33 protein-coding genes, 1 tRNA gene and 1 pseudogene are annotated in these 50,379 nt (G+C 60.6%); 23 read left to right on the top strand and 12 right to left on the bottom strand.

Annotated features, from left to right (window positions below):
* Positions 1–3: 3 nt before the first annotated feature.
* Positions 4–80, bottom strand: a tRNA-Met gene (locus OKC42_RS10390).
* Between the two features lie 196 nt (positions 81–276).
* Between OKC42_RS10390 and glgX the strand changes: the two genes are divergently transcribed.
* Complete coding sequence (gene glgX / locus OKC42_RS10385; RefSeq protein WP_199428594.1) at positions 277–2,340, top strand: glycogen debranching protein GlgX; 2,064 nt, start codon at positions 277–279, stop codon at positions 2,338–2,340.
* A gap of 94 nt (positions 2,341–2,434) precedes the next feature.
* Here the strand turns inward: glgX and OKC42_RS10380 are convergent, their stop codons facing one another.
* The 3 genes from OKC42_RS10380 to OKC42_RS10370 form a co-directional block, all read right to left on the bottom strand.
* Positions 2,435–3,154 (bottom strand): hypothetical protein, encoded by a 720-nt coding sequence (locus OKC42_RS10380; RefSeq protein WP_042055862.1) that lies wholly within the window; start codon positions 3,152–3,154, stop codon positions 2,435–2,437.
* A 197-nt stretch (positions 3,155–3,351) separates the two neighbouring features.
* Positions 3,352–4,989, bottom strand: coding sequence for an ATP-dependent endonuclease (locus tag OKC42_RS10375; RefSeq protein WP_005333463.1), 1,638 nt, complete (start codon positions 4,987–4,989; stop codon positions 3,352–3,354).
* Between the two features lie 262 nt (positions 4,990–5,251).
* Positions 5,252–6,130 (bottom strand): helix-turn-helix domain-containing protein, encoded by an 879-nt coding sequence (locus OKC42_RS10370; RefSeq protein ID WP_005352438.1) that lies wholly within the window; start codon positions 6,128–6,130, stop codon positions 5,252–5,254.
* Positions 6,131–6,298: 168 nt separating this feature from the next.
* On the opposite strand from OKC42_RS10370, the gene OKC42_RS10365 reads away from it, so the two are divergent.
* On the top strand, positions 6,299–7,216 hold the full coding sequence (locus OKC42_RS10365) for a DMT family transporter (RefSeq protein WP_199428593.1): 918 nt from the start codon (positions 6,299–6,301) through the stop codon (positions 7,214–7,216).
* Positions 7,217–7,282: 66 nt separating this feature from the next.
* Positions 7,283–8,149: a LysR family transcriptional regulator gene (locus tag OKC42_RS10360; RefSeq protein ID WP_199428592.1), complete on the top strand. Its 867-nt coding sequence runs from the start codon at positions 7,283–7,285 to the stop codon at positions 8,147–8,149.
* Between the two features lie 76 nt (positions 8,150–8,225).
* Here OKC42_RS10360 and OKC42_RS10355 read toward each other — a convergent pair whose 3' ends face one another.
* The 4 genes from OKC42_RS10355 to OKC42_RS10340 all read right to left on the bottom strand — a co-directional run bounded on the left by OKC42_RS10355 (position 8,226) and on the right by OKC42_RS10340 (position 13,143).
* A complete protein-coding gene (locus OKC42_RS10355; protein ID WP_199428591.1) occupies positions 8,226–9,002 on the bottom strand; it encodes a TSUP family transporter in 777 nt (258 codons plus the stop codon).
* Between the two features lie 199 nt (positions 9,003–9,201).
* Positions 9,202–9,957: a tRNA-uridine aminocarboxypropyltransferase gene (locus OKC42_RS10350; RefSeq protein WP_199428590.1), complete on the bottom strand. Its 756-nt coding sequence runs from the start codon at positions 9,955–9,957 to the stop codon at positions 9,202–9,204.
* A 174-nt stretch (positions 9,958–10,131) separates the two neighbouring features.
* Positions 10,132–11,343: an ROK family transcriptional regulator gene (locus tag OKC42_RS10345; RefSeq protein WP_005333476.1), complete on the bottom strand. Its 1,212-nt coding sequence runs from the start codon at positions 11,341–11,343 to the stop codon at positions 10,132–10,134.
* Between the two features lie 132 nt (positions 11,344–11,475).
* The gene (locus OKC42_RS10340; protein ID WP_199428589.1) at positions 11,476–13,143 is read right to left on the bottom strand and encodes a methyl-accepting chemotaxis protein; all 1,668 of its coding nucleotides are present in this window, start codon (positions 13,141–13,143) and stop codon (positions 11,476–11,478) included.
* A gap of 123 nt (positions 13,144–13,266) precedes the next feature.
* On the opposite strand from OKC42_RS10340, the gene OKC42_RS10335 reads away from it, so the two are divergent.
* From OKC42_RS10335 to glpC, 4 genes are all read left to right on the top strand, one after another.
* Positions 13,267–13,722 carry a YchJ family protein gene (locus OKC42_RS10335; RefSeq protein WP_075115082.1) on the top strand — a complete coding sequence of 152 codons (456 nt, stop codon included), beginning with the start codon at positions 13,267–13,269 and terminating at the stop codon, positions 13,720–13,722.
* A 242-nt stretch (positions 13,723–13,964) separates the two neighbouring features.
* The gene (glpA, locus tag OKC42_RS10330; protein ID WP_199428588.1) at positions 13,965–15,638 is read left to right on the top strand and encodes an anaerobic glycerol-3-phosphate dehydrogenase subunit A; all 1,674 of its coding nucleotides are present in this window, start codon (positions 13,965–13,967) and stop codon (positions 15,636–15,638) included.
* Positions 15,628–16,893 (top strand): glycerol-3-phosphate dehydrogenase subunit GlpB, encoded by a 1,266-nt coding sequence (gene glpB / locus OKC42_RS10325; RefSeq protein ID WP_199428587.1) that lies wholly within the window; start codon positions 15,628–15,630, stop codon positions 16,891–16,893. Before glpA ends, glpB begins: the two co-directional genes overlap by 11 nt.
* 51 nt (positions 16,894–16,944) lie before the next feature.
* Positions 16,945–18,147: an anaerobic glycerol-3-phosphate dehydrogenase subunit GlpC gene (gene glpC, locus OKC42_RS10320; protein ID WP_199428586.1), complete on the top strand. Its 1,203-nt coding sequence runs from the start codon at positions 16,945–16,947 to the stop codon at positions 18,145–18,147.
* Between the two features lie 97 nt (positions 18,148–18,244).
* Here glpC and OKC42_RS22690 read toward each other — a convergent pair.
* Positions 18,245–28,932, bottom strand: a pseudogene (locus tag OKC42_RS22690) (retention module-containing protein).
* Between the two features lie 726 nt (positions 28,933–29,658).
* Between OKC42_RS22690 and nrfA the strand changes: the two are divergent.
* The 9 genes from nrfA to OKC42_RS10265 all read left to right on the top strand — a co-directional run bounded on the left by nrfA (position 29,659) and on the right by OKC42_RS10265 (position 38,791).
* Positions 29,659–31,095 carry an ammonia-forming nitrite reductase cytochrome c552 subunit gene (gene nrfA, locus OKC42_RS10305; RefSeq protein WP_443111665.1) on the top strand — a complete coding sequence of 479 codons (1,437 nt, stop codon included), beginning with the start codon at positions 29,659–29,661 and terminating at the stop codon, positions 31,093–31,095.
* Between the two features lie 53 nt (positions 31,096–31,148).
* On the top strand, positions 31,149–31,748 hold the full coding sequence (gene nrfB, locus OKC42_RS10300) for a cytochrome c nitrite reductase pentaheme subunit (protein WP_265776479.1): 600 nt from the start codon (positions 31,149–31,151) through the stop codon (positions 31,746–31,748).
* Entirely contained in the window at positions 31,745–32,437 is a 693-nt protein-coding gene (nrfC, locus tag OKC42_RS10295) for a cytochrome c nitrite reductase Fe-S protein (protein WP_270819621.1), read from the top strand. The genes nrfB and nrfC overlap by 4 nt, the downstream gene beginning before the upstream one ends.
* An 87-nt stretch (positions 32,438–32,524) precedes the next feature.
* Positions 32,525–33,478: a cytochrome c nitrite reductase subunit NrfD gene (gene nrfD / locus OKC42_RS10290; protein WP_270819620.1), complete on the top strand. Its 954-nt coding sequence runs from the start codon at positions 32,525–32,527 to the stop codon at positions 33,476–33,478.
* A gap of 316 nt (positions 33,479–33,794) precedes the next feature.
* The gene (gene nrfE / locus OKC42_RS10285) at positions 33,795–35,762 is read left to right on the top strand and encodes a heme lyase NrfEFG subunit NrfE (protein WP_270819619.1); all 1,968 of its coding nucleotides are present in this window, start codon (positions 33,795–33,797) and stop codon (positions 35,760–35,762) included.
* A complete protein-coding gene (locus OKC42_RS10280) occupies positions 35,759–36,361 on the top strand; it encodes a DsbE family thiol:disulfide interchange protein (RefSeq protein WP_270819618.1) in 603 nt (200 codons plus the stop codon). Before nrfE ends, OKC42_RS10280 begins: the two co-directional genes overlap by 4 nt.
* Positions 36,361–37,563 carry a heme lyase NrfEFG subunit NrfF gene (gene nrfF / locus OKC42_RS10275; RefSeq protein ID WP_443111664.1) on the top strand — a complete coding sequence of 401 codons (1,203 nt, stop codon included), beginning with the start codon at positions 36,361–36,363 and terminating at the stop codon, positions 37,561–37,563. The genes OKC42_RS10280 and nrfF overlap by 1 nt, the downstream gene beginning before the upstream one ends.
* A 91-nt stretch (positions 37,564–37,654) precedes the next feature.
* A complete protein-coding gene (locus OKC42_RS10270) occupies positions 37,655–38,284 on the top strand; it encodes a DUF2268 domain-containing putative Zn-dependent protease (protein WP_236302054.1) in 630 nt (209 codons plus the stop codon).
* A gap of 54 nt (positions 38,285–38,338) precedes the next feature.
* Positions 38,339–38,791 carry an NUDIX hydrolase gene (locus tag OKC42_RS10265; protein WP_270819617.1) on the top strand — a complete coding sequence of 151 codons (453 nt, stop codon included), beginning with the start codon at positions 38,339–38,341 and terminating at the stop codon, positions 38,789–38,791.
* 98 nt (positions 38,792–38,889) lie between these two features.
* Here OKC42_RS10265 and phnX read toward each other — a convergent pair whose 3' ends face one another.
* Genes phnX through phnW form a run of 3 tightly spaced genes read right to left on the bottom strand, consistent with a single transcriptional unit; the run spans position 38,890 to position 42,300 of the window.
* Positions 38,890–39,729, bottom strand: coding sequence for a phosphonoacetaldehyde hydrolase (phnX, locus tag OKC42_RS10260; protein ID WP_270819615.1), 840 nt, complete (start codon positions 39,727–39,729; stop codon positions 38,890–38,892).
* Positions 39,722–41,161 carry an aspartate aminotransferase family protein gene (locus tag OKC42_RS10255; protein ID WP_270819614.1) on the bottom strand — a complete coding sequence of 480 codons (1,440 nt, stop codon included), beginning with the start codon at positions 41,159–41,161 and terminating at the stop codon, positions 39,722–39,724. The genes phnX and OKC42_RS10255 overlap by 8 nt, the downstream gene beginning before the upstream one ends.
* Complete coding sequence (phnW, locus tag OKC42_RS10250) at positions 41,158–42,300, bottom strand: 2-aminoethylphosphonate--pyruvate transaminase (RefSeq protein ID WP_270819613.1); 1,143 nt, start codon at positions 42,298–42,300, stop codon at positions 41,158–41,160. Before phnW ends, OKC42_RS10255 begins: the two co-directional genes overlap by 4 nt.
* A 265-nt stretch (positions 42,301–42,565) precedes the next feature.
* On the opposite strand from phnW, the gene phnR reads away from it, so the two are divergent.
* The 7 genes from phnR to OKC42_RS10215 all read left to right on the top strand — a co-directional run bounded on the left by phnR (position 42,566) and on the right by OKC42_RS10215 (position 50,232).
* On the top strand, positions 42,566–43,273 hold the full coding sequence (phnR, locus tag OKC42_RS10245; RefSeq protein WP_005300236.1) for a phosphonate utilization transcriptional regulator PhnR: 708 nt from the start codon (positions 42,566–42,568) through the stop codon (positions 43,271–43,273).
* Positions 43,274–43,393: 120 nt separating this feature from the next.
* Positions 43,394–44,413 (top strand): putative 2-aminoethylphosphonate ABC transporter substrate-binding protein, encoded by a 1,020-nt coding sequence (locus OKC42_RS10240; protein ID WP_005352506.1) that lies wholly within the window; start codon positions 43,394–43,396, stop codon positions 44,411–44,413.
* Between the two features lie 272 nt (positions 44,414–44,685).
* Entirely contained in the window at positions 44,686–45,780 is a 1,095-nt protein-coding gene (locus tag OKC42_RS10235) for a putative 2-aminoethylphosphonate ABC transporter ATP-binding protein (RefSeq protein ID WP_270819612.1), read from the top strand.
* A complete protein-coding gene (locus OKC42_RS10230; protein ID WP_270819611.1) occupies positions 45,777–47,513 on the top strand; it encodes a putative 2-aminoethylphosphonate ABC transporter permease subunit in 1,737 nt (578 codons plus the stop codon). The genes OKC42_RS10235 and OKC42_RS10230 overlap by 4 nt, the downstream gene beginning before the upstream one ends.
* Before the next feature lie 18 nt (positions 47,514–47,531).
* Positions 47,532–48,938 (top strand): FAD-dependent oxidoreductase, encoded by a 1,407-nt coding sequence (locus OKC42_RS10225; RefSeq protein ID WP_005333527.1) that lies wholly within the window; start codon positions 47,532–47,534, stop codon positions 48,936–48,938.
* Positions 48,939–49,420: 482 nt separating this feature from the next.
* The gene (locus tag OKC42_RS10220; protein ID WP_081250362.1) at positions 49,421–49,960 is read left to right on the top strand and encodes a hypothetical protein; all 540 of its coding nucleotides are present in this window, start codon (positions 49,421–49,423) and stop codon (positions 49,958–49,960) included.
* Positions 49,961–49,962: 2 nt separating this feature from the next.
* Positions 49,963–50,232: a hypothetical protein gene (locus tag OKC42_RS10215; RefSeq protein WP_081250363.1), complete on the top strand. Its 270-nt coding sequence runs from the start codon at positions 49,963–49,965 to the stop codon at positions 50,230–50,232.
* Positions 50,233–50,379: the final 147 nt, after the last annotated feature.

Here is a 50,379-nt window from a genome sequence, read left to right as displayed (position 1 = left end):
AGTTGGTTGCGGGGGCCGGATTTGAACCGACGACCTTCGGGTTATGAGCCCGACGAGCTACCGAGCTGCTCCACCCCGCGTCTGAGGTCGCCAATAATAGGCGCCAGCGCACAGATTGCAAGTAAATATCTCAAAAAAAGTTTATTCGTAGATTAATCGGACAAATAGTGCGGTCATTAGCAGCATCATGCTGTTTTTTCAGGCAATCGAGTCCTTGCCAGGCATCCGGCACTACACTCAATAAGGTGAACACTCCTCATTTTGGGTAGGTAGAATATGCGCATCTCCGCCGGTCACTGCCGTCAGTTGGGGGCCACACCCGACAGTCACGGCGTCAACTTCGCGATCTGGGCACGCCTCGCCAGCCGGGTCGAACTGCTGCTCTTCGCAAGCGCAGACGATGTGACCCCCGAGGTGATCCCCCTCTCCCCGCGCCTCAACCGCACCGCCTACTACTGGCATATCCATGTGGAGGGGATCTCGGTCGGGCAACGTTACGCCTATCGCATTCAGGGCCCGTGGCGCCCATATGGCGGCACCCGCTTCGATGCCGAGAAGGTGTTGCTCGACCCTTACGGCCGCAGCATCGAGCTTGGCGCCCATTACGATCGATGGGCGGCGGCCCGTCCAGGCAGCAATCTGGCTTGTTGCGCCAAGAACAAGGTGGTCGATACTCGCTACTACGACTGGGAAGGAGACAAACTGCCCGCTCACTCCCTCTCCCGCTCGGTGATCTACGAACTGCATCTGGGGGGCTTTACCAAGTCCCCGAGCTCCGGGGTCGATCCGGCGCTGCGTGGCACCTATCTCGGGCTGATTGAGAAGATCCCCTATCTGCAATATCTCGGTGTCACCGCCGTCGAGCTGCTGCCGGTGTTCCAGTTCGATCCTCAGGATGCGCCCAAAGGACTCTCCAACTACTGGGGTTACAGCCCCATGTCCTTTTTCGCCCCCCATGCCCAATACGCCTGCGGCGATGATCCGCTGACCGAATTTCGCGACATGGTCAAGGCGCTGCACAAGGCCAATATCGAGGTGATCCTGGACGTGGTTTACAACCACACCGCCGAAGGGGGTGATGATGGCCCCACCTTCTCGTTTCGCGGCATCGACAACGAGGCCTACTACATCCTCGACAACAACCAGAAGGACACCAACTATTCGGGATGCGGCAACACCTTCAACGGCGCTCATCCGGTGGTGCTGCGGATGATCATGGACAGCCTCCACTTCTGGCGTCAGGAGATGCACGTCGATGGCTTTCGGTTTGATCTGGCGGCCATTCTGTCGCGGGATGAATCGGGTCAGCCGCAGGCCAATGCGCCTACCCTGCGCACCATAGATACCGACCCCAACATCGCCGACATCAAGCTGATTGCCGAAGCCTGGGATGCGGGGGGACTCTATCAGGTGGGGTCACTGGCCGGCGCCCGCTGGCGTGAGTGGAACGGCCAGTTCCGGGATGATGTGCGCCGCTTCCTGCGCGGGGATGACAACAGCGTCACCGCCTTTGTCGAGCGGCTGTGCGGCAGTCCCGACATCTACCACTATCACCACGCCGATCCCGAGAAAAGCATCAACTTCGTTACCTGCCACGACGGTTTTACCCTGTGGGACTGGGCCAGTTACAACAGCAAGCACAACGAGGCCAACGGGGAGGAGAACCGTGACGGCTGCGATCATAACTTCAGCTGGAACCACGGCCATGAAGGGGTGACAGAAGATCCCCAGATCAACGCCCTGCGGATGCGCCAGGCCAAAAACATGATGGTGGCGACCCTGCTCTCGGTGGGCTCCCCCATGCTGCTGATGGGAGACGAGCTGCTGCGCACCCAGCGGGGCAACAACAACGGCTACTGTCAGGACAACGCCACCTGCTGGATGAACTGGCTGCCCAATGCCCGCAGTCAGGAGATGTTCCGCTTTATGAAGGAGCTGATCCAGTACCGCAAACACCTGTTTCAGCGCCCGGAACAGGAGAGCATGCCGCTGTCACTCACCGAGATCCTGCGCCACAGCGAGATCTGCTGGCACGGGGTCAACGCCGGGCAACCGGATTTCAGCCCCCACTCCCACGCCATCGCCATGTCGGCGCTGTCGAGCGAAACCAAGCTGGCGCTCTATGTGCTGTTCAACGCCTACTGGGAGCCCCTCACCTTCAACCTGCCGAGCCCGCCAAAGGGGGTCGGCGGCTACTGGCGGCGGATCCTCGATACCGCCCTCCCCTCGCCGCAAGATATCTGCACCTTCGGCATGCCGCTGGAGGGGCTGACCCGGGAGTATCTCGCCCAGCCGCGCAGCAGCTGCCTCTTTATCTGCGGGGCCGACGATTTCTATTGATCGATTGCTGTGAATTGATAGTTGCGATTCCTGCAAGCCAGATATGCAAAAGCCCCGAGCCAAGGCTCGGGGCTTTCTCTTTTCAGCGCCAGTGTCAGATCAGCTGGTGCAACACACTGGTAGCGGCAATCTGGGCGATCAGCAGGCCACACAGGGAGGTGGAGACCACCACTGGCGCGGTATCACGCTGCAAATAGAGCGGGCTGAACCAGAGCAGCAGAGAGGCCACCAGCAACGCTGCCTGGGTCACCACCGCCGGGATCAGGGCATCAAGATTGGCCTCCCCCCCTTGCCAGCCCACCAGCACTGCCAGCCAGACAAGGCTGGCCATCGCCCCCACCAGACCGGCCAGCGGCAACAGGGTGTTGAATGCCTTGAGACGATGACGGGCCCGCAGCAGCATCAGGTGGGCAAAGGCCGCCCCCAGTATCGCCATCTGCAGCAGGCCGCTCACCCAGCCCTGCAGTTGCAGCAGCCCGATGCCATAGAGAGCGAGCGGCAACGCTGGTAGCCAGAGCAGTGTCGAGGGGACTGAACGCTTGCCCTCCAGCCGTGACTGAGCCAGTGACAAGCCGACGCCGAGCACCAGTGCGCCCCCACCACTCCAGATGAGCCAGCTGGCCGCCTTGGCCTCTACCGCCAGCATCAGGGAGAGCGCGGTAATGACCCAGATGGAGAAGAGCTGCTGACTGATGCGCGAGCGCTGGCCAGGGCAGATATCACCGCGCCACAGCACGATGCCGAGGGCGATCAGGGCGCCAAGCGCCATCAATCCGGTGAGAGGAAAGAGCCAAAAAGGGAGTTGGACGAACACGACGCCTCCAGCAGTAAAGATTCGAGGTGCGCCACCGGGGCGCCAGAGAGGGGCGAGTATACCCAAACCGGCGGCTATCCCCAATCGCGACAAACAATCGCGGGCAAACAATCCGGGGCAATTTGCGCCAGCAGGGCCCACCTTGAAGGGTGCCCTGCTGGCAGCCATGTCCATAGGGACGGGATACGGCGCTGGCTTTAGCCCTGACCGCGGGCCAGCGCCACCACCCGGGCAAACATCTGGCGGATCACCGGCGGAATATGCTCGGCGCCGAGCCGCTCCGCCTCTTCCACCACCGCCAGCGCCATTCCCGGCTTGCTGCGGTGATGAATAGCCTTATTGATGATGTGACTGGCGCTCCACATGGCACGCCCGCCCACCCCGGCTTCGCGGCGAAACACAGCTTCAAAACCGTTGTGATAGAGGTAGTGCTCGATGTCGGCGGCAGGGAGCTGGGTCAGTCGGTCCCGCTCCCGCTCTCCCTTGAGCTGGCCCCGGGCCGAGGTGGCATACTTGAGCCCCGCCTCGTCGCCATCGGTCAGCAGGTGCCACTCGATGCCAAAGTCCCGCGCCACCTTGATCAGCGGCGACTGGCCGCACTGGGCAAACTCGATGATCCGCACCCCTTCGGCCCGCAGACTGTAACCGCAGATCTGCGCCAGCTCGGAGAGCAGCCAGATCTCGGTCTCCCCCTCCACCAGCAGCCAGCAACGGGCAAACAGCGACATGGGGCGGTTGATCCGCACGTGGAAGGCGATCTTGCGCAGATCGTCGCTGCTGTAACGCTCGCCCCCCAGCTGGTGACAGAGGATATCCTGTTGACGGCGCACCAGCCGCCGCACCTGATTGAGAGGCAGGGAGGAGAGCAAGTCCCCCGAGTTGGTGGTGAGCAGCTTCTGGCCCGGCAGTTGTTCCAGCAGCCCCCACGCCAGCGCCAGCATGGTCGGGTGCAGCCGGCTCTCCGGGTCCTCCAGGATCATGATGGGACGGGCCCCCTCCTCCAGCTCGCGGTTGCCCCGCGCTTGCAACAGGGTAGCCGCCATCCCCGCCATCGCCAGCTGCAGCGCGCGGTTATCGGCGCGGCGCAGCAGGGTATGCAGGTTGCCCGGGTTGCGCAATGTCATGGGGCGATTGATGATGTCGCGCTGACTGCGTGGTTTGTTCTTGATGGGGGCTAGTGCGTTGAAGTAGTGATCCATCAGCTGGCGCACCGCCTGCAATGCCTCTTTGAGCTCCGGCTCGCCGATCCGCTGGGGTTCGTCGATCAGCTTGTCCGCCAGCTCGCTCAGGCGATGCTCGGAGAGATCACCCCATTGCAATGTCTCCACCCCGTTGCGAGCGGTACGAGCGTCCCGCAGCCGGAACACCGGGTTCATGGTGATGAGCATGCAGACCAGCTCGTGGGTGTTGGCGATGGGCAGGCTCTTGCCTACCCCGTCGAGAAAGTCGTGAATGGTGAGCACAGAGCCATCCGCCTGCAGCTCGGCGCTGGCGCGATAGTGAATGCGGTGGAATTTGTCCTTGTGCAGCACCCAGGAGGGGCAAAGACGGGCCAGCCGACGGGAGTGCTGACACATCTGGGGTCTGTGCTCACTGAAGGTGAGCACCAGTTGCAGGTGGCGCGCCGGGGCCAATTCGGGATCTTCCGGTTGGTGAAAATCCTCAGCGGTGAACTGATAGGGCTCGGCATCCTGCCCCAGCAGACACCAGAGGGCGCGCAGCAGGCTCGATTTACCCCAGGTATTCTCACCGATCAGCACCGTTGTCTGATCCAGCCCGAGCGACAGGCGATTTATACCGCGAAAACCTTTTACTTCAATACGTTCCAGAAACATCCAGCCATGTCCACATCATTGTGATGGGGCAATAGTGGCAAAGTTACCGGAAAAATCCTATCGCAGGCGGGGCTTTTTCAACGTGAACTGTGAGGCACTGCAGGTTCGGGAGGGGTAACAACAGCGGTGCGATCTTGCGGGGCATTCCAGTGGCTGAACCAGAGATGACGGGTACGGATTTGACGTTTGCGATAATTCAATGGGCATTCCTTTCAATGGATAAGTGGTAGAGAGTACACCTCTTTTGCCCAAAGTCTCAGGGTTATCTGTGACGAGAAGATGACAATTGCGCCCGCCACTGCCCCGGCGTCAAACCAAACGCCTCGCGAAAACGATTGCCGAAATGGGCCTGGGAAGAGAAGCCACACTGACTGGCGATACTGGCCAGCGGCTCAGGGCCGGCCAACAGCTGCTTGGCCCGTTTGAGCCGCAGCCCAAGCAGATAGCGGTGGGGCGGGCAGCCGAGACTCTGGCCGAACATGCGGGCAAAGTGATACTCGCTCAGCCCCGCCTGCTGGGCCAGCTCTGCCAGCGTGACCGAATCGGCCAGATGGGCCTGCAGATACTCCTGCACCCGCTTGATCACCACGGGCGCCAGCCCGCCGCGTAGAGGCGGCAAACCGGGAGCCTCCTCGGTGTGGTGGCGGTAGGCGTGGAGGATCAACATCCAGGCGCCGTGGGAGAGTGCTAGCCGATCGACCCCGTGCTGCCACTGAAGCTGCATCAACTGGCGCTGCACCAGCGAAGCCGCCTGCGGATCGTCGATAAAGGTCTTGTCCACCAGTTGCAGGTGGCGCCCCTCCTTGTCACACACCTCCTCGGCGATACGGGTGAGGTGAGCCGGGGTGAAGTAGAGATGAAAGAAGCGAAACTCTTCGCGCACCAGCCACTCGGATCTGTGGTGATCCGGCATAATGCACACCTTGCCGGTGCCGCCGTGGCCACCCGGCCCATCGAGTCGCTCGGTCTGCTCGCCTCCTTGCAGATAGACGCTCAGGGTGTGGTGGCCCGGCTTGTGATAGCGGGTCTGGTCATAGCAGTTGCGCCAACTGGCGACGCCAAGCCCGGGTTCGAGCCAGCAGGCGTCCTCCAGCCGGGCGCCGGTGCTGACCAGTGCATCAAATACCCCTGCTGTTTTCATTCGCCCCTGCCGCCTGTTCCGGTGTACATGTTATGCCGCTGCCATCCATCTTACCGACCGCGCCCGCAGATGACAGCGCGTGACGATGAAAAACCGCAAGATGGTGCAATCCAGCCATCAGGGCTCGCCCCATAGTGGGTCATCTCTCCCTGACTCACCGGAACTGTGATGAATCTGATGCTCTATCTTGCCACCGTGCTTATCTGGGGTAGCACCTGGATTGCCATCGCCTGGCAACTTGGCCCCATCCCCATCGAGGTGTCGGTGCTCTATCGCTTCCTGCTGGCAGCGGTTGCGCTGTTTGCACTGCTCACCGCCAGCGGCCGCTTTCCGCGCCTCCCCTGGCACGGCCAGCGTTACGCAGCACTGCTCGGTGCCCTGCTCTTTTCCACCAACTTTCTCTGCTTCTACCACGCCACCCGCTATATCCCGAGCGGCATGTCGGCAGTGATCTTTGCCAGTGCCAGCATCTTCAACGGCCTCAACCTCTGGCTGTTCGAGAACAAGCGCCCCACCCTGCGCTGGTTGCAAGGCTCTTTGCTGGGGCTCTTTGGCACCCTGTTACTGTTCTGGCCGGTGCTGGCAGATGCGCAATTGGGTGCAAACGGCTGGAAGGGGCTGCTGCTCGCCTGTTGCGGCACCCTCTGCTTTTCGCTGGGCAATCTGGTCTCGGCCCGGGGCCAACGCCACGGCTACCACGTACTGCAACTGGTGCCCTGGGGCATGGTTTACGGCGTGGTGCTGTTGCTGGGCTGGGTCATATTGCTCGGGCAGCAACTGGTGGTGCCGACCGATGGCCACTATCTGGCGGCCATGGTCTACCTCGCCCTGTTTGGCTCGGTGATCGCTTTTACCGCCTACCTGACGCTAGTGGGGCGCATCGGTGCCAGCAAGGCCTCCTACGCCACAGTGCTCTTTCCGCTGGTGGCACTTACCCTCTCCACCTTTTACGAAGGTTTTGTCTGGCAGCCGGTCTCGGTGGCCGGAGTGGTGATCAGCCTCATCGGCAATCTGGTGATCTTCGCGCCGCCCTTAAGCGAATGGCGCATTCGACCGGCCAAGGCAGCAAACGACCCTTGCTCCTGAACCAGTCAGCCCCTAAGGTAGCGCTCAATCTGTGACGATCCTGATGGCGATAAACAAGGGGGCGAGATGTTACTGGAAGGGCTGGAGACGCTGAGCCTGCTGGCAAGTGAAAGAACCATGGCCAAGGTGGCCAGTCGCCTCTATATCAGCCAGTCGGCGGTGAGCAAGCGAATTGCCCAGCTGGAGCAGCGCCTCGGCAAGAAGCTGATCGAGCCGGAGGGGCGCCAGATCCGCCTCACCCCGCAGGCCAAGGAGCTGCTGGAACGAGTGGCCCCGAGTCTGGCCGAAATGAAGGGGGTGCTGGCCGATAGCCAGGATCTGGCGGATCAGAGCCCCCTCCCCATCGCCTGCTCCGAAACCCTGCTGGCGGGTTATCTCGCCCACTTTATGCGCGACTATCTGGAGCGCGATCCCCACCTTGCCCTCTCCACCCACCACACGCCGGTCATTCTGGCACGGGTGCGCAGCGGCGATGCCCTGCTCGGCATCTGCGCCGGTCGGCTCCCTCCCGGCCATGGCCTCGGCGCCGATCTGCTGCTTGAGGAGCCCTTCTATCTGGTGGGCGAGGCGCAGCAGATCCTGCCGCCAGCCAGCGCAGAGAGCAGGCGCAAGATCCTCACCATGGATCTGGAGAACCCCTCCAACCGCTACCTGCGCCAACCGCTGGCAGATATGGGATTGGAGCCCACCATGGAGCTCGACTCCTATCTGGCGCTCATCGAACTCGCCAAGGCAGGCATTGGCCCTGTGCTGCTCCCCGCTGGCCTGCTGGGGCTGGTGGGAGAACAGGGGGAGATGGCGCGCCCACTGCCCGGGCTGGGCCGCCCCCTGCATCTGGTCTACCGGCCAAACAGCCTAAAGCGCGAGCGCATTGCCAGGCTGGTGAGCGCCCTGCACCAACACTTTCTCCACCGCAGCGACACGCCGCGCTAGCCGTGTAAAACACCTGATATGACAACGGGGCCCAAGGGCCCCGTTAACAATTGCGATGCGGCAAGCAAGGCGCACATCAGATCCAGGCAAACAACTCCGGATACTGGCTCCACACCAGCTTGGCAGACATCAGCAAGGAGACGGTCACCAGCAGCGGCTTGATCAGCTTCACCCCTTTTTTCAGCACCATCTTGGAGCCAAAGCGGGCGCCGATAAACTGCCCCAGCGCCATGCAAAAACCGACACTCCACACCACCTTGCCACCGAGCGCAAAGAACAGCAGGGAGGCGATATTCGAGGTGAAGTTGAGCAGCTTGGTATGGGCGGTGGCCCGCGCCATGCCAAACCCTGCCAGCGCCACGAAACCGATGGCAAAAAACGAGCCTGTGCCCGGCCCGAAAAAGCCGTCATAAAAGCCGACGCCGCCCCCCACCAGCAGCGCAAACAGCATGGGAGTCAGACGGCGGGAGCTCTCGGCATCGCTTACCCGCGGCGAGAAGTAGAAGTAGCAGGCAAAAGCCATCAGCAGGAAAGGGAGCAGGCGCTCGAGAATGGCGGCGTCTATGTTCTGCACTGCCAGCGTGCCGATAGCCGCACCGATAAAGGTGCAGATCACCGCAGGCCAGATCATGGCCCACTCAAGCAGCCCCTTGCGAGCATAGAACCAGGTGGCAGAGAAGGAGCCAAAACTACTCTGCAGCTTGTTGGTGCCGAGCACCAGCGCGGGGGGCATGCCGGTGGCCAGCAGGGCCGGTACCGTCAACAGGCCACCGCCACCGGCGATGGCATCGATAAAGCCGGCGACAAGCGCTACACCGAACAGGGCAAACAGGGTAACCAGTTCCAATTCCATCCATAGACCTCACGAGAGTGGGTTGCCCGAAGGAGCAACCGGATATAACCAAAACGACGTTGTGCGGGGGGCTGCACAGGCTGTCCGCTATCCTAACGGGCCACTGACCATGAATCTAACGAAACAGTGGCAGCCAATTGATTCCTGATTTTCATTGATTTGAGCTATCAGGCCCCTGCCTCCTCAGAAGAGGGCCCCGTTAGCAAACCGTTGAAGCGACGTTCGCTTCCTTGATGGCCGCCAGCGCCTCACAGAGATGATCCTCATCGGCACCGGGGAAACGGCTGACCCGACCGGCCATGTAGCGGCTGCTGAACAAGTTGAACCAGTGCTGCAGTGCCTGCCCTGCCTTGAGCTCTCCCGCCACTTCCAGCACGCAGGCCGCCACTTCGGCGGTGCAGAGGTGCTCCTCGCTGTTGGCCACCCGCATGCCGTAGGTGGAGAGCGCATCGGGTTTGATGGCGAGCACCGGAAAACCGTCCAGGTAGGGGCTCTTGTTGAACATCTTGCGCGCCTCCGGCCAGGTGCCATCGAGCAGGATAAAGAGCGGTTTTTTACCCGGTGCCAGCGTCACCTCGCCGGTCAGGCGGGCAGGCTCCTTCTCGCAAGCGGGAAAGACCACATAGGGCTGCCAGGCGGGATCGGCCAGCAGGGCCAGCAACTCTGGATGGGGCTGGGTACGTGACCAGAGAAAGGCCCAGGTGGTATCCGGCAACACATCGGCGATGAGACGGCCGGTGTTGGAGGGCTTCATCGGCTCGCTGTCATACATCAGCAGGCAGAAACCGGCCTCCGCTTTGAGCTCGGGGCGCCACTCGCAGGCACACCAATCCTCGCGCAGCTGACAAGCCGGGCAGCGGGCCAGGGTGCCGCCACGGGCAAGAAACGGTCGGGTAGAGATACTCTTGCGCCAAGCCCGCAGGCGGTTGACGGCGTGATCAGGAACAGGCTTCATCTAGGTTCACAACTGGAGTCAAAACAGGAACGGCAGCGGTGCCAACAAGTCACGGCGCCACAGGGCCCGATAACAGGGGGACTGCCGGAAAAGCGCAAGATTGTACCGAGTTACGCGCTGGCGGAACAGCAATCCCTGCCCTTTTCGCCAGACACTGCGCCAACTCCTCTTGTCTTACGACTCCTGACAGCTGCGCAGCAGCTCCAGCAACAGGCTGCCATCGCGCAGCGCCTTGTGCACCTGCACCGAAGTGGGCTTGGTGGGATCTTCGTAGAAGTGGGTGGATTCAATCTGCAGCCGAACCAGATATTCGGCGGGCAACTGGCTGGCCAGCGACTGGTGCAGCATGGGGAACAGCAGCCGATCGGCACGGGTGATCTCGCCCCCGAGCAGCAGCTTGCCCGGATTGAGCAGGCAGATGAGATTGGAGAGCACCTTGGAGAGGCGACCTGCCGCCTGATGGAGAATATCCTGACAAAGGCTGTTGCCTGCCAGCGCCAGCTCGCACAGCTCGCGGATGGTGACGCTCTCGGGCAAGTCGTGTTCCTGCATCCGCTCGCGCAGATCCCGGTATTGCGCCTCCAGCGCCTGATTGGTCACCAGGGTGCAGGCGCAGCCAAAACCGCCGCAGTAGCAGCGCTGGCCATAGGGCTCGAGCTGCAGGTGGCTGAGATCCCCGAGCAGCGCATTCTCGCTCTCGATAAGCTGACCATTGACCACCATGCCGACCCCGATGTCGTTGTGGACAAACACCAGCACCGCGTCGGCGCAATTTTTGGCGGCCCCCCACTCCCGCTCGGCCTGGATCCAGGTGCGCACGTCACCGCTCACCAGCACAGGTACCGAGAACGCCTGTTGCAGAGTCGGGCCAAGGGGCCAGTTGCGCAGATCGTAGAAGGGGAAGTGCTTGACCATACCGGAGTGGCGCTCTACCTGACCCGGCAGACAGAGGGCGATACAGGCCAGACTGAGAGATTTTCTCGGCAAAAACACCTTGATGGCGTGTACCAGACTGCCCAGCAGATCGGCGCGCTCCTCCTCGGTAAAGAGGTGGCGCTGGCGAGCCAGCGAACGGCCGGAAAAGTCAAACAGCGCCATATCCACGTAGCCACGGCCGAGACGCATGGAGAGAAACTGGAAGCGGCGTTCGTTGATGCGCAGCAAGGTCTGACGACGGCCGCGCCCCACTGAACTTTCACCACAGGTGACCACCAAACCGCCATCGAGCAGTTCCCTGGTGATCTTGGTGATACTGGCAGGCGAGAGGCCGGTCAGGCGGGAGAGATCGGTGCGCGACAGCTCCTTGTGCTCTTCCAGGCTGGCATAGACCAGGCCGTAGTTGAGCTGCCGGATCAAATCGATACTACCTTTCACGATCTCATTCATAGGGTATGGGGCAAAGGCTGAAAAAAAGAGGCTGGCAATTTTCACACATTATTGGTCAATCCCCAAATAAAGTGCGGCCTGAACCGGGGGTCAGGCCGCATCTTGTGGTTGCCGTCACGGACCCAGGCAGGATCAATAACGGAATTGCGATACCAGTTTGCGCAATTTGTCGCCGGTACTGGCCAGATCGCGGGTGGTGCTGTTGGATTCCACCGCCGCGCTGGTCAGCTCGCTGACAATCTGCTGAATGGCCACCAGGTTCTTGTTGATCTCCTCGGAGACCGCGTGCTGCTCCTCGGCGGCGGTGGCGATCTGGATGTTCATGTCGTTGATGGTACTGACCGCCATCACCATGCTGTCGAGGGAGCTGGCGATATGGCTCGCCTCCTGCACCGTCTCCTGGCTGCGATCCTCGCTCGCCTGCATCACCTCCACCGCCTGCTTCACCCCGCCCTGCAGACGTTGCAGCATCTCGTTGATCTCTTTGGTGCTCTGTTGGGTACGGCCGGCCAGCGAACGCACTTCGTCCGCCACCACCGCAAAGCCCCGCCCCTGCTCACCGGCACGGGCCGCCTCAATAGCGGCGTTCAGCGCCAGCAGGTTGGTCTGCTCGGCAATGCCGCGAATGACCTCCACCACAGAGCCAATCTTGGCGGTCTCTTGCGCCAATTGCTCGATAACGCCGGAGGCGGTATGTACCTCCCCCACCAGCCGGTTGATACTGTTGATGGCCCCGCTCACCACACCTCGGGCGGCGTCCGATTCACGGGCCGCATCGCTGGTTGCCGTCGCGGCATTGGAGGCACTGGCCGCCACCTCCTGCGCGGTGGAGCTCATTTCGGTCACCGCTGTGACCACCTGATCGGTCTCGCGGCTGTGGCCCTGCATCTGATGGTCATAGTGCTCGCTCAGATGGTGCAACTTGTCGACCGCGCTAAAGAGGTGGTTGCTGGTCTCGCCCACCTGACTTACCACCGACTGGATCCGCTCGACAAAGCGGTTGAAAGCGCTGGCCAGCTGGCCAATCTCGTCCTGACTCTGCACCTTGAGACGCTGGGTCAGATCCCCGTCGCCGTTGGCAATATCGTTCAATGCCAGCACCGCATCCGCCAACGGCTTGGTGACCCGGTTGCCCACAATGACGGTCGCCGCCAGGGTGATACCCAGGATCAGCAGGATCACCAGCACACTGCTCTGCAACGAGGCATGCATGTTGCTCTCGCGCTCTGCCCGCAAGGCCGCAAGTTCGTTGTCGATATCATCGATATAAAAACCGGTACCAATAGCCCACTGGTATTTGTCCAGCACCAGAGTAAAGGCCAGCTTGGGGGCATCGCGACTGATGGAGGGCTTGGCCGTCCAGTATTCGGTAAAACCATCCCCCTGACGGGCCGACTTGAGGATCTCCTGGATCAGCAACTTGCCCTTGGCATCCTTGTCGTTCCAGCGGTTTTTCCCCTCCAGCTCGGTACGCACCGGCAACAGTATGGTGTTGCCCTCGAAGTCATAGACAAAGAAGTAGCCGTCACTGCTGTAACGCAGCGGCCTGAGCAACTCTTTGACCTTTTGACGATTTTCCGGAGAATCCGGCAGGGAATACACGGCATCGACGGCGGTTTTGGCCATCATGATGTAACTGCTGAGCAGCGCTTTACGCTCCTTGATGGCATTTTCCCTCGCCACCACCAGATCAGACTCCAGATCGCGCTTGGAGACCATGTAGTTACTGAGATTGACCACCAGGGCCATCAGCAGCACGGGTACTGCACCCAGTAACAGGATTTTCTGCTTTAGCGTCATCTTTCACATCCTTGCAGCTGTTTTTATTGGAATTCCTTGCTTACTCATCAGTATAGGTGCTGGCAGGGCGAGCCCAGCTTTCGTTACAATTCCCTTAAACAAATCGGCCAGAACGTAAAAATCATGAATCTTTGTCCTTGCGGCTCAACCCTTTCTCTCGAATTGTGCTGTGGCTCACGTCACAGTGGCGCTGTGGCTGACACCCCGGAACAGCTGATGCGCTCGCGCTACAGCGCTTTTGTGCTTGGTCTGGGGGAGTATCTGGTCCATAGCTGGCACCCGGCCCACCTTGGCGGCCTCACCGCCGAAGAGCTTTCACGCATCGACACCCGCTGGGATGGTCTCGAGATCATCGCCAGCCAGGGTGGCCCGGAGGATGAAACCGGGATGGTGGAGTTCAAAGCCTGGTTTCTGGAAGGGGATGAGCGTCACTGCCTCCATGAGCGTTCTCGCTTCGTGCGTTATCAGGGGCGCTGGGTCTACACCGAGGGAGAGCAGGATCCAGCCCCCCTCAAGGCAGGACGCAACGATCCCTGCCCCTGTGGCAGCGGCAAAAAGCACAAGAAGTGCTGCGGCTGACGCATCACACCCCCACCAGACTCGTCAAACAGTGACAAGGGGCATCCGATGCCCCTTTTTTGTGCCTGTTATTCGCCAACAGCCTACAAACCGATGCGATAACAAGCGTGACAAATGTCACATAATGCTCATTAACGCGCGAGCAAATGAGCGTTTGCGAACGCAAATTTGGCCCATATCAAACATTTCCACTCAGAAGTAGGCCACACTGGCCTCATCTGGAAGAGATGAGACGGGCAACAATGAAAAGAATAACTACACAAGTCGTCATCATAGGCGGCGGTGCCACAGGGGCCGGCATCATGCGCGATTGCGCACTGCGCGGCATCGACTGCATCCTGCTCGAGCGCGATGATATCGCCGCCGGCACCACCGGCCGCAACCACGGCCTGCTCCACTCCGGTGCCCGCTACGCGGTAACGGATCAGGAGTCCGCCCGCGAATGCATCCAGGAAAACCGCATCCTCAAGCGGATTGCCAGCCACTGTGTCGAGGACACGGGCGGCCTCTTCCTCACCCTGCCGGAAGATGACATCAATTTCCAACGCACCTTTATGGATGCCTGCGCCCTGGCCGGTATCGAAACTCGCCAACTTGATCCCCGCGAAGCGCTGCTGCTCGAGCCCAATGCCAACCCGGCGATGATCGGCGCCATCCATGTGCCGGATGGCACGGTCGACCCGTTCCGCCTTGCTGCTGCCAACGTGCTGGACGCCAAAGAGCACGGCGCGCGCATCTTTACCCACTGCAAGGTGCTGGGGCTCTTGCGCACGCAAGATCGGGTGCACGGGGTCAAGGCCATCAACACCCGCACCTGCGAAGCGTTCGAGGTGGAGTGTCAGGAGGTGATCAACGCCGCCGGCATCTGGGGCCAGCAAATTTGCGAATACGCCGATCTCGGCATCCGCATGTTCCCGGCCAAGGGCTCCCTGCTCATCATGGATTACCGCATCAACCAGCTGGTGCTCAACCGCGCCCGCAAACCGGCGGATGCGGACATTCTGGTGCCGGGCGATACCATCTCCCTCATCGGCACCACCTCCAGTCGCATCGATTACAACAAGATTGACCAGCTCACCGTCGAACCCGAAGAGGTCGAAGTGTTGCTGCGCGAGGGGATCAAGCTCGCTCCCATCATGGCCCGCACCCGTCTGCTGCGCGCCTACGCCGGGGTGCGCCCGCTGGTGGCGGTGGACGGTGACGACACCGGCCGCAACATCAGCCGCGGTATCGTGCTGCTCGATCACGCCGAGCGGGATGGTCTCAAGGGCTTCAACACCATCACCGGCGGCAAGCTGATGACCTACCGCCTGATGGCTGAGTGGGCCACCGATCTGCTGGCCAAGAAACTCGGTAACAGCAAGCCCTGCCAGACCGCCGAACTGAGCCTGCCCGGCTCGCGGGATCCGGAAAAGGTCTCCGCCCCCGGTCTCTCGGTGCCGGTCGAAGGCTCAGCCCAATACCGCCACGGCGAGCGGGTCATCGCCTTCTTCCGTGACAATCCCAAGGCCAACGCCCTGATCTGCGAGTGCGAAATGGTCACTGCGGGCGAAATCGAATACGCCCTGCGCGAGCTGGATGTGGACAACCTCATCGATCTGCGCCGCCGCACCCGTCTGGGAATGGGGCCCTGTCAGGGCGAGCTGTGTGCCTACCGCGCCGCCGGCCTGATGCAGGAGTATGGCAAGGCGGACGGTCGTCAGGCCTGCGTCATGCTGCGCCAGTTCCTGGAAGAGCGCTACAAGGGAACCCGCCCCGTCCTGTGGGGTGATGCCCTGCGCGAGGCCGAGTTCACCTACTGGATCTACGAAGGGCTGTTTGGCTTGGGGGAATGGACGGCGCCACAGCTGGTCGCCGATACCCCACGCGACCCAACCAGCGAGACCACTCACAAGGAGAGCCGTCATGAAGTTTGACAATATCGTTATCGGCGGTGGCATGGCGGGACTCTCGGCTGCCCTGCGGCTGGTGGAGGCGGGCCAGAAGACTCTGCTGATGGCCTCCGGCCAGAGTGCCCTGCACTTCTCCTCCGGCTCAGTCGATCTGCTCGAAAGCGAGGGAGATCCCCGCGCGACGCTGCCTGCATTTATGGCAGCCCATCCGGATCACCCCTACAGCAAAGTCGGAATGCAAAATATCGAAGCGAGCCTGGCCGATCTGCAGCGCCACTGCGCCGAACAGGGATTGCCTCTAGTGCGCCACGACACCAATCACCAGCGCCTGACCCCCATCGGCACCCTCAAGCGTACCTGGCTCTCCCCCGATACCTGTGCCTGCGTGACCGATGCGCCGATCCCGGACGTGCTGCTGCTGGCCACCCTCGAGGGCTTTCGTGACTTTCATCCGGCACTGGCGGCCGCCAATCTGGCGACCCATCCGCGCTTTGCCCACTGCCGCATTCTGACTGGCGAAATCCGCCTGCCCCAGCTGGCGGAATTCAGCCGCAATCCCCACGAGTTTCGCTCAGCCGATATCGCGCGCCTGTGTGACAAGCATCATCTGGTGGCCGATCTGGCCCGCGAGATCAGCCGCATGGTGCAGGAGAGCGGCGTACCCGGCTGCCGCCATATCGTGCTGCCCGCCTGCCTGTCGTTGGGGCTGGTAGGCCCGCGTCTGGCGGAGCTGGAACAGCGTACCGGCTGCACCATCAAGGAGGTGGCCACCATGCCGCCGTCTCTGATCGGAATGAGAATGCAGGAGGCGCTCAAGCGCCGCTTTATGGCCCTTGGCGGCACCTTCCTCACCAGCGAGCGGGTGCTGGGCGCCCGCTACGACGGTGACCGGGTGGTCGGCGTACATACCCAGAATGGCGATGATCAGCTGTTCGAGGCGGACAACTTCGTGCTCGCCTCCGGCAGCTTCTTCAGCCGTGGGCTGGAGTCCCGTCTGCGTGGCATTCGCGAGCCCATCTTCGATGCCGATGTGCTGAGTCTGGAGGAGCGTGACGCCTGGGCCGGTCGCCGCCTGTTCGACCATCACCCTTTCATGGGCTTCGGGGTCAAGACCGACAACAAACTCAGAGTGCTGCGTGGCGGCAAACCGCTCACCAACCTCTATGGCGCTGGCAGTGTCTTGGCCCATTACGACCCCATTAAAGAGGGCTCAGGCTCCGGCGTTGCCGTTGCCACCGGCTGGCAGGCTGCCGGCCATATTCTGGGCGCGGCCCAATGATTACTACGTCCCATATCCCGTGTCTTCATCATCGCCGGGAGGAGAACTGACATGCTACTGGATCACGCCAACCAAACTTTCGATCAGTGCATCAAATGCACCGTCTGTACCGCCTACTGCCCGGTGGCCAAGGCCAACCCCGCCTACCCCGGCCCGAAACAGGCGGGCCCGGATGGGGAGCGGCTGCGCATCAAGAGCCCCGAGCTGTTCGATAGCGCCCTCAAACACTGCACCAACTGCAAGCGCTGCGAAGTAGCCTGCCCGAGCGGGGTGCGCATCGGTGACATCATTGCCAAGGCCAAGCATCAGTACAGCGGTTTCAAACCGGGGATCCGCGAGTTCGTGCTCTCCCACACCGATCTGATGGGCAGCATGTCTACCCTGATGGCGCCGGTGGTCAACTTCACCACCGGCCTCAAGCCGATGAAGCTGGTGCTGGACAAGGCGCTGGGGGTCTCATCCCACCGCGATCTGCCCAAATACTCCCAGGGCACCTTCCGCGGCTGGTACAAGAAGCAAAAAGAATCTCAGGCCCGCTTTGCGCGGCAGATCGCCTACTTCCACGGCTGCTATGTCAACTACAACCACCCGCAGCTTGGCAAGGAGCTGGTACAGGTGCTCAACGCCATGAACATCGGCGTGCAGTTGCTGGAGCGGGAGAAGTGCTGCGGCGTGCCGCTGATTGCCAACGGCTTCATGGACAAGGCCAAGCAACAGGCGGCCTTCAACATCAAGCAGATGGAGGACTCCCTGCTGGGCAACGAGATGCCGCTGCTGGCCACCTCCTCCACCTGCGGCTTCACCCTGCGGGACGAATACCCCCACCTGCTGGAGCAGGATAACCACAAGGTGCGGGATCGCATCTCGCTGGTGACCCGCTTCCTGTGGAACGAGTTCTACAAGGGCAACAAACCGGCGATGAAGCCGCTCAATCTGCACATCGCCTACCACACCCCCTGCCACATGGAGAAGATGGGGGGCGTCATCTACACCCTCGAATTGCTGCGCGCCATTCCCGGAGTCAAGGTGACGGTGCTGGAGTCCCAGTGCTGCGGTATCGCCGGCACCTACGGCTTCAAGTCGGAGAACTACCAGACCAGCCAGACCATCGGCGAGGGGCTATTTGATCAAATCAACCGCCTCTCCCCCGATCTGGTGATCACCGACTGCGAGACCTGCAAATGGCAGATCGAGATGAGCACCAGCTTCCGCTGTGAACATCCGATCCACCTGCTGGCCCAGGCGTTGGCCTGAATCCCCGGCCCTTACGGCCGCATAAAAACAATCCACGCAGAGATAAACAAAGAGCCGGCAATTGCCGGCTCTTCTTTTTTAAGCTTCACGCACGCTATCAGGGGTGCTGGATGATCAGGCTATGTTGATCTTCCAGCATGCTCTGCAGGATATCGTGGGACGAGGTGCTGGTGAGATTCCAGCTGGTTAGATCCACATCCTTCAGGGTGATCTGCTGAGTTATCTGGCCATCACCCGCGGGGGAAACCGAGAGATTCACATCGCTCAGGCCATTGCTCCCCGTGGTCACCGAGGCTGAGAGATGCTTGAGCAGATCATCGACACCATTGCCAGTGACCCCTTGCAGCATATCAGCCAGATCGATCTTGTCCCCCTGTTCCGGATGGAAGTCGGTGATGGTATCGATGGCGGGCTGCCCCTGACTCCCCTCATCCCCGTTCTGCCAGACGAAGAGATCGCTGCCAGCCCCGCCGGTGAGGATGTCGTTGCCATGCCCCCCTAATAGACGGTCATCGCCAGCGGAGCCAAACAGCCAATCCCCCTGATCGGAACCGACCAACTCATTACCACTCTGGCCGTGCACCGTAATGGTCTCAAGGGGCGTGCTGACGGTTGAGCCGCCGACACTCGACTCGGCACTGATCCCCAGCACATGGTCACCGTCGCCAAAACCGCTGAAGTAGAGCGGAACCGAGTGATCGGCCGGGATCAGCCAGTCGCCATTGCCATCGGCATGACCAACGATCTGACCATGCTCGTCCTGCACCTGCGCCCCATCCAGACCGCTGATGCGGATGGAGAGCTCACCGGTTGCCGGATTGACCACGCTGGCATTGATGCCAAGGGGGATAACGGCCCCCTGCAAGGCATGGAACGCATGCTGATCCACCGTCAGACCCGGCATATCCGGCTCGGGAGTGACAGTGATTGTCACCTGATCGGTGTCGCTCAGAGAACCGCCCGCACCACTGTTGCCCTGATCAGAGGTAGTGACGGTAAGGGTATCCTCTCCCCAGAAATCTTTGGCCGGTTCATAGTGCAGGTTGCTTGCCAGCAACTGGTTGAGATCAGCCAGCGACCCCACCAAGGTGATCTCGCTGGTACCCGCCCCCTGCACAATCACGGCACCGGTTGCACCCAGCAAGGTCAGCACACCATGCTCGACCCGCAGCACCATGGAGACAGGCGCACTGCCTGCATCCACATCCTTCACGCTGACGCCAGAGAGCGACAGGGAGCCATCCTCTTTGACCGTCATGCTGCCAGGCAGCTGATTGACCGGCGCATCGTTGACCGGCTGCACCTCGATGGGCAGCACATCGGTATCGCTGAGTGCCCCGCCACTACCCGTGTTCCCCTGATCGTTGGTGACCATGGTCAGAGCGTCATTGCCGTAGAAATCACTGTTGCCCTGATAGGTGACCCCACCAGAGAGCAAGGCATTGAGATCGGCCAGCGTGCCGGTCAGCACCAGCGAACCGGTGCCGTTGCCGACCACCGTCACGCCGCTGCCAGCAGGCAGCGTCAGGGTACCATGCTCCACCGAGAGGGTGATCTTGATGGGGCTGTTGCCCGCATCCACATCTTTCACCTGCAAACCGTGGATAACGAAGGGCTGATCTTCCTGCGCGACTTGAGGGGTCGTTGGCAATACGTTGATTGGCGCATCGTTGACCGGGCTCACCTCCACATGGATGGTGCCATTGACCTCGGGGCCAAGGGTGCCGTTGTCGAGGCTCTGGGCGGTGATCTTGAGATCCAGTGCACCGTTGGCATCATTGGTCACCAGCTCGACCGTACCCAGCTTGCCGCCCTCGGTAGTGACCTGCCAGCGACCGCCACCCAGATCAACAACCGTCCCCGCCACGCCATTTGGCAAGCGGATCTCGGCGCCATCAGGCACCCCTTCGATGGTGACCCGCACCTGCTCTGGCTTGTTCTCATGCACATTACCCGCACTGCCGCCGGTTGGCTGGGTATCCCGGGTCTCCAGCCCCAGATCCAGCGTGATCACATCCCCTTCGGTACCGCTCGCCTGACCCTGAATGTCGGCGATAAGGGCATCCCCCACCGGATTGACGGTGACGGTAAAGCTGCCACTGGTTTCGAGTGGAATGGTGAGCCCCTTGTCGAGGGTAAAGGCGCTCAGCGACAGCTCCACGGTGCCGCTGAAATCAGCTGGCGGGATCAGGGTCAGCTTGGAGAAATCGGTCCCCACCGGGATCTGCCAGACGCCGCCACCATTGTTGACCGCCGGAGCCGACAGGGTGAAGCCATCCGGTACCCCCTTGATCTGCAGCGCGACGATCTGCTCCGAGCCATCGTTATCGATTAGGGTTGCGCCAAATCCGGCAAGGTTGACCGTACCATCCTCGCTCCCGGTGACGCTATGCACCGAGAGCTGGGCCGGATCGTTGACCGGTCTCACCTCAAAGCCGACCTGTCCGCTCCAGCTGCCGCTGTCAGTCACCTGCTGGCCGCCGACCAGCGCGGTATCGACGATATCGACCTTGATGTCGAGCGGTACCTGACCGCTGAAGTGCTCTTTGGGCACAAACACCAAGTCCTTGAGGGCTGCCACATCGTTGACCACCAGGGTGTTGACCGGATTGCCGCTGCCATCGAGGAAGTAACCATATTTCGTATCCACCGTGATGGTGACCCGCTCAACGGTTTCGAGACCGCCGCCCGCGATGGAGGGGCTGATATCGGCCAGTTTCACCGAGAGATCGAGGTGGATCTCGCTATCTTCCAGATTGTCCGGCTGCCCGTCCTGATTGGTGTCCTGCACGGTCAGTGTCAGTTCCGGATGCTCGCCACGACCACCATTCACATCGACTACGGGGGCCACATCGACCCTAACCGTGCTGCTGTCAACCTTGATATCGCCACTGGCGGTATCGGTATTCACCACCTTCACCTCGATATTGAGCGAGCCAGCAAAGTCCTGTGGCAAGCCAAGGGTCAACCCTTCCAGGCCCGCCAGTGACGGCGGCACCTTGATGACGTATTCACCGGTCGAGATATTGTACTCGGCCCCGCTGATGGTGACGCCCGCTGGCAACCCCTTGAGGACAATGGTCACCTCGTCGCTCGCCTGGTCGGCGGCGCCGATATGGATCACGCCTTTGAGCTGCTGACCAAAATCAACCCGGATATCCTCCTTGCCCACCAGCACGGCGTTGTCGTCGATATCGACAGTCGCCGCCGGCGTCTTGGGCGTCACTGGCTGGTTCTCAAATTCGGCACTGGTTTCCAGGCTCACTTTGACATGGGCACTGGCATCGCCATCATCGCCCCTGTCGATCACCATGGCATCGATGCGGATCGGTTCGACCTTGCCGACAAACCCGTCCGGCGCATGCAGCTTGAAGCTGCCGAGGTTGCCCGCCGGCACGATCCAGCTGCCGTTACCGTTGTTGATACCGCCAACCACCACGAACTGATCGCCTGCACCACCATTCAACACCGGCAGGTTGATCACCAGATAGTCGATCTCCTCGACGCTCGAGGGATCGAGGTCGGTAAAGACGAAGCGTCCAGTCAGGTCTATATCAGCACCGCTCTGCCCCACGAGAGCTCCACCGCTCTGGGTCAGCACGCCATCGGGCTCCACCACGGCCTGGATATCGACATGCAGATTGCCATCGATCACCTTCTCGGCCACCGCGCCCGAATCCACATCATGCTGGGTCACGGTGACGTGGCTCTGTATAGTGGTATCCCGATCGCTATCCTCCGGCGCCTTCACCAGCAGCTGGCCCCCGTTGAGCAGGCTGTCGAGCTGGGCAGCAGTCAGGGTGACCTTGCCACTGACCAAGATCAGCTGGCTCTCGACACCGCCGACTCGCAGCCAGATCTGGTAGCCATCCTCCACCCCGGAGAGACTCAGCGCCGTGACTTTCTCGGCGCCGTCAGTAAGGGTCGGATGCCAGTCCAGCACGGTAAACTGATCTTCCAGGCCATGACTGGTCTTGCTGTAGTCGTTGGCGTCAATCTCCGGCTCCACCTTGATATGCAGCGGCACATCGAAGCTCTTGTGGTCGCCATCGTTCTCGGTCACCACCACCTTGGCGATCAGGTTCAAATCCGCCGTGCTGTTATGGGGCGGCTGAATAAGCAGGTTGCCAAAATCGGAGACATCGACCTGATAGGTCGGCTTGCCATGGGCGTCGAGTCCGGCAAAGGTGAGGGTCAGCTCCTTGCCATTGGCATCAAAGACCCGGGCACCTTCCGGCAGCCCTTGCAGCACCACGTTGAGGCTCTCGGAGGTGTCGTGCGGGGTATCGGCCCACTCGCCCGAGGTGAGGGTAAAGTTGAGCGGTGCCCGTCCATCCTCACCCACTGTGGTGGCATAGCCTGTCCCCTCTACCTCCCAGCCGGTATTGCCAAGCTCGAAATGGGGCTGATCCACCACCCCCACCAGATCCACATGAATGGTCTGGGAGCCCGTCTCCTTCTCGTTCACCACGGTATGGGTCTGGCCACTGGCATCGGTCAAGGTCGCCGTGTCTTTCACCACCCCCTTGATGGTCAGGTCGAAATCGACGTTGCTGTTTTTCGGCGGTTGCAGCTTGAGTTCGCCAATCCGATCAAAAGGAACCTCATAGTAACCGGCTATGTTCTGTGCAACGGCGGAACCACCCAGCAACAAGGTTGCACCGTCAGGCAGGCCACTGATGCGGACAAACATCTGCTCGGAGCCATCGAGTTTGTCACCCAGATGAGCAAGGGCAATCTTGCTGCCCAGATCGAGCAGGGTGTCTTCCTTGCCCTGAATGTCACGCACGGTGAGCTTGGCGTCATCGGCCACCGGATTGACATTGATCACCAGATCAATTTTGTCTCCCTGCGCCGTACCCTGACCCTGAGCGATCGGGTTCTTCTCGGTGCTGATCGGCGTCACCGACAGCTTGATGTCACCACTGAAATCCTTGCCCGGAACCACAGTCACCTTGTTGATGTTGCCTACCGAAACGGTGTAGATGCCACTGCTATTTGGCTTGAGCTCGACACCGTTGAGCATCAGGGTTCCCTTGCCCGCTTCCAGCTTGATCTGATAGGTCAACGTCTCGGAGCTGTCGGTGTCAGTCAGGCTCGCCTTGACGTCCAGCTTGATACCCGTGCTGTCTTCATTGGTGTCATAGTGGCGAGTGGTGTTGGCTGTGTCCCACATCGGCTTGTCGGCCACGCCGCGCACTGTCACAGCCAGATCCCCCGTTACAGCCGCAGGTGCCGCCCCTGCGGTGACACCGACCTGCAGTTGCACCTGGAAGTGCAGCGGCTGACCGCCATTGCTCCAGCTCGACCAGTTGCTTGAAGGCACAAAGGTCACCCCCTGAGTGGTGTAGTGAACATTATCACTGGTCACCATGGCCGCTGGCGGCACGATAAACCACTTGCCATCAGCCGTGGTGGTGAGGGCAACCCCGTTGTAATAGAAGGTGCCATGGGCATTGGCAGGCGCCTGGATAAGCAACTGATCCACATGCTCACCGCGATCGAAATCGCCAATATCGAGCTGCATGTTGATAGGGATACCCAGCCTCGGGTCTTGCGCCCCCTGATCTTCGTTACCAATGGCTGCGCTAACGGTAAAACGCACCCCTTCATCCTGCAGATTGAGGGTCAGGGTGCTGTCTGCTCGATCGCCATCGCCATCGACCAGATGGGCTGTCACCACCTGGCTGAGCTGACTTGCATCGTGATTGAAACCGGCCGCAGGATTGAAGGAGTAGGAGCCATCGGCAGAGATGGTCAGGGTTCCCATCACCTGCTTGCCATCGGGGCTCATCACATCTTGTATCAAAGAGCCATTGATGGCGTACGTCTGGCCATTGATGGTAATCGACTCGACGCGGGCACCATCCGCACCTTCATTGGCAGTAGGCAGCAGATCGCCGGTCACGGTACTGCTCCCCTCGCTCAGGGTATGTGCCAGCACAGTGCCGATAGGCATGTCATCTTGTACCGTCACGGTCACACTGACGTTCGGACTGCGATCGCCATCATGATCGGTGACAAACAGCGGCACTTCGATGGTCAACTCATCCTTGCCCTGTGCACCGTGATCAAGCTGGCCAACCAGATGGACGCTGTAACTGCCGTAACATCGAGGTGGACCCAGAAAACGGGTTTGCCCCCCTCGGCCGTAGCCAGATACCAGCCGGTGCTGTGTGGAGCCAGCGTAACCGCTTTGCCACCCGACATGAGGTGATTGGCCTGATTGAATGCAGCCACATCCAGCTCAAGGGAGGCAACCCGATCCGAACCGGCGGTGATGGTCACCTTGCCACTATCGGTTTCTCCACTCCCTGCAGGTGTGGTCCCCGGATGCTGACCGTTCACTGCATCGAGATCAGACTCCTCGACCCGAACCGGTTCAATGGCGGATATGATCGGGTTGATGCCATCAGTCACCGTGACAGTGGCGGTTCCCTGATTTTTGCTGCCGTCACTGTCTGTGACTTCTACCGGCAGATTCAGTTCCAGCTTGTTGTCTGCCCCGTGATCCAGGTTGGTATGCACCGTCACCTGATAACCTATCTCTGCGCTGGTGTGAGCGGCGATGCTGGCGGGGACGGTCGGGATGGAGACCGTCATCACAACCAGACCGCCACTGGTCACCGCCTGGAAGGTGTGACCATCAGTGCCAACCGCTTTCCAGGTCAGGGTTTCGCCATTATGGGTGATGGGCTTGCCGCTGGTATCCATGACCTGACCGAAGAGGGTCAGCCGCACATCTGTCACCGGATCCGAGTCGGCCTTGATGGTGATCTTTCCGCTCGTCTGCTGGTCATCAGTGGCAGAATTGGCGCCATCGAAGCGCCCTTCATTGAGGGTTACATCGGTCAGGGTCAGGGTCGGTTTTTCCCCTTCCCCAATCTGGATATTGAGGGTGCCGCTGGTGCTGTCGTTGTTGCCGCCCGCCTTGTCGTAGTCGTTGACGATCACCTTGATGGGCAGCTCGATCACGGCGTTGGCGCCCTGATGAAGCCCCTGATAAAGGGTGACCTGATAGTCAAACCCGTTCTTGCCCGCCTGATCGAGGCTGCCAACCAGCTTGACCTCGAACACCTCGACCCGCTGGCCATCCACCATCACATAGCCCTTGAGCAGCTGGCTGCCGGGGATCTGCGGGTCACCATCCACCAGCTCGTACTGCACCGGTTTACCCAATGCGGTCAGCGCAGGCTGTTCGCTGCCATCGGCAAAGGCCACCTCGACCACCCGATCCGACCCGGCTTGCACATCGAAGTGACCGGTTTGGCTCAGGCTGTTGCTGCCGGTGAGGCCCCCCTCATCCAGGGACACGCCTTTGCCCGGAATAAAGCTCGGCGCCTTGCCGTCCGCAATGGTGAGCGGCAGCGTGGTACCGATGCGATCGCCATCCTTATCGGCCAGGGTGACGGCCAGCGGCAGGTTGAGGGATTCACTCCCCTTGTGATCCAGCTCGCCGCTCAGGGTGACCTTGGCGGTGACGCTCCAGTTACCGTTGTTATCGACCAGGCTGAGCTCGGCGCGCAGCACCACCTGGCCACCGGCGGTTCCGACCAGCTGGCCGGTTGCGGGATCAACAGCGAAAGTGACCGGGTTACCGTGGCTGGTGAGTCCGGTCAGGGTGCTCTGAATAGCGGCGATATCAAAGCCGAGGGATGCTGGGTCAAGGGCATCACTGCCGTGCGCGACCGAGAAACTCATGGTGCTGACGGCAGCCGTCTCCCCTTGCGCCATCTCGGTGATGGTGGTACCGGTCACGGCAGAGATGGTCGGATTGGCACCATCACCCACCGCCACGGTAATAGTGGAGGAGACCTTGTCACCATCGCTGTCGAGCAGGGTAAAGCCCGCCTTGAGCAGGCTGTCGGCACTGCCCTGATCCAGCGGTTGATGGAGGGTAAAGCTGTATTTGCCATCGTTACCGAGGGTCAGCTCAAACACCAGCTTGCCATCTGGGGTACGTCCCTCGATACGATGATCGGCCACCGCGATGGTCACGGCCTGCTTGCCCGAGGTGAACCCTTGCAGCCCCGGCTGATTGGCATCGAAAGTGATGCTGGCCAGCGGATCGCTGCCAGCCGTGATAGTCAGATCACCGTCAAGGGTCTGGCCTTGCTGCCAGTTGCTATCTTCGGTGAGCGTGAGGGAGACAGGGTCTACCTGCGGCAAGGCACCATCGGTAATGGTGATATTGAGGGTGCCGAGGTTGCTCTTGTCGCCGTCAAAATCTGAACCCTGTACCTTCAGGCCAAGGTTGAGGCTGTTGGTCGCTTCCGGCTCGTCAAACACGCCGGTCAGGGAGACGTTGTATTTGCCATCCAGTCCGATGGTAACGGTGAGGATTGCCTTGCCCTGCCAATCCTTGACGATCAGTTGGTTGTCTTTAACCTCGTAAGTCGTCGCCTTGCCCTGGCTGGTGAGCCCCGCCAACGCTGGCTGGCTCGCCTCAAAGTTGAGGGAGACCAGACGATCGCTGCCCACCGTCACCGGCAGCTGACCATCGATGCTCTGGTTGCCCCCCTCTTGCAGCGAGACGCCCTTGTCGATGCCCAATGCGGGATCACTGCCATCATTGACGGTCAGGGTCAGGTTGGCGCTGGTGCTGTCGCCATCGATCTCGTTGGCGCTTACCTGCAAACCGAGGGAAAGCGTGTCGCTGCCCTGATGATCGAGCGGGCCGGTGAGGGTGACCACCACCCGCCCAGCCAGATCGCTGCCCTGCTGCTGCGCATTCAATTCGGCGCGCAGCACCTCCACCCGTTGGCCACTGCCATCCAGGTAGTAACCCACCAAGGTGCGATCATCGGCAAATTCAAAGGTCAGCGGATGACCATCGCTGGCAAGACCCGAGCCGTTGAGGGTAGTCAGGGTACTGTTCTGATTACTGAACACCAGCGAATCCACCAGCAGAGGATCGGCGGTGTGTTTGACCACAAAGCTGCTCTCGCCCACCACGGCGGCGCCGTTGGTAAAGGCATCTTCGGTCAGAGGAATGGCCGGGATCTCGAAACTGGGCGGATTGCTGTCCACCAGATTGATCACCAGCGGCGCCTTCACCAGATCGCCGTCGCTGTCGCGATATTCGAGGTTGAACGGCAGGCGCAACGCGTCCTGACCGTGATCCAGGCTCTGACTCCAGACGATGCGGTAACTTCCGTCATTGTTGAGGGTCAGGGTGAAGACAGTCGCCCCACCAGCACTGGCGGTCAAGGTCTGACCGTTGATGGTGTAGCCAAGGGGCGCGCCATGGCTGACGAGCCCCAGCCCTTCCAAGGCACTCTGATCAGCGGCGAACTGGACTTGCAGATTGCCATCCTGACCGGCACCGGTATTGAGGCTACCGGTCGCGGTGATCGGGCCACCGGCCAATCCGGCTTCGGAGAGCGTCAGGGTCTCACTCTGACCGATAAACGGTGCCCCATCGCTGGCGCTGTTGCCCGCCAGATCGGTGACACTGGCACGCACTTCAAAGGATTGATTGATACCGGAGAGATCAAGACCTGATACCTGCCAGCGGCCATCGGCCCCGACCTGTGCCGAGGTGGTCAACAGCGGCTGGCCATTGCTGTCGACTAGTGTGATGGTGACACTCTGACCCGCCTCCACATTGCTGGTGGAGCCGCTCAGGGTGGCGCTGCTGTTGCCAAACAGGGCTGCGGTATCGAGATCATCGATATCGATAAAGGCCTGGGTATCGACATTGATAACGAGGGTATCGCTGGCGCGGTTGCCGGCAATATCCACTGAATTGACCTGAAACTGGTACTGGCCATCGGCCAGGGTTTGCGGCAACGGATACTGCCAGTTACCGGCGGCATCCACCGTCAGGACGGTTAGCACGCTGCCGCCAAGGCTCAGGGTTACGGTGGCGCCGGGCTCCCCCTTCCCTTGCAGCAGCGGGGTATTGTCGCGGGTCAGATCATCGATCTGGCTGGCGCCGGTGTCGCTCTCATCGGCGAGATCGAGGGTAATGGCGGTGATGGTATCGAGCAGAGTCTGTCCGGTATCGCTGGCGTTGTTGCCCGCCTGATCCTGGGTATTGGCCACAATCTGCAACGGGCCATCCACCAGCTTGCCGGTCACATCGCCAAAATTGGCTTCCCACACCAAGCCGGGCAGTACCACAGTCGTCACCGTCAATGAATTGCCCGCCTGATCGATAAGGGTGACTGTGATCGGCTGGCCCACCTCCACATCATCCACCACACCACGAATGATGACGCCAGCCGCTTCATCGGCGTTGATAATGTTGTCGCTGGTTTGGGGCTCGGTGATGGTGATGGCAGCAAAGAAATCACGCTCTTCGGAAAACAGCAGCTCATCGCCGACAGGTTGCACCGCATGGTCGGTATCAAAACCGGCCTCGGCCAGGGTGGCGTCATTGGTACGATCGACCACCACAAAACCACCCGAGCTGGAACCGGCTACACCACCGATATTACCCGCAGCGGCTGCGTTACCGGCAGCGGTCTCCTGGAACAATTCGGTCGGGTCAATACCCTGACGGATCGCCTCTTGCAACGAGGCCAGTTCCGGATCGGTCGGTTGTCCATCAGCAGCAGGCGTCACGGGCTCAGGTTTGGCGGCCATATCTTGCTCACCAGCAGGATCACTGCCCGGCTCGGCTAGTTGAAAGTGGCCCCCTTGGGCAGTTTGCAGGCGGTCCCCCGGCTGCAATGCCATCCCCACCTTTGCTCGTATGACAGATCCATCTGCACTGATGACAAACACGGAGCCCTCGAGTTGGGAGATCACCGTGGACTTTTCAATTTGCAACTCAGCCATACAACCTCCAGCAAAACCTTAACCACCAACATCAGTACCTACAGGGTACTTGTCTGTTCAATAATCATACCGCACCAGACTAAGTGGGTCTTTTCGCTATTTTCGACAATGATTGCAATAAAATGGCCATAACTTACAAGATTGTGCATCTAACAGGCCCTTTTTAATAAAATGAGATTTGTATGAACCCAACCCCATCACCTTTATTAATAGGTCTATCAGACTTCATATGACCATTTCTGTCGTTTGACGATAAATCCACTGCAGCTTCAATAAATGGATCATAATCCGAAGGTCAAAAGCTCATACAACAACACCGAAAATTTGCATATTGAGTCAATTATTAGCATAAGTCATTGCCAAAATCTGTGAACAATACGGCAGCAATCAGGATCAGCAGCAAAAAGTGCCAGTATGTAACTGTACCGTTCAAACTCCTGCCATCGAATGCTCTGCAGTTAACAAGAAGTTGAGTTTCCATAAAATTTAATCCAGATCTCATTTCAGCGATCAATCCTGTGCACCAATTGATCTGGCACAACTCTCCCTCCGATAAATCATCATTAAATTTACCTATTTGTTAGGGTAACCCTCGAGCAATCATATATTGCGCGGTTTTATTCACCCGCAAGCGAATGTCTGCCCACCCCGCCCGACGGGGGGAAGATCCACACCAAGATGGAACGGGTCAGACGAGACCAAAACATTTATCTGGGAGTGATAAACGTGGGTTCACAACACAGGCATATCAAACTGGGCCTCGCCACCCTGCTGCTGACTACCAGCCTTGGCACCAGCGGCTGGGCACTGGCTGATGACGCAACCACCAATGGCAAGATAGAGGCGCGCAGCGAGCTGTTCGCCAAGGATCACGCCGATCAGTTCACTAGCTGGCAAGCCACCAGCGAAAGCAGGGAACGCACCGATGCGCTGGCGGAAGATCCCAATATGGTGGTGCTGTGGGGCGGTTACCCCTTCGCCAAGGATTACAACAAGCCACGCGGTCACTTCTATGCCCTGACCGACGTGCGGGAAACCCTGCGTACCGGCGCCCCGAAAACCGCCGAAGATGGCCCGCTGCCCATGGCCTGCTGGAGCTGCAAAGGCCCGGACGTGGCCCGCGTCATCGACGAGAAGGGTGAGGATGGCTACTTCAAAGGGATGTGGGCCAAGGGTGGGCCGGAAGTAGTCAACACCATCGGCTGCGCCGACTGCCACGACACCGCCTCGAAGGAGTTCAAGGCGGGTAAACCTGCCCTGCACCTCTCCCGTCCCTATGCCGATCGGGCCATGACAGCCATCGGCAAGCCGTTCAAGGAGCTGGGGCGCTTTGATCAGCAGTCCCAGGTGTGCGGCCAGTGCCACGTGGAGTATTACTTCAGCGGCCCCACCAAGGCTGTCAAATTCCCCTGGGACAAGGGCACCACTGTGGAGCAGATGGAGGCCTATTACGATGAAATCGGCTTTGCCGACTGGACCCATGCCCTCTCCAAAACCCCCATGCTCAAAGCCCAGCACCCCGAGTACGAAACCTGGCGCGCCGGCATTCACGGCCAGAACAACGTCGCCTGTGTCGATTGTCACATGCCCAAGGTGCAGAACGAGCAGGGCAAGGTCTACACCGATCACAAAGTGGGCAACCCCTTCGATCGTTTCGAGCAGACCTGCCGCAACTGCCACACCCAGAGCAAGGAGATGCTGCAAGGGATCGTCAAACAGCGCAAAGAGGCGGTGATCGAGACCAAGCTGAAGGTCGAGAAGCAGCTGGTACACGCCCATTTTGAAGCCAAGGCGGCCTGGGATGCCGGCGCCACCGAGGCAGAGATGAAGGATATTCTGCAGGACATCCGTCACGCCCAGTGGCGCTGGGACTACGCCATCGCCTCCCACGGGGTGCAGATGCACGCCCCCGAAGTGGCCCTCAAGGTACTTGGCAGCGCGCTGGATAAAGCCGCTGACGCCCGCACCAAGCTGGCGCGCCTGTTGGCCAGCAAGGGGATCAGCCACGAGATCGCCATCCCCGACATCTCCACCAAGGAGAAAGCGCAAGCCGCCCTTGGCATGGATATGAAGCAGTTCAACAGCGACAAGGCCCAGTTCCTCAAGACCACGGTCCCCGCCTGGGATGCCGAGGCCAAAGCGGCCGGACGGCTGGCACAGTAACGGCGCCTGCGGGTCCGGCCCCAAGTCGGGCCCGCAGCGGATGGAGGCTTCCTATGGGTGATTTAACGATGGATTTTTTACGACTGATGCTGATGGCAGCCATGCTGCTCACCAGCCTGCAGGGTCAGGCGGCCGAGTCGGCAGCAGCCCCTGTTCCAGCTACACATGAGGTGGAATTTTTACGCAATCCCGACAAGGCCTGTACCGACTGTCACAAGGAGCAGAGCGAGGGGATGCACGGCAAGCATGGTCAGGCGACCAATCCCAACAACCTCAAACCGGTGACCTGCACCAACTGCCACGGCCAGCCCTCCCCCCAGCACCGGGAAGGGGTCAAGGATGTGATGCGCTTCAGCCACAGCCTGAAGGATAAAGAGAGCATCAAGCTTTATCCCATCAGCGAGCAGAACGGGGTCTGCATGAGCTGCCACGAGCCCAAAGAGCTTCGCGAGGCGCTCTGGGCCCACGATGTGCACGCCACCAAGCTCACCTGCACCAGCTGTCACCAGTTGCATCCGGCCAAGGAGCCCATGGTGGGGATCCCGGAAAAATCCCGCATCAAGCTCTGCGTCGACTGCCACAGCAAGCAGCATGAGGCCAGCAAGGCCCGGCAGGAGCAGTCCAAACCGGCTACCGGCAAGGAGGCATCATGAGCTGCTCTCGCCGTGACTTTATGGCGGGCATGGGCGCGGGGGCCCTTATCATGATGACGGGGACTGCTAGTGCCAACACCCGCTCCCTTGCCACCACCCTTGCCCACAGCCAGACCATCGACGGGATACGCTATGGCATGATCCACGATGAGACGGCCTGCATCGGCTGCACCGCTTGCATGGATGCCTGCCGGGAAGTGAACAAAGTGCCAGAAGGGGTCTCGCGCCTCGAGATCATCCGCTCAGGCCCCATCGGGGAATTTCCCGACGCCGAGTACAGCTTCTTTCGCAAGTCCTGCCAGCACTGCGACAACGCCCCCTGCGTGCACGTCTGCCCGACCGGCGCCTCCCATATTCGCAAGGAGGATGGCATCGTCGATGTCGACGCGGATCTCTGCGTCGGCTGCATGTATTGCCTCGCTGCCTGCCCCTATCAGGTGCGCTTTATCAACCCGGTCACCCGAGTGGCGGACAAATGCGACTTTTGCCGCAAGACCAACCTGGCGGCGGGCAAGGAGCCGGCGTGCGTGGAATCCTGCCCCACCAAGGCGCTGGTGTTCGGCAATCTGGATGATCCGGACAGCCCCATTGCCCAACGGCTGGTGAAGGAGACCACCTATCGCTACAAGCAGGCGCTCGGCACCTCGCCCAAGATGTACCGCGTGCCCAAAGGGGAGATAACGTCATGACCATACAAGCGGCATTTCACTTCCCTTCACTTGTCTGGGGATTTGCCCGATCGCCATCTACTGCTGTGACAAAGGGAGGAATGGATCATGTTGCATGACGCATTTCACTTCCCTTCCCTTGTCTGGGACTGGCCCATAGCCATCTATCTGTTTCTGCTCGGTATCTCCGCCGGGGCCACCACCCTCTCGGTGCTGCTGCGCCGCAAGGGGGCAGGCAGCGAGAGCGGCATCATCAAGGCGACCGCCATTCTGGCGCCAGCGAGCGTGATATTGGGGCTGCTGATCCTTATCTTCCATCTGGCCCGCCCCTGGACCTTCTGGAAGCTGATGTTCCACTATCAGTTCGACTCCGTGATGTCGATGGGGGTCATGCTGTTTCAGCTCTATATGGCGGTACTGTTCGCCTGGCTGACGGTGGTGTTTCGCGCCGAGATCGAGACATTGCGCGGCAGGTTGCTGCAAGAGAAGTTCGCTTTTGTGGATGGGCTGATTGGCTGGCTCGCCCGCATCGAGCGGCTGCTGGCGCCGCTCTTGCTGCTGCTTGCCGTGCTGCTAGGGGCCTACACTGGCTTTCTGCTCTCGGCACTCAAGACCTATCCGCTCTTGAACAACCCGGTGCTGCCGGTGTTGTTTCTGGTCTCAGGCATCAGCTCAGGTATCGCCTCCACCATCTTGCTGGCGGTGACGCTCTTCAAGGAGAACCATCACAGCCAAGGGGTGAGCTTCGTGCATCGCTTCGAGCGGCCGGTGCTGGCGGTGGAGGTGTTGCTGCTGGTCTGCTTCTTTACCGGCCTCTACTTCGGTGGCGGTCAGAAAGAGGTGGCGATGTGGGCCGCCATCGGCAGCGGCTTCTGGGCTCAGGTGTTCTGGCTCGGGGTGGTGGGCATCGGCATGCTGCTGCCCCAGCTGCTGGCTCTGCTGACCCCGGCGCCACTGCGGGAGCGCAACGGCCATCTGGTGCTGGTCTGCAGCCTGACCCTGGTGGGGATCCTGCTGCTGCGCTACTTCGTGCTTTATGCCGGCCAGATGACGGTAGTTTAAAAACCGGTTCACGCTCCTGTTGCGAGGCCGTGATCAAGGCTCATGTGCTGCTCGGAATCCTCATGTATTCACATACATTGCGGTTCCTGCGCTGCTCTTTACCTTGCTGACGACCTCTCACGACGGATCGTGAACCGGTTATTGAAAGCTGGGGATAAGCACCAGCCACCCTCGGGTGACTGGCGCTAGTTTGTTGCTGGCCCAATGAATTTCTGGTGATGCCACACCCGTTGCTTGGCAATATTCCCCGCCAAAGGGAGACGACGCTACGTGTGTGCCATGACATGAATGACATCAAAGATTGACTGGAGGTTGTGTGCTGGCGGAGCTCGGCTATCTCTCACTGTTGCTGGCGGCGGCACTCTCCTTGCTGCAGGGCACACTGCCCTGGCTGGGATTACGGCTCGCCTCCCCGACTCTGCTGCGCTGCGCCACGCCGCTGGCGCTGATCAATGCCATCCTGTTGGGGGCCGCCCTGCTGCTGCTCGCCAGCTGCTTTGGCCAGGATGATTTCACCGTCAGCTATGTGGCCCAGCACGCCAACAGCGCCCTGCCTCTTGGCTTCAAACTGGCTGCGGTATGGGGCGGCCATGAAGGCTCCATGCTCTTTTTTGTTTTTGCGTTGGGGCTGTGGGGCGCTCTGGTAGCCCTTTGCTCCAGGCGGGTCGATCCGCTGATCACAGCCCGGGTATTGGCCATCATGGGGCTGATCGTCGGGCTGTTCGCCCTCTATACCCTAATCTTCTCCAGCCCGTTTGACCGCCAGTTCCCGGGGCCGCTGGAGGGGCGCGATCTCAACCCCATGCTGCAGGATATCGGCCTTATCATCCACCCGCCCCTGCTCTATCTCGGTTACGTCGGCTTTGCGGTCAACTTCGCCTTCGCCATGGCGGCGCTCCATTCGGGCAGACTGGATGGCGCCGTGGCCCACTGGAGCCGCCCCTGGGCGCTCGGCTCTTGGGTGTTTCTCACCGCCGGCATCGTGCTGGGCTCCTGGTGGGCCTACTACGAGCTCGGCTGGGGCGGCTGGTGGTTCTGGGATCCGGTAGAAAACGCCTCCCTCTTGCCCTGGCTGCTCGGCACTGCCCTGCTGCACGCCCTGATTGTCTGCGAGAAGCGCGGCGCCTATAGTCACGCCGTGCTGTTGCTCTCCATCTTCACCTTCGCCTTGAGCCTGCTCGGCACCTTCGTGGTGCGCTCCGGGGTACTCACCTCGGTGCACGCCTTTGCGGTGGACCCCAGCCGCGGCCTCACCCTCTTGTTGCTGCTCGGTTTGCTATTGACCTGCGCCCTCACCCTGTTTGCCCTGCGCGCAGACATTCGCGCCCCCTATGCCCGCTTTGGCTTGCTGTCAAAAGAGGGGCTGCTCGGCGCCGCCATTCTGCTGCTCTGCGTGGCCTGCGCCAGCGTGCTGCTCGGCACCTTCTACCCCATGGTGTTCCAGTCACTTCATCTGGGCTCGCTCTCGGTGGGCGCCCCCTATTTCAATACCATCTTCGTGCCGCTGGCCCTCTGCCTGATGGGGCTGATGACCCAGCTGCCGCGCCTGCGCTGGCAGCAGCTTGCGACACATTCCCGACTCAACTCCCTGTTGCCGCCGCTGTTTGGCCTGCTTGGCGGCGGGCTGCTTAGCCTTGCCTATTTGGAACAGGGATCGTTTTCCGGTAACTGGAACGGCATCCTCGCCAATATGGTGAGCCTCTGGCTGATGGCCAGCCTGCTGCCCCCGCTCTTGCAACCGACGTCGCTGCGCGAGCTCACCCTCAATAGGTTCGGCAGCCTGCTGGCCCACCTCGGGGTGGCGGTGTGCGCCCTTGGCATCGCGCAGGTGAGTCACCACAGTCAGGAAGGGGGCACAGTGCTTGGTGCCAACCAACCCTACCAGCTCGGCGCGTTCGAGTTTCGCTATGAGAGGCGCGAGCCGGTGATCGGCCCCAACTATACCGCCGAGCGGATCACGCTTAGCGTGCACAAGAACGGTAAAGAGGTGGCGCGGCTGACGCCTGAGCGGCGCCACTACAGCGTGCGCACCATGAACATGAACGAACCCGGCATCGCGTGGGGAATGTTCGGCGATCTCTACGTGGTGCTGGGTGAGAAGATGGGGCCAGATGCCTATGCCATGCGGCTGCACTACAAGCCGCTGGTACGCTGGATCTGGCTCGGCGGCCTGTTGATGATGGCAGGCGGCACCCTGCGTCTGCTCGCCCGTCGCCCTTTGCTTGCCTCCCGCACCGTTGCGGTTGGCACCTCCCATCCCCGGCTCGAACAGGAGGCGTTATGAGATCCCGCCTGAGCCTCTTTCTTCCCCTGCTGCTGACCCTAGGCCTCGGCGCCCTGCTTTGGCTCGGCCTTGGCAACAATCCCTACAGCCAGGATGAGGCGACGCTCGGGCGTACCCTACCTGCGTGGCAGAGCGACAATCTGCTGGACGGGAGTCCGATCCAGACCGCCAGCCTCAAGGGCGAACCCTTTGTCCTTAACGTCTGGGCCAGCTGGTGCGTCAACTGCCGCGCCGAGCATCCGCTGCTCAGCGAGCTCGCGGGCACAGTGCCCCTCTACGGTCTCAACTACCGGGACAAGGGGGATACCGCCCGCGCCTGGCTTATCCAGGCGGGCAACCCCTATCGCGCCGTACTGGCCGACCCCAACGGCAAACTGGCGCTGGAGCTCGGCGTCTACGGCACGCCAGAGACCTATCTGTTTGATGCCGATGGTGCCCTGCTCGCCCGCCACACCGGCGAACTCACCAAAGGGATCTGGCAACGCCAGTTTGCCCCCCTGCTCGATAAGGCGCGAACTGACGCGCAAATGAAGGCCGCCACAACGGCACACGCAATTGCGCCATCTATTGCAACATCAGCTCGGGAGACACAGCCATAATGTGCCGTTCTCTTGCCTGCGCCCTGCTGGCCCTCGGCATGCTGCTGAGTGCAACTGCATATTCCAGCGGGGTCGACACCTATCAGTTTCGCCACCCCGAGCTGCAAAATCGGGCGCAAGAGCTGGCCCGCGCTCTGCGCTGCCCCCAGTGCCAGAACCAGAATCTGGTGGAGTCCAACTCCCCCATCGCCCGGGATCTGCGGCTAGAGGTCTACCGCTGGGTGGACGAGGGGCAGTCTGATGAGCAGGTGATCGCCCGCATGACGGAGCGCTTCGGCGATTTCGTCCGCTACGATCCCCCCTTAAAGAGCAGCACGGCGCTGCTGTGGGGCGGCCCCCTGCTGCTGTTGGGGCTGGCACTGTTGACCCTGTTTCGCCGCCTGACACGCACAAAGGCGCAACTCATCCCTGCAGTTAAGGCCATCGATGAGGCCCCCCCTCAACCCGCCGCCGATCCGCGCAGCGAATTGAATTTGCTGATCATGCACGGGGAGCAGGTGGGCCTCTCCCCAGACCAGCCACTCTTCAGGGAGCTGAGCGCCGCCCGCCTGGCCAACGCCATCCCGGCGGCTGAGCTGGCCCTGCGCGCGCAACTGGCCAGCCAGCGTGACAATCGCGGCCGCAATAACCAGCACGGGCGGGCCTTGTTGCTGCTTGGCCTCCTGGCCATCGCGGCCGTTGCCGCTGTGTATTTCAGCAGCGGCCGCTACCAGGCATGGCAGGATTATGCATCCCGTCCCGATCCGCTGGCGGGGTTGAGCCCGCGGGATCTGCAGGACAAGGAGCTGGGGAGTCTGCATCAGAAACTTCAACGCAGCCCTGCCGATCTCGACGCTTGGGCGGCGCTCGGCCAGCTCTATCTCTATCGGGGCGAATATGACAACGCCCTGCTCGCCTACCAGCGCCTCGCTCTGCTGGAGGGGGGCGCCAGCGCGGCGACCCAGGCCGCCCAAGCCACTGTGCTCTACTATCAGGCGGGCCAGCAGCTGACTCCCGAGGCAACCCGCCTGCTGGAGAGCGCCCTCAAGCAGGACGCGGGGGAAGTGAGTGCCCTGATGCTGCTCGCCTCCGATCACTTTCTGCATGGCCGCTACAGTCAGGCCATTGCCCTGTGGCAGCAACTGCTCGATGGCGAGCGCCCTCGCATCAACCGGGCCGCGCTGATCGAGGCGATCCAGACGGCAAGCATAATGGGCGGGTAACCCCTTGATTGAAGGAGGGTAATCGTGGTGATATGGCGCCGCGACCACGCAAGTGGCTCAGCACTCACTTTCAATAGACAAGGATGTCTGGATGCAACTCACCCTGTTAAACGACTCGGGCAAATTCGATGGGCTCGATGACACCATTAGGCACGTTTTTGCCGAGACGGCGCACAAATTGAATGCCTTGTTCGATCTCTCCCAACTGGATGTCACCTTCAGCCCTTTTGCCGAGGGGGATGCTCCCGACTCGGGTATCGGTGGCTGGGCCATCAACATGTATCGGATAGAACTCCAGCTTGATCTGGAACGGCCCGACATAAAAGAGGTGATCATCACAGAATTGCCTGCCGTGCTGGCCCACGAAGTCCACCATATCGTGCAAAAGAAGAACAAGGTGAAAGCAGAAACACTGGCCGAAAACCTGATTTTTGAAGGGCTGGCCTGCTACTTTGAGCAGAGGTTCAATGGTGGCACACTCCCCTCGCTGTTCAAGGAGTCTCATCATCATGACTGGCAATCGCTCCTGGCAGAGATGACGCCCCATCTATCCAGCAAGCAGTTCAACTTTTTAGACTTTTTCTACTGCCGTGATAACCGGCTATTTCCCAAATATGCCGGTTACTGGGTGGGGTTCAATCTGGTGGCCAACTATCTGGCCAAAAATGGCCTGAATGAAATAGAGGTCATGGGCCTGCCCGCCGAGGCGTATTTCAATTAACACGCCTTCACACTGTTCATGGCTATCACAGAGCCCAAACCCGGAGAGAAGATCATGATCCCCATTCGCTGCAAGGCCGTCTCTGGCGTTGCCCTTACCACTGTCGATGGCGAAACCAGATTGCTGGTGATGAAACGGGTCAAGGGGGGCTTCTGGTGTCATGTGGCAGGCACGGTGGAGGCGGGTGAAACCGGCTGGCAGACCATTATTCGGGAGTTTGGCGAAGAGACGGGGATCAGGGTCACCGAACTCTACAACGGCCAGTATCTGGAGCAGTTTTACGAGGCGAGCTTGAATACGGTGGAGGTGGTACCGGTCTTTGTGGTCTATTGCCCGCCCAATCAGGCGGTGACCCTCAACGATGAGCACACAGACTATCGCTGGTGTTCCCTGGCCGAGGCCAAGGCGCTGGTGAGTTTCCCCGGCCAGAAGGCGCTCTACGACCATATCTGGCACCACTTTGTCGACAACGCCCCCTCTCCCCTGATGCGGGTCGATATCCGCTGACCGCGCACAACTTCCCCCTGTAGATGCAACACGCCCCCGGATGGGGGCGTGTTGTATCTAAAGCCAGCCAAGCGCTTTTGTTAGACCAAGCAGATGGCCTACGGCCGCTCGCCAGCGGCCAGACGGCGGTTGATATCGGCGATAACCGGGGCGATGTCGGCCAGGGTATCAATCACATAGTGTGCCCCCGCCGCCCGCAGTTTGGCCTCGGCCGGTGCGCGCCGGGCGGCGATCTCCGCCTCACTCATGGCGGCAAACTCTTCCCAAGTGGCACCAAATTCGTTGCCGGAAACCGACAGCCCCACCGTCCACATGCCCGCGTTCAACCCTTCGCTGATACCCGGCACGGCGTCATCCACCTTGATGCAGCGATGCACGGCGCTCACTCCCAGCTCAATCACGTTGGTCAGCGCCATCCAGGGGCCGGGGCGACCACCGGCTTTGAGGTCATCGGTGGCGACCCAGTGATCCGGGCGATAGCCGTGATCGGCCGCAGCAGGTACCAGCGCCTCCATCACCGGACGGGGGTAACCGGAGCAGGAGCCGATTTTCATCCCCTGACCCCGCAGAGCATCCAGCACCGGCAGCACATCGGGGATGGGGGCGGCAAAGCGGGTCACGGCGGCAATCTGCAGCGGCATAAAGGTGTGATAAATGTGGTCCACCTCGGCATGACTCATGGGGTGGCCGAAGCGAGTCTGCCAGCGCGCATCCACCGAGGGCAGACGGCCCAGCGCGGCGATATGATCCCACTTGCCAAGACCCATGGGCTGGCGCGCTTCGTCCAGGGTCACGGTGAAGTCATAGGCGCGGGCGAAGGCCTCGACGAAGATGGAGGTAGGGGCGAAGGAGCCGAAATCGACGACGGTACCGGCCCAGTCGAGGATCAGCGCCTCTACGTCGGTGGTCGGGTCTACAGCAATCTGCAAGTCAGTCATGGTGATGTTCCTGTTTCGGTGAAAGTGCGATCTCGCCGAGGGCGCGATCGAGAATGGTGATGGCGCGCACCAGATCGGCGCGGATAATATTGAGCGGTGGCGAGAGCTGGATAACATTGCCCTGGGAGACCTTGAAGCTGAGCCCAAGCTCCAGACAGCGGTAGAGCAGCCGCTCGGCGGCCTGGCTATTGCGGGTGCGACTCTGGTGATCGACCACCAGATCGAGCGCCCAAAGCAAACCAATACCGCGCACCTGCCCGATCAGCGGGTGACGCTCGGCAAGCGCCGCGAGCTCGCGCGCCATAAAGCGGCCATCCTCCTGCGCTTTTGCAAGCAACCCCTCTTCGCGGATTGTCTCTATAGTGGCGAAGGCCGCCGCGCAGCCGATGGGGCTCTTCTCGTGGGTGTAGTGACCGAGCGAAATAGCTGCGGCCTGATTGAAACGGTCGCGGGTGATGAGCGCCGCAAACGGCACCACCCCGCCCCCCAACCCCTTGCCCAGACAGATGATGTCGGGTTCGATGCCGAACTCCTCGAAGCTGAACCAGTGGCCGGTGCGGCCCAGGGCATTGGGGATTTCGTCGACGATCAACAGCACCTTGTGGCGATCGCAGATCTCCCGCACCCGCTGCCAGTAGGCCTTCGAGGGCACCTGTACGTCGGTGTTGCGGATGGGCTCGGCGATAAAAGCGCCGATCCCCCCCTCCTTCTCGATGACGTACTCCAGATAATCGGCGTAGTGCAGGTCATCCCCCTCCCCGCGATACCAGACGCCGCGATAGCGGGTGGGAGGCGGGATGCGCTCCACCCCAGCCATCAGCGGGCCCATACCGGCGCGAAAACAGGCCTCGCCGCCGACCGAGATGGCATCGAGGGAGGCGCCGTGAAAGGCATCCCAGAGGGACACCACCTTGCTGTTGCCGGTAATAAAGCGGGCAAGCTTCAGGGCAATCCCCACCACCTCGCTGCCGCCGGGAGCGAACAGCACCCGGTTAAGATCGCCGGGGGCCAGCTCGGCCAGGGTGCGGGCACAGTCGATGGCAACCTGATGGCTGTAGCGGCGGGGCGCGAACGGCAGATCGGCGAGTTGCTGCTGCACCGCGGCCACCACGTTAGGATGACCGTGGCCCAGCTGATGGACGCTGTTGCCGTGAAAATCGAGGTAACGCGCGCCCGATACGCTGGTCAGCCAGCTCCCCTGCGCGCCCTCAATCAGATCCAGACAGGGGGTGGAGAGTGCCTGATGGAGGAAGTAGCGGCTATCTTCCGCCAATCCCGCCTGCACCGCCTCGCTCTGGTCAGCCCACCAACGCGCCCGCCCCTCGCCGAGGTTGATATCCCCTTCGCTGTCGGCGCGGCCGCTGCCGTGTAGCTTATGGTCATGCAAATCGCGGGCACGCAGATCACGCCCCTGAGCCAGCATGCTGGTCATCGCGCGTCCCCTTGCCAGTAGCAGGCGCTGGCCATGGCGGCGAGCAGATCGCGCACCCGCTCCGGGATCACGTCGCCGATATTGCCGATACGGAAGCAATCGGCTTGGGAGACCTTGCCCGGGTAGATAACAAAACCCTGTGCCTTGAGCCGCTGGTAGAAGTCGGCGAAGCGGTAGTCAGGGTGGGTCGGAGAGTAGAAGGCGGTGATGATGGGAGATTGCCACTGTTCTGGCAGCAGTGGCGCAAAGCCGAGGGCAGCCATCCCCGCCACCAGCGTGCGCTGATTTTCACTGTAACGCTGATGGCGGGCGGCGATGCCCCCCTCCTCGTCCAGCTCGCGCAGGGCCTGGGCAAAGGCAAGCACGGTATGGGTGGGCGAGGTAAAGCGCCACTTGCCCCCCTGCTGCTCCATGGTCTGCCACTGGGCATGCAGGTCGAGGGAGACAGAGCGGGCACGACCGGCGCAGGCCGCCAGCGCAGCGCGGCGGGCGAGGACGAAGCCAAAGCCCGGTACCCCCTGAATGCACTTGTTGGCCGAGCTGATAAGAAACTCGATGCCAAGGCGCCCCATGTCGATGGGGATACCGCCAAAGCTGCTCATGGCATCGACGATCAGGCGGATGCCACGACGCTGGCAGAGCTCAGCTACCTCATCGAGCGGATTGAGCATGCCAGTGGTGGTCTCGCAGTGGACCATGGCCAGATGGGTGATCTCGGGGTGGCGCGCCAGCATCGCCTCGATGGCGGCGGGCTCCGGGCGGGTGGTCTCGCCGCAGTCCAGCTCATGGTGACGCAGGCCAAGGCAGCGGCCCATCTCCCCCATGCGGGCGCCGTAGGCGCCGTTGTTGATGATCAGCAGACACTCATCGATGCCTATCGCCGAGCCCAATACGCTCTCCACCACATAGCTGCCGCTCCCCTGCAGCAAGACGGCGCTGTAGTCACTTTCATATTCAGGGCCAGTAGCGAGGCGCACCAGCTCGCGGCGGATGGGCTCCACCACCCCCTGGTTGTAATCCGCATCCCAGGTACAGCTGTCTTGCAGCATGGCGGCGCGCACCGTGGCGGTGGTCGAGAGGGGGCCCGGGGTCAGCAGCAGGTAATCGACGGCGGCAGGGGCCGCAGGAATATGGGTCATGACTTCGCTCCTTTTTGGTATATACCAGAATGAGCGCATTGTGGGTAACTGCCCCGCCAAGGTCAAAGGGGCGGGACTACGTGCAACAAAAAATTCATTTTCAGCGCCGGGATCGCGATAATCTAGGAAGCCTGAACAACAGTGGCGATGCTGGTATCTACCAACGCATGTTGATGTGCCCTTTAACGACCGGGCAGGTGTCCTGCCCTGTGCCCAGCCCATTGCCCAACTCATTGCACAACTTATTGAAAAACCAGGGATTTTCATGAGCAAACCGCAATATCTGCAGATCAAGGATGCCCTCGCCAACCAGATCCTGGCGGGGGGTCTGGCCCCCAACGACAAGCTCCCCTCCGAGCGGCTGCTGGGGGAACTCTATGGCACCACCCGGGTTACCATCCGCGAGGCACTGGTTCAGCTGGAGGCGAACGGCCTTATCTATCGGGAGGATCGCCGCGGCTGGTTCGTCACCCCGCCACGCTTTCGTTTGAACCCCAGACGCACCTCCAACTTTCACCAGATAGTGCGGGAGCAAGGGGGTGAGCCGCGTACCGAATTGCTGGAGAAAAGCCGCCAGGCGGTGCCGCCCGCGTTGATGGCGCAGTTGCAGCTCAAGCCGTTCGACAGCCTGTTTCTGCTCAAACGGCTGCGCTACGCCAACGGGCGCGCCATCTGCTACTGCGAAAACCACTGCCTGCCTGAGCGGGTACCCGGCCTGCTGGAGCTGGATCTCAACGGCAGCCTGACCGAGATCTATCAGGCCCATTACGATCTTCACTACGCCCGCATGCAGGTGCGTTTCTTCCCCACCGCCCTGCCGGACGAAGTGGCCAAGGCGCTGGGGGCCACCGCCGGCCTACCCGCCCTGCGCCTCGAGCGGCTCAACTTCGATCAGCACGGCCGGGTGCTCGACTTCGATCTGGAGTACTGGCGCCACGACAGTCTGGAGATCGAGGTTGATACCCAGGATTAGTCACGAACAAATCAGGAACGGCAAAACGTCACGGGGCTGTCACGGTCACGTCATAAAGATCCCCTAGCCTCTCTCTCGACCAATCTGGTTTATACCAAACCAATTTAACTGGAGAAGAGGATGAAACAGGGAACCCATCTGCTGGCCGCCGCCGTGCTGGCTGCCATGACCGCCCCGGCACTGGCCGCGACCGATCTCACCGTCTACACCGCCTTCGAACCGGAGCAGCTCAATGAGCTGAAAACCGCATTCGAACGCCAGCATCCGGACATCAACATCAAGTGGGTGCGTGACTCCACCGGCGTGGTCACCGCCCGCTTGCTGGCAGAAAAAGCCCAGCCCAAAGCGGATGTGGTGTGGGGACTGGCCGCCACCAGCCTGATGCAGCTCGATCAGCAGCAGATGCTCAATGCCTATGCACCGAAAGGGCTGGATAAGCTCGACAGCCGCTTTCGCGACAGCAAGGCCGAGCCGCACTGGATCGGTCTGGACGCCTTCTTCAGCGCCATCTGCTTCAACAAGGTAGAGGCGGAAAAACAGGGGATCCCGGCCCCCACCAGCTGGGCCGACCTCACCAAGCCCATCTACAAGGGCAAGGTGATCATGCCCAACCCCAGCTCCTCCGGCACCGGTTACCTGAGCGTTGCGGGCTGGCTGCAGACCATGGGTGAGCAGCAGGGCTGGCAATTCATGAACGGCCTGCACCAGAACATCGACCGTTACACCCACTCGGGCTCAGCCCCCTGCAAGCTGGCCGCCAGCGGCGAGACGGTGATCGGGATCTCCTTCGACTTCCCGGCTACCAGCCTCAAGGCCAAGGGTGCCCCCATCGAGGTGGTGTTCCCGAAAGAGGGGTCGGGCTGGGATATGGAAGCCGCCGCCATCATCAAGGGCACCCCCAAGCTGGAAGCCGCCAAACAGCTGCTCGACTTTGCCGCCACCGAACAGGCCAACGCCCTCTACAACAAATCGTTCGCCGTGGTCGCCATCCCCGATGTAGCCCAACCGAGAGCGGGCTATCCGGCGGATATCAAAGGCCAGATGATCGACAACGACTTTAGCTGGGCAGCCCGCGAGCGTAACGCCATCCTGGCCCAGTGGAGCGCCAGCTTCGACGGCAAGACCGAAGCCAAACAGTAAGCGTGAAGGGCGGCGGTTTGTTCACGCCAGACACACTGCCGCCAATAAACTGCCAGTCGAAGGCCAACAGCTGTTGGCCTTCGCTTTTTGGTTTTAACTTCCCGAGTTTGTATTGCCTTCAATTAGCGATGCTTAGTCCATTCGCACAGTGCCCAGCCACTTGTTGGCGACCCGATCTCATTTGACTGTCATCAAGCTGTCATCCCCCGATCACCTGACCGTCACACTTCACCCGCAAACTGGTATATACCAAATCAGTAGCGAGTCGAACCATGACCCAGCCCTATCTGGACATTCAACATCTCAACAAGCAGTTCGGTGCTTTTCAGGCCCTTAAAGAAATCTCTCTGACCATTGAGCCGGGGGAGTTTATCTGCTTTCTCGGCCCCTCCGGCTGCGGCAAGACCACTCTGCTCAGAGCCATCGCCGGACTGGATCTGCCGGACAGCGGCGAGATCTGGCAAGGAGGGCGCAATATCTCCCGCCTGCCGCCTCAGGAGCGCGATTTTGGCATCGTGTTTCAGTCCTATGCCCTCTTCCCCAACCTGACGGTGGCCCAGAACATCGCCTTCGGCCTTGAGAATCAGGGGTTGGCGCGGGATCTCATCAAGGAGCGGGTGGACCACTGGCTGGGGCTGGTGGATCTCACTGCCCAGTCCCACAAATACCCGAGCCAGATCTCCGGCGGCCAGCAGCAGCGGGTGGCGCTGGCCCGGGCCTTGGCCCTCTCCCCCGGTCTGTTGTTGCTGGACGAACCGCTCAGCGCCCTGGATGCGCTGGTGCGCACCCACCTTCGCAGCGAGATCCGTGCCCTGCAGCAGCGCCTTGGCATCACCACCATCATGGTGACCCACGATCAGGAAGAGGCGCTGACCATGGCCGATCGCATCGTGGTGATGGAGGGCGGCCGCATCGTACAGGTGGGCACCCCGCAGGAGATCTACCACCAGCCTGCCAGCCGTTTCGTGGCAAGCTTTGTCGGCACCATGAACTTCCTCGACACCCTGGTGCTGAGCCCCAATCAGGTGCGCCTCAACGAACAACCGCTGACACTTGCCAACCAGGCCGCTGCCGGCAGCAAATTGCAGGTGGCGATCCGCCCCGAGGCAATCACCCTGAGTGCGCCGAGCGAGCCGTATCTTGGCCAACATGGCGTTGAAGCAACCATCGATCAGGTGGAGTTTCTCGGCGCAGCCCAGCGCCTTATCTGCACCGCCGACACCTATCTGGGCCCGCAGCAGATCCTGGTGGAGCGCCCGACCCACGAGCTGCCCCGCCACGAACAAGGGGGCTGGCGCAGCGGCATGCGCTGCTCGCTGCACTGGCCCGCCGGGGCGATGCAGCTGTTTGAAGGAGATCGCCCATGACAGCCCCCCTTGCGACCTCCTCCCTGTTGCCACGCGCGACAGCCCGGCAAGACGGCCGCTGGCAGCGCCTTTGTCGCGGCTGGAGCCGGGATCAGCTACTGCAACTGATCCTGCTGGTGCTCGGCATCGCCCTGCTCACCGGCGGTCTGCTGCTGCCGCTGCTCACCATGCTGCAAAAGAGCCTGCAGGATGAGAACGGCCTCTGGGTGGGCCTTGCCAACTTCAGCGCCTACTTCGACTCCCCTCATCTGGGGCGCACCATTGGCAACACCCTCTGGCTCGGGGTGCTGATCACCGCGCTGGTGGTGACCATCGCCTTTGGCTACGCCTATGCCCTCACCCGCACCTGCATGCCGGGCAAGCCCCTGTTTCGCCTCATCGGTTTGATCCCGCTGTTGATGCCCTCCCTGCTGCCCGCCATCAGTCTGGTCTACTGGTTTGGCAATCAGGGGATCGCCAAGGGGCTGCTCGGCGGCGAGAGCATCTACGGCCCCATCGGCATCGTCATCGGTCTTGGCTTCTGGTGCTTCCCTCACGCCCTGATGATCCTTATCACGGCGCTCGGTCAGAGCGACGCCCGCCTCTATGAAGCCTCCCGGGTGCTGGGCAGCAGCGGCTGGCGCACCTTTGTCACTGTCACCCTGCCTACCGCCCGTTATGGCCTGCTCAGCGCCGCCATCGCGGTCTTCACCCTCACCATCTGCGACTTCGGGGTAGCCAAGGTGATTGGTGGCCAGTACAGCGTGCTGGCTACCGATATCTACCGGCAGGTGATCGGGATGCAGAACTTCTCCCTCGGCGCCGTTGCCAGCGTCACCCTGCTGCTGCCGGCACTGTTGAGCTTTGCGCTGGAGCACAGGGTACGCAGCAAGATGCAGGAGCAGAGCAGCACCAAAGCGGTGCCCTATAGCCCCAAGCCCCATCGGCTGCGGGATCTGCTGGCGCTCAGCTGGTGTACCCTCTGGGCCCTGCTGTTTCTGGCACTGGTGGGGATGGCCGTTTACGGATCCTTGGTGCAGTTCTGGCCCTACAACCTCGCTCTGACGCTCGATCACTACGCCTTTGACAGCAACAGCGTCTATGGCTGGCAGCCCTTTACCAACACCCTGCAGTTGGGCCTCTATACCGCGCTTATCGGCACCGTGCTGGTGATGGTGCTGGCCTGGACGCAGGAGAAGGGGCGCCACTTTGCGCCGCTGCGCCAGCTGTTGCATCTGCTTGCCATGCTGTCGCTGGCGGTGCCCGGCATGGTGCTGGGGCTGGGTTACATCTTCTTTTTCAACGGCAATCCGCTCTTTGGCGGCCTATACGGCACTCTGCCGCTGATGGTGCTCTCCTGCGTCATCCACTACTACACCGTGGGTCATATGACGGCACTGACCAGCCTCAAGCAACTGCCCAAGGAGCTGGAGCTGGTGGCCATCTCATTGCGCATTCCGCTCTGGAAGGCGTTCTGGCGGGTCACCCTGCCCGCCTCCCTGCCAGCGCTCTTGGAAATCTTTATCTATCTGTTCGTCAACGCCATGACCACCACCTCGGCGGTGATCTTCCTCTATTCGAGCGACAGCGTGCTCGCCTCCATCGCCGTGCTGAACATGGAGGATTCCGGCGATACCGCTGCGGCCGCCGCCATGGCCACCCTGATCCTGCTGGCCGCCGCCACCGTCAAGCTGCTCCAGCTCTTTTTAAGTCGCGCCCTGCTGGATCGCACCCAGCGCTGGCGCCACCAATAACCTTATCGAGGAGTCATCATGTCCACTCTCCCCTTCTGGCTGGCCGAAGCGCTTGCCGCCGAACAGCCCGCGCCGCCCACGCCCCTAGTCGGCAACCACGAGGCCGATATCTGCATCGTCGGCGGCGGCTTTACCGGGCTTTGGAGCGCCATTGCCCTTAAACAGGCCGAGCCTGCCTTACGCATCATGGTGCTGGAGAAAGATCGCTGTGGCAGCGGCGCCTCCGGGCGCAACGGCGGCTGTTTGCTCACCTGGTCGGCCAAATACCTGACGTTAAAGCGCCTCTTTGGCGAGCAGCAGGCCGCCTGGCTGGTACAAAGATCCGAGCAGGCGGTACACGAGATTGCCCGCTTCTGCGAAACGCACAACATAGAAGCGGAGCTGAGGGTCGAGGGCACCTGCTACACCGCCACCAGCGAGGCGCAGCGCGGCCTGATGGAGCCGGTATTGCAGGAACTCAAGCGAGCCGGTCTTAACCAGTGGCAGGCGATTGAAGAGGATGAACTGGCGAGCCAGAGCGGTTCCCACGTTCATCTGGAGGGGCTTTACAGCCCTCACGCGGGCTCGGTGCAACCGGCGCTCTTGGTGCGCGGCCTGCTGCGGGTGGCGCGGGAGCTGGGGGTCGAGGTCTATGAGCACTCCCCCATGCGGCGCCTTGAGGCGGGCCAGCCTGCGCGGGTGCAAACGCCACAGGGCGAGGTGCGTGCCCGCAAGGTGGTGCTGGCCCTCAACAGCGCCATGGTGCAGCACTTTCGCGAGTTTCGCCGCAGTATCGTGCTGGTCTCCTCCGATATGGTGATAACCGACCCCGCGCCGGATGCACTGGCCACCCAGCAGCTTGAGCACGGCCGCTCCGTGGTGGATGGCCGCACCTTTGTGCATTACTACCGCTCCACCCCGCAAGGACGGCTGATGCTGGGCAAGGGGGGCAACACCTTCGCCTTTGCCAACCGCCATCTAGCCGAGTTCGATGCGCCGAGCCGTTATCTTGCCCCCCTCACCCGCACCCTGCGCCGCTTCTTTCCGGCGCTTAAAGAGGTGCCCATCGCCGCCAGCTGGTGCGGCGCCTCCGACCGCTCGGTAGATGGCCTCCCCTTCTTCGGCCACTGGCGAGGGCAGCCCAATATCGTCTATGGCCTCGGCTACTCCGGCAACGGGGTGGCGCAAAGCTGGATCGGCGGCCAGATCCTGGCAACTTTGGTGCGCGATGAAGTGCGGGAGGAGGACAAGCCGTGGCGTGACTGCGCCCTGGTCAGCGGCCCGCGTGGCTATTTTCCGCCCGAGCCGTTTCGCTGGCTGGGGGCCATGGCGGTGCGCAACGCCATCCGGCGCAAGGAGCGGGCGGAAGATGAGAACCGCCCGGTGGCCTGGTATGACAAACAGCTGGCCAAACTTGCCGATGCGGCGGGCAAGGCGGATAAATAGCCCGGCGATAGAGGGCAACCATTTCTCATACTGTTTCGCCCCACACCCTATTTCTTGAAAATGCCGACCCGAGGGCCGGCATTTTTACAGGTGAAATCTGAGGGAGCATTATCGCCAAGCGTGATCCGCTGATGGGCCCCAGCGGCGGCAGGGTTGAGATAGCGTGATTTGTAGGTTGGCGCAGAGCGTAGCGAAGCCCAACAGACGAGCATGATTACGTCAACCAGAGCGGAATAAACAAGGATGTGGCGAAGCCGTAAAACAGATTTACAGGCATATTCCACGATAAACGTGGGGCTTCACTTCGTGAAGCACGGACCTACCATTTTTAGCCCAGCATACGAGATAATACGTGTGTGCAAATAAAGCTAAAAATAATATATTCAACCCTATTACATACATGTTTCTTCACAGCTGCAGCCATGATAATGTAAATTTACATTTCAGAAATTTGTATACCACATCTTTTTAAGAGGCTCACCATGAACCCAGAAAAAATTCAATCTGATATTGATGCGTTGTTAACCTATATGAATGATGATATGGAAAGCTTAGGTGAAACTATCAAAACGGTTTATTTTGGGTTTAATGAAGGTGAAAACGACAGAGTCGCTATAGATAAAAACTTAGGTTGGCCAGAAGAACATTTATTTAAAATAATAAACATTTCGCACTCCCGTGGCCTTGTAATAAAAAGCTATAGGGATTTTTCACAGGTTCAACTCACTGAAGAGGGGCAAAGCAGAGCCATCTCCGTCAAACATGGTAAAGATCGTTCATATGAGTTAGGTGCCAGCATGCAAATATCAACATTAAATGTTAATGCGCCATCTCAAATTGGAAATGGAAATACCCAGAATATAAGCAACATTTTCAATCAATTAATTCAAGATATTGATAAATCTCAAGCTTCAACTGAAGAAAAGAGCGAAGCTAAAAAACGGCTTACTACATTTCTCGAACATCCTCTTGTTAGCTCCATTCTTGGAGGAGTTGCAGGCTCACTAACTGGACTTATTTAACTATGGATGAACTACATAAAACGATTAAGTTACGCTGCACTTTCTGTCACTCAGAACAGTTTGCCATACCTTATTCTGACTACACGCCTCCTAGCCATAGTTTTGTTGTATGTGCTAATTGCGGCAGAGAAAATGATGTTACATCCTTATTAATAACAGCAAAATCAAAAGGACTTTCGATTGCACAAGATTATGTGGAAGAATTAGTAGATAAAATGAAATCAGATATAGCAAAAACATTTAAGAACAGTAAGTTCATAAAAATAAAGTAACTTATCAATCTGTACAGATCTAGTTATCACCTGACTCCGGCCTCAAACCGGTGTCTTGTTTACGCTACTTCAGGGCGGGAGCACACTTTGTTGATATTTTAACCAAAGAATAACTGAGCCCGATAGTCGTCATTCCAGCCGGCTCTT

This window comes from Aeromonas sp. Y311-2, from assembly GCF_027706025.1.
In the GTDB taxonomy this organism is placed as follows: domain Bacteria; phylum Pseudomonadota; class Gammaproteobacteria; order Enterobacterales; family Aeromonadaceae; genus Aeromonas; species Aeromonas veronii.
Note: the sequence above shows the minus strand (reverse complement) of the source record. Positions and strands in the feature narration are given on the sequence as shown.

What these genes read in the sequence shown, in the direction of transcription:
- OKC42_RS10280 (WP_270819618.1), top strand. Translation starts at nt 35,759, where the DNA reads ATGAGATCCCGCCTGAGCCTCTTTCTTCCCCTGCTGCTGACCCTAGGC.
- nrfC (WP_270819621.1), top strand. Translation starts at nt 31,745, where the DNA reads ATGAGCTGCTCTCGCCGTGACTTTATGGCGGGCATGGGCGCGGGGGCC.
- OKC42_RS10240 (WP_005352506.1), top strand. Translation starts at nt 43,394, where the DNA reads ATGAAACAGGGAACCCATCTGCTGGCCGCCGCCGTGCTGGCTGCCATG.
- glgX (WP_199428594.1), top strand. Translation starts at nt 277, where the DNA reads ATGCGCATCTCCGCCGGTCACTGCCGTCAGTTGGGGGCCACACCCGAC.
- OKC42_RS10345 (WP_005333476.1), bottom strand. Translation starts at nt 11,343, where the DNA reads ATGAATGAGATCGTGAAAGGTAGTATCGATTTGATCCGGCAGCTCAAC.
- OKC42_RS10265 (WP_270819617.1), top strand. Translation starts at nt 38,339, where the DNA reads ATGATCCCCATTCGCTGCAAGGCCGTCTCTGGCGTTGCCCTTACCACT.
- OKC42_RS10355 (WP_199428591.1), bottom strand. Translation starts at nt 9,002, where the DNA reads ATGGAATTGGAACTGGTTACCCTGTTTGCCCTGTTCGGTGTAGCGCTT.
- OKC42_RS10375 (WP_005333463.1), bottom strand. Translation starts at nt 4,989, where the DNA reads ATGTTTCTGGAACGTATTGAAGTAAAAGGTTTTCGCGGTATAAATCGC.
- OKC42_RS10215 (WP_081250363.1), top strand. Translation starts at nt 49,963, where the DNA reads ATGGATGAACTACATAAAACGATTAAGTTACGCTGCACTTTCTGTCAC.
- OKC42_RS10270 (WP_236302054.1), top strand. Translation starts at nt 37,655, where the DNA reads ATGCAACTCACCCTGTTAAACGACTCGGGCAAATTCGATGGGCTCGAT.
- OKC42_RS10255 (WP_270819614.1), bottom strand. Translation starts at nt 41,161, where the DNA reads ATGACCAGCATGCTGGCTCAGGGGCGTGATCTGCGTGCCCGCGATTTG.
- OKC42_RS10370 (WP_005352438.1), bottom strand. Translation starts at nt 6,130, where the DNA reads ATGAAAACAGCAGGGGTATTTGATGCACTGGTCAGCACCGGCGCCCGG.
- phnR (WP_005300236.1), top strand. Translation starts at nt 42,566, where the DNA reads ATGAGCAAACCGCAATATCTGCAGATCAAGGATGCCCTCGCCAACCAG.
- glpB (WP_199428587.1), top strand. Translation starts at nt 15,628, where the DNA reads ATGAAGTTTGACAATATCGTTATCGGCGGTGGCATGGCGGGACTCTCG.
- glpC (WP_199428586.1), top strand. Translation starts at nt 16,945, where the DNA reads ATGCTACTGGATCACGCCAACCAAACTTTCGATCAGTGCATCAAATGC.
- OKC42_RS10360 (WP_199428592.1), top strand. Translation starts at nt 7,283, where the DNA reads ATGTTACTGGAAGGGCTGGAGACGCTGAGCCTGCTGGCAAGTGAAAGA.
- OKC42_RS10335 (WP_075115082.1), top strand. Translation starts at nt 13,267, where the DNA reads ATGAATCTTTGTCCTTGCGGCTCAACCCTTTCTCTCGAATTGTGCTGT.
- OKC42_RS10340 (WP_199428589.1), bottom strand. Translation starts at nt 13,143, where the DNA reads ATGACGCTAAAGCAGAAAATCCTGTTACTGGGTGCAGTACCCGTGCTG.
- OKC42_RS10230 (WP_270819611.1), top strand. Translation starts at nt 45,777, where the DNA reads ATGACAGCCCCCCTTGCGACCTCCTCCCTGTTGCCACGCGCGACAGCC.
- nrfF (WP_443111664.1), top strand. Translation starts at nt 36,361, where the DNA reads ATGTGCCGTTCTCTTGCCTGCGCCCTGCTGGCCCTCGGCATGCTGCTG.
- OKC42_RS10220 (WP_081250362.1), top strand. Translation starts at nt 49,421, where the DNA reads ATGAACCCAGAAAAAATTCAATCTGATATTGATGCGTTGTTAACCTAT.
- OKC42_RS10225 (WP_005333527.1), top strand. Translation starts at nt 47,532, where the DNA reads ATGTCCACTCTCCCCTTCTGGCTGGCCGAAGCGCTTGCCGCCGAACAG.
- glpA (WP_199428588.1), top strand. Translation starts at nt 13,965, where the DNA reads ATGAAAAGAATAACTACACAAGTCGTCATCATAGGCGGCGGTGCCACA.
- OKC42_RS10365 (WP_199428593.1), top strand. Translation starts at nt 6,299, where the DNA reads ATGAATCTGATGCTCTATCTTGCCACCGTGCTTATCTGGGGTAGCACC.
- phnW (WP_270819613.1), bottom strand. Translation starts at nt 42,300, where the DNA reads ATGACCCATATTCCTGCGGCCCCTGCCGCCGTCGATTACCTGCTGCTG.
- OKC42_RS10235 (WP_270819612.1), top strand. Translation starts at nt 44,686, where the DNA reads ATGACCCAGCCCTATCTGGACATTCAACATCTCAACAAGCAGTTCGGT.
- nrfB (WP_265776479.1), top strand. Translation starts at nt 31,149, where the DNA reads ATGGGTGATTTAACGATGGATTTTTTACGACTGATGCTGATGGCAGCC.
- nrfD (WP_270819620.1), top strand. Translation starts at nt 32,525, where the DNA reads ATGTTGCATGACGCATTTCACTTCCCTTCCCTTGTCTGGGACTGGCCC.
- phnX (WP_270819615.1), bottom strand. Translation starts at nt 39,729, where the DNA reads ATGACTGACTTGCAGATTGCTGTAGACCCGACCACCGACGTAGAGGCG.
- OKC42_RS10350 (WP_199428590.1), bottom strand. Translation starts at nt 9,957, where the DNA reads ATGAAGCCTGTTCCTGATCACGCCGTCAACCGCCTGCGGGCTTGGCGC.